Origin of the sequence: Sphingopyxis sp. (assembly GCF_035944815.1) — a bacterium.
Taxonomy (GTDB): Bacteria; Pseudomonadota; Alphaproteobacteria; order Sphingomonadales; family Sphingomonadaceae; genus Sphingopyxis.
The window spans coordinates 220,108-273,167 of sequence record NZ_DASZAU010000013.1 but is presented as its reverse complement, the minus strand read 5'-3'; the positions used below and the strand labels follow the sequence as shown (position 1 = coordinate 273,167).

The window sequence follows — 53,060 nt, the reverse complement described above, 5'->3', positions numbered from 1 at the left end:
CGTCGCCGCGATCGCATTGATCGGCGCCGGCGCCGGCGCCGGCATCTATTTCGGTGCCCTGTCGGCGCATGAGGCGAAGCCCGAGGATAAATATCCGAAGCTCGTCCTGCGCAGCGAAGATAGCGCCGAACCCGCCGCCGAAGGCGAGGACAAGGAAGCGCCGCCGAAGGTCGGCACCGTGTCGGTGCCGAACGACCGGTTCAAGGTCGACCCGCGCAAATATGAGATCACCTATTATCCAATCACCGACAATTTCACGACGAACCTCGCCGACGGATCGGGCTTCCTGCAGATAGGTATCAGCCTTTCCACCTTCTATGACGGCAAGGTTATCAATAATATCAAACGGCAGGCCGTGCCGATCCGCTCGGTCGTCCTTATGGTGCTCGCCGAACAGGATCCGGCGTTGCTCTCCACATCACAGGGGAAACAGCGGCTTCAACGCCAGTTGACGGCCGCCATCAACGATGTGCTGCGCGACAAGGAAGGTTTCGGGGGTATCGACAATGTCTATTTTACGAGCCTGGTGATTCAGTGACCGCCAGTGCCAAATCCGTCAAAGCCGTGAAGGCTCCGGCGGCGCCATCCGCATCGCCCGCCGATGCGAAGGCGTCGTTGCTGCTGCGCAAGGCCGAGGGCAGCTATGCCTTTCCCGCGCTCGAAGGCGTTGCGAACCAGTTTGCGCGCAGCCTGCGCGATCTCGTGCGCGCGCTCGGCACGCCGACGATCCAGGTCGAGCGCGCAAGCGCCGAACAGATGGGCTTCGCCGAATGGAACGCCTCGGCCGCGCCTGCGATCTTCTGGCGCTATCATGCACCGCCGCTGAAGGGCCCGGTGCTGATCGCCGCAGCGCGGCCGCTGATCCTCCAGCTCGTCGACATCTTCTACGGCGGCAAAGGACAACTCGCTGCCGAACGCGAAGATCTGACCGACGCCGAAGAGCGTTTCGCGGCGCGCCTTGGCCGTGACATGGGACTGCAACTCGCCGCCGCATGGCGCGACAAGCTGGCGATCGAACCCGAACTCGATTGTGTGACGACCGACCCCGCGAAGCTCGCAGCGGTCCGCGCCGACGACGAGATGTTCGTCCAGCATTTCACCCTGCGCGGCGCACCGTTCGAAGGCCGGACGATCGCCTGCGCCTATCCGCTCGCGGCGCTGCGCGGAATCGCCGGAGCCGAAATCCTCGAGACCCAGGCTGCGAACGATGCCGACCCGCTGTGGTCGAACGCCCTCAACAAGGCGCTGCGCGACGTGCGCCTGCCCGTCCGTTCGGTCCTCGCCCGCCCCGAAATCAGCCTCGTCAAACTGCTGGCCCTCGAGGTTGGCGACATCATTCCGCTGACCATGCCGCGCCACGTGCCGGTCACCGTAGCCGGTCGCAGCTTCGCGGTCGGCAGCATCGGCGAAGCCAATGGCAACGCCGCCATCATGATCGAACATATCGAAAAAGGACCGAACCATGACTGACATCGACGCCCCCGCGGCGCCCCGCGCCGACCGCCGCGACAACAGGAATATCGCCGCAGCGCCCAATTTCGACCTGCTCGCCGGCGTCTCGCTGCGCGTATCGGTCGAGGTCGGTTCGACCTCGATGACGCTCGCCGACCTGCTCGCGCTCGGCGAAGGCAGCGTGATCGAACTCGACCGGGCCGCGACCGACCTGCTCGACATCTATGCGAACGGAACCCTCATCGCGAAGGGCGAGATCGTCAGCGTCGACGGCCGATACGGCATCCAGGTCGCCGAAATCGTCGCGCCGGCGCGCGGCCTCGAAGGTTTCGAGCGGAGGGCCTGATGTTCGAATATATCCTGCGCCTGCTCATCCTGCTGCCGATCATCGGCGGCATGGCGTGGGGCAGCCTGTGGCTGTGGAAACGCGTCCAGATGGGCGTTCCGCTTGTCGGCGGGGCCGCCAAGACACGCGCCGTCGAGATGGTCGACGTGCTGCCGCTCGGTCCGGGATCGAAGCTCGCGGTAGTCGAATTTGCCGGGCAGCGGGTGCTGATCGCCGTTTCGCGCAACGGCATCACGCGGATCGCCGACGACAGCCAGGGCGACTTCCATGCGGACTGATCGCCGCTTCTGGCTGCGCGCCGCGGCGCTCGCTGGCGGCGCCGCGCTGCTCTGCGCCGCGCCGGCCGCCTACGCCCAGACGGCCGACGGCCTGAACCGCGCAGTAAGCGAAATCGGCGGCGACGGCCGTCCCTTGAGCCTGTCGCTCCAGATTCTCGTCCTGATGAGCCTGCTGACGGTGTTGCCGTCGCTGCTCCTCATGATGACGAGCTTCACACGGATCATCATCGTGCTGTCGATCCTGCGCCACGCGCTCGGGCTCCAGCAGACCCCGCCGAACCAGGTGCTCGTCGGCCTCAGCCTCTTCCTTTCGCTATTCGTGATGCAACCCGTCATCAGCGAAGTGAACCGCGTCGCCATCACCCCCTATGGGCAGGAACAGATCGACATCGGCGAGGCGGTATCGCGATCGGGCGACGCGCTGCACGGCTTCATGATGAAGCAGACGCGCAAGACCGACCTGATGATGTTCGCCAAGATCGCCAAGGCCCCGACCTATGCGAGCCCGAAGGACGTGCCCTTTTCGATCCTGCTTCCCGCCTTCGTCACCAGCGAACTCAAGACCGCGTTCCAGATCGGCTTCCTGATCTTCCTGCCCTTTCTCGTCATCGACTTGATCGTCGCTTCGGCGCTGATGTCGCTGGGCATGATGATGCTGTCACCGACAATCATATCGATGCCCTTCAAGCTGCTGCTCTTCGTCCTCGTCGATGGCTGGGCACTGACGATGGGATCGCTTGCCTCCTCCTTCGTGAGTTAGCGCGATGGAAGCCGACTATTTCATCGGGGTGGCACAGCAGTCGCTGTGGATTCTCGCGCTCGCGTCGGCGCCGCTGCTGATCCCGGTGCTCGTCATCGGCGTTCTGCTCGGCATGGTGCAGGCGGCAACGTCGATCAACGAGCAAACGCTGACTTTCGTGCCCAAGCTGATCGTCGCGGCGGTCTGCCTCGCGATCTTCGGCGGCAGCATCCTCGTCCTGCTCACCGATTTCACCCGCGAAATCTTCTCGCAAATCCCGGCGCTCGTCCGATAGGACGCCGATGAATCCGGCCGACATCCCGAATATCGAAGCGATGCTCCAGCTGTGGATGCTGGGCATGATCCGCCCCGGCGCCGCGTTCATCGCCGCGCCGGTGTTCGGCGCGTCGAACGTGCCGGTCCAGCTTCGGCTCGTCATCGCGCTTGCCGTTGGCGTGCCCGCGGTCGCCGCGTCGGGCATGACGCTGCCCCCCGAAGGCATTGTCTCGGTCCCCGGCTTCCTGATGGTGATCGGCGAAGTCGTGATCGGCCTTGCGATCGGCTTTGTCCTCCAGATGGGCCTTGCTGCCGCGCTCATCGCGGGCGAAGCGATCAGCAATGCAATGGGCCTCGGCTTCGCGTCGATGGTCGATCCGCTGAGCGGCCAGTCGAGCTCGGCGATCGGCCAGTTCCTGTCGATGCTGGCAACCGCGCTCTTCCTTGCTGCCGACGGCCATCTTGTCCTGATCGACATCATCGTCGGGAGCTATGACGCTCTGCCGCCCGGCGGCGCCTTCCCCTCGTTCGAGGCGATCGGCGGCCTGCTGCGGTTCGGCAGCCTGATGTTCGCCGCGGGCCTGACCATCGCGATGCCGGTCGGCTTCGTCCTGATCCTCGTCCAGGTCATCATGGGCGTGATCGGCCGCTCGGCTCCCGCGCTCAACCTGTTCGCCGTCGGCATCCCCGCAACCTTGCTCGCAGGGATCGTGCTGCTTGGCGTCGCAACGCCCGCGATGGCCGAAGCGATCGCGCGCATCCTGTCGGACGCGCTCGACGCGGCACGCGCAGTCGCGGGGATCTGATCGATGGCGGGAACGACCGAAAAGGACCAGAAAACCGAACAGCCGACGGCGAAGAAACTCGCCGATTCGGCGCGCGAAGGCGATGTGCTGATGTCGCGCGAACTGGCGACCGCCCTGATGATGCTCGCCGCGGCGGGCTGGATGATCGCAGCGGGTGGCTGGTTCGTCCAGTCGGCGAGCGACCTCGTCCGCCGCGGGCTGACGCTGACCGCCGCCGATGTCGCCGATTTTGCGCCGGGCGAAGCCGTGATGCGCAACGGCATCGAAATCCTGCTGCCGCTCGCCAGCCTGTTCGCGCTTGCACTGGGTGCGGCCATTGCCGGTCCCGCCTTGCTCGGGTCCTTCGGCTGGCGCGGCAAGGCGCTGCACTTCAAAGGCAACCGTTTGAACCCGATGAGCGGCCTCAAACGAATGTTCGGGCTGCAAGGCGCCACCGAACTCGGCAAGGCGCTGGCCAAGGTCCTGTTGCTCGGGATGATCGGTTACTGGCTGGTCGCGCGCAGCCTGCCCGCGATCATGGGCATGGCATCGACCGACCTGATGGCGGCGATCGGCCTTGCCGGAAAATCGATCGGCCACGCGATGCTGGTGCTTGCCGGCGGGCTGGTCGTCATCGCGCTGATCGACGTGCCGACGCAATGGTTCCAGCGCAACAAGCGGCTGATGATGAGCAAACAGGAAGTGAAGGAAGAAATGCGCGAATCCGACGGTGCGCCTGAACTCAAGCAGGCCCAGCGCCAGCGCGCGCACGACATATTGAGCGGTTCGGCACGCAAGGCGGTGTCCGATGCCACTGTCGTCCTCACCAACCCGACCCATTTCTCAGTCGCGCTGCGCTATCGCCCCGGGGTCGATGCCGCCCCTGTGGTGGTCGCGCGCGGCCGCGGCGATGTCGCCTTGTCGATCCGCGAACTGGCGCGCGGCGCGAGCGTCCCGATCCTCGAATATCCGCAGCTGGCCCGCGCCATCTATTTCACCGCGCGCGCGGGCCGGGTGATCCCCGAAGAATTGTTCGTCGCGGTCGCCACGGTACTTGCCTTCGTCTTCCAGCTCGAACGCGCGGCGGCGGACGGGATTGCCCAGCCCGCCGTCGATGTGCCGCCGTCGCATCACTTCGATCCCGAGGGGCGCCGTCAGGCTTAATCTTCCGCGCGCGCCGCCGTTAAGCAGTGCGAAGGATATTGCCATGGTCAGCTCAATCGCCAACAGCCTCGGCTTCGGGTCGGGTATCGACATCAAGCAGCTGGTCACCGACCTGTCGAATGCCTCGCGCGATCCCAAGGTCGCACGCATGGCCGAATTGACGCAGGCCAACCAGACGCGGATCAGCGCCCTCGCGCAGGCGCGCGCCGATCTCGACGGATTTGCCGATTCGCTTGGCCAGATGGTCGCCGACGGCACGCTTCGCAGTACGCCGACGGTATCCGACGACAGCATCCTCGGCGCTACCAGCCGCGCGGGCCTCTCGGCCGACAGCTTTGCCGCGACCGTCGTCGTGAATCAGCTCGCACGCGCACAGACCAGCTATTCGGGTGTCGTCGCCGACAAGGCGGCCGCAATCGGTGCCGGAACCATGACGCTGACCGTCGGCGGCGTTGCCAAGACGATCACCATCGGCGCGGCGAACAACAGTCTCGACGGCCTTGCCAACGCAATCAACGCGAGCGGCGCCGGCGTGACCGCGTCGATCATCGCCGATGAGGGCGGCCACCGGCTGATCCTGAAAGGCCCGACGGGCGACGCCGGGGCTTTCACCCTGACCGCCGATGCCGGTGCCGATCCGGGGCTCGCGGCCTTTGCCACAGACAGCGGGATGACGCAGGGGCAGAGCGCGGCCAATGCCGAATTCACGATCGACGGCATCGCGTTCAGCCGCGCGACGAATATCGTCGACGACGTCGTGCCCGGCATGTCGCTGACGCTGAAAAAAGCGGCCCCCGGCCAGCCCGTCGACATCGGCGCAAGCCGCCCGCTCGACATGATCAAACAGACTGTGGGCGATTTCGTCGCAGTCTATAACCAGCTCAAGAAAAGCCTTGTCGCGGCATCGAAAATGTCGGGTCCGACCACGTCGCTCCGCGAACTCGAACGCGAGCTTTCGGGCCTGCTTCACAAAGTCGTTTCAAGCCACGGAAGCATCAACAAGCTGTCCGATATCGGCGTGACATCGACCAAGGACGGACTGCTCGCCGTCGACAATGCCAAACTCGACAAGGTCCTGGCCGCCGATGCGGGTGCGGTCGAGGCGCTGTTCAACCCGCGTCGCGACGCTACCCACACCGAACAGAGTGACCCCGGCATCGCCTTCGCGCTCGACGCGATCCGCGACAAGGCGGTCGGCGCCAATGGCGCGATCGACCGCGTGTCGAGATCGCTGACCGAAAAAAAGGAAAATCTTGCCGAGCAGCTCGAGAAGATCGAGGAGCGCGAGGACGCGTACAAGAAGCGGCTAGAGAAACAATATGGCTCGCTCGAGGCCCGGCTCGCGTCGTTCAAGGCGACGCAGACCTATCTCGAACAGCAGATCAAGCTCTGGACGAACCAGGGTAACGACTAACAGCTAGAGCTTGGGGACCTCCGCCGTGACCGCCACCGCTTCGACCGTCCGGGCGACCGGACTCTATCGCCGCTTGCAGCATGAAAGCCGCGCCGCCGCCGCCGACCCTGTCGAGCTGGTAACGATGCTTTATGACGAACTGGAAACCGCCATCGGCGTTCTCGCCGCGATGGTCCGGCAGGGGCAGCGCATTTCGGCGACCGAGCCCGCGCACCGCGCGCGCGCAATCCTGATCGGGCTCGACGCCGGGCTCGATCGCGACAAGGGCGGCGACGTCGCAACGGCGCTGTCGCGCGTCTATCGCAGTATGCGCCGCAAACTCGACGATGCCGTCGCAGCGAACAGCGCCGAAGCTCTGACCGAACTGCTCGAAGGTGTGTTGACGATCAGCGGCGCCTGGCGCCAGCTTCGCTGACGCGCCGATGCCGGGCTTTATCCTGGCGCATTCCCGTTCTAGGGTCCCGAAATGGCGGGAAATTCCACGGTCCGTTTTGCAAGCGCCGGTGCGGCGCTGCTGATGCTTTCAGCTTGCGCGGGGAGCAATTTCCGGCCGGTCAGCGATACGCCGGTGCGCATCGGTCCAGCCTATTCGATCCGCGGCATGACCTATGTTCCTGCGGCTGCCCCCGCCTATGACGCGGTGGGGTATGCCAGCTGGTATGGAAGCGAATCGGGCAATCGCACCGCCAATGGCGAGCAATTTCGTCCCGGCTGGGTGACCGCCGCGCACACCACGCTGCCGCTTCCGACCTATGTCGAGGTGACGGCACTCGACACCGGCCGGCGCATCATCGTGCGCGTCAACGATCGCGGGCCGTTCGCGCAGGGCCGGATCATCGACCTGTCGCGCGGCGCCGCCGAGGAGCTCGGCATCAAGGCGCAGGGACATGCCCCGGTGCGCGTGCGCCGCATCGAACCGTCGGAAAAGGATCGCGAACGGCTTCGCAAGGGCAAGCCGGCCGGCGGTCTGAACCCCGTGCCCGCGCGCGAACTGGAGCGGCTGCGCGCGCAGCTCGGCGTCCGCCTGCGTTAGCTATGCGGGCTTGCGCTCTGCACCCGCGCGCTGCCGGTCGCGCCAGGGCGCGGCATAGTGGATGGCAACCGCTGCCGCCGATGCCTCGACAATCGCGGTCCACCAACGGCCGGGGCGCCGCGCTTCATTGTGCAGGATCATCATTTGTCTCCTTGCCGGGGCCGGTCGGGAAGAGAAGGAGAGATTGGCCCGGACGCGATATCGTTACGCCAGCGGGCGCGACGATTGGCGCTAAAATTGGCCGTGGAAGCGACCAATTTTAGCGCTATTATGCCAACGATGCGAAAAATGACCGATCTTGACGAGTTCGACCGCCGGTTGCTGGCGCTGGTCCGGCAGGACAATCTCGTTCCCGCGCGAATCCTTGCCGAAAAAATCGGCCTCTCGCTGTCCGCGGTGCTGCGACGACTTCGACGCCTGCGCGAGGAGAAGATCATCGTCGCCGACATCGCGATCGTCGATCCCGCACTGACCGGATCGGCGCTGACGATGCATGTACTCGTCCAGATGCAGCAAGCAGGACCGCAGACCATGGACGCTTTCGCGCGGCAGATCGCGCGCCACCCCGAAGTGACGGGTGCGTGGGATGTCACCGGCGACGACGATTTCCTGCTGAAGGTTCAGATCGGGTCGATGGAAGATTATGACGCCTTCACCCGCCGCGCGCTGGGTGAGGACAAGGGGGTTCATTCGTTCAAGACGATGATCACGATCCGCAACATCATAGAAAATGATATCGCGCGGCGACCGCTGCGCGACTGACGTAAATAGCAAGCACGAAAAAGGGCGGCACAGATAGCCGCCCTTCTGATCGTCCGAATCCCCGCCGTCGCGAGGATGACATATCGCCGGTCCGTTCAGCGTCGCCGAACGGATCGATAGGTCACTTGATCTTGGCTTCCTTGAACTCGACGTGCTTGCGCGCACGCGGGTCGTACTTCCGCACCGACATCTTTTCGGTCATCGTGCGCGGGTTCTTTTTCGTCACATAGAAAAAGCCCGTGTCGGCGGTGCTCACCAGCTTGATCTTGACGGTCGTCGGCTTGGCCATGGCCCTGTTCCTCGAAGTAACTGCACATCCGCCGGAGGTCCGACCGATGCGGCGGGACTATGGGCCCCGACGTTGGTGTGAAAAACATAGAGGGCCGCGCGCGTGGCGCCGCCCCCGATATCCGGGCGCCTTTGGCGGGATTCGGCCTTTCTGTCAAGCGAAAGGAACGGGCGGGCGGTGGGAAACCGCCCGCCGTAGCCGATCCCGATCGCCGGTCAGCCGTTCCGTATCTGGAAATGGACGGTCATCACCTTCCAGCTTTCCTCCGCCACGCCGCCGCGCGTCGCCGGTTTGAAGCGCCATTTGGCGAGCGCCCGCTTTTTGGTTTCCTCGAAGAAGCCCTGGCTGTCGGTGCTGATCAGCTCGACCGCCTTGACGCGCCCGTCGGTGCCGACCAGCACGCGGACCTTCGCGCGCCCCTCGATCTCGCGCCGCTGTTCGCTGGGCGGGTATTCGGGCTGGAACGTGCCCGCGAAACGCGGGTCGAGTTCGGCGATCACGAGCGGCGGCTTCGCCGGCGGAAGCGGCGGGTCGGCAACGACCGACGGGCCGCTTCCGGTCCCGGCAGGCGGGACATAGGGCGGGAGTGGCGGCGCTTCGGGCGGATCCTGCGCGATCGGCGGCAGGGGGCTTTCCGGCGCCGTGAACGAAGTCTGTTGCGGCTGCGACTGTGGCTTGGGATCGGGCTGCGGCTCGGGCGGCTTCGGCAGCGTCAGCGACGTCCACGGCGGGGTCTCGGTCGTGGGTGTTTTCACCACGATCATCGGCGAAAGCGCGACGGCGGCGACAAGCGCGACCGGCAGCCCGACCGCGAACAATGCCGCGACCGGATGGCGGCCGTCGTTCGCGCCATAGCTGTTGCGCGGCAAAGGCCCCGATGGCCCGTCGTGCGCGGTCGTTGCCTTGGGCGCGGTCATAATCGCTGAAATCAAGGGAATCAGGGTCATGGCATCTCTCCTTGCCTGCGACCCGGCCGTGCGGCGTTCTGACCGTCGAAATCGGCCAGGTCAGAGCAACGTGATATTATAACATAACTACCCTTGTCAAGCGCAACAGTAAGCAAATATCGGCGATGGCCGAAGGAAAGGGCTAGGCGGCGTTCAGCCGCGCCACCGCCTGATCTTTGGAGATCAGCGGCAGCAATTCGGCCATGTCGGGACCGTGGTCACGACCGGTCAGGGCACGACGCAGCGGCAGAAAAAGCGCGCGCCCTTTCGCGCCGGTCGCCTCCTTCGCCGCGCCGGTAAGGGCGTGCCACGGGTCTTTGGCCCAATCGACATCGGGTACGGCGCCAGCGGCGGCAGCGAGCACCGCGCGATCACCATCGGCGGCGGCGGGCGGCGCAAAGGGGCCATCGAACACCGCTACCCAGTCGGCGGCTTCGGCGACCGTCGCAAGATTCGGGCGAATCGCATCCCATCGGGCGGCGGTGATCGCGGCGGGCAAGCGATCGGCGACCGCGGCATGATCCGTATTATGCAATATCTTCTGGTTGAGCAACGCCAGCTCGGCTTCATCGAAGCGCGCCGGCGCGCGGCCGAAGCGCGCGAAATCGATTCCGTCGATCAACGGCGCGGCGTCGGTCACCGGTTCGACCGGATCGCTGGTGCCGAGCCGCGCCAGCAGCGCGACGAGCGCGGCCGGTTCGATCCCTTCTTCGCGCAGGCTCGCCATGCCGAGCGAGCCGAGGCGTTTCGAGAGCTTGCCTTCGGTCCCGACAAGCAGCGCTTCATGCGCAAATTCGGGCGGCGTCGCACCCAATGCCTCGAACATCTGGATTTGCGCGGCGGTGTTCGACACATGATCTTCGCCGCGCACGACATGGGTTATCCCCATCGCGATGTCGTCGATCACGCTCGGCAACAGGTACAGCCAGCTACCGTCGGCGCGGCGCACCACCGGGTCGGACATCGTCTTCGGCTCGAAATGCTGGGCCCCGCGGACCATGTCGGTCCACTCGATCGGCGCGTCATGGTCGAGCCGGAAACGCCAGTGCGGCGCGACGCCTTCGGGCGCCGGCGCGCCTTCGGGTTTGCGCTCATAAACCGGCGGCAGACTGCGCGAGAGCAATATTTTGCGGCGGATATCGAGCTCTTCGGGCGTCTCGTAGCAGGCGTAGACGCGCCCCGCCGCCTTCAGTTTTTCAAACTCGGCCTCGTACAGAGCAAAGCGCGCTGACTGCCGCTCTTCGCCGTCCACATCGAGCCCGAGCCAGCCGAGGTCGGCGCGAATGCCCTCGACATATTCTTCTTTCGACCGTTCGCGATCGGTATCGTCGATGCGCAGGAGGAAGCGCCCGCCATGCTTCCTCGCCCACAGCCAGTTGTGGAGCGCGGTGCGGACATTGCCGACGTGGAGCGTGCCGGTCGGCGAGGGGGCGAAACGGGTCGTGACGGTCATGGGCCGCGCCTATAGCCTCATCGGTCGCCAAATGGCGACGGGATTCGGTACAGCCTCAATAGCCGGCGCGCAGCGCGACCTGCCGCCGCTCACGATCGACCAGCCATCGAATGAGTTGCTCATTGAGATAAATACCGAGACCGAGCGCGAGATAGGCGGCGATGAACAGCCAGGAGAGCGCTTCGGGCAATCCCGTCCGCTCGAAGGTCGTAAGCGTCGCGAGATAGAGAAAATAGACGAGGCCGATCAGGATCAGCCGGCGGCTTTCGCGCATCGTCGTCAGATAGCGGACGATGTGCCAGAACAGGCCGCCGATCGGGTTCGCCGCCAGCTTGACCGACACGATCAGGTTGAGGGCTTCGCGGTCCATCGGATCGATCGCGAGTGCCTGCAGCGCGAGATCGAGGGCAGCTTCATGATCACCGGCATCGCGGCGGGCATAGCCGAGCAGCACGAAGCTCGGCTGATAGCCGGGATCGCGCGCGATCAGGTCGCCGGCAATCTCTTCTACCGTCGCGCGGTCGCGCCGGTCGCGCGCGAGCCAACCCCGCTCGACAAGCGCATCGAGCGAGGCAGGATCGATCACAAGCGCGGTATCGATCGCCCCGCCCGCCTCGTCCAGCCGGCCTTCGATACGGAGGATTTGCGCTTTCAGTGCCAACGCGCCGACCGACAGCGGGTCCACCCCCAAAAGATGTTCGATCCGATCGAGCGCCAGCGCGGTGCGCCCCTCGAAATAGGCGGTCAGCGCGAGCACGAGCATCGCGTCGGTCGCTTCCGGATCGAGCCGCAAAGCCTCGCGTGCTTCGGCTGTCGCTGCGGTCATCCGCCGCGCCCCGAACAACGCCTGCGCGAGACCCGCATGCGCATGAGGCAGCAGGGGATCCTCGCTCAATATGTCGCGCCATATTTCGATCGCCGCATCGTAATGCCCGAGATTCGACAGGTGGCGCGCCCGGGCGGTAGCGGCAGCGATCGAGATCATCGATTTGCCGCCAGCCGGCGCAAGTCCATCGTCCGCTGCTGATCGCTCAGCACCTTGAGCAGCGGAAAAACGAATGCCGCGAGTATGAAATCGGCGAGATAGTCGTTGGCCAGATCGCCGATGAGTCCCGCCCGCAAGGCCACGACGCGCGCGATCCCGCCCGCCAGCAGAATGAACAGCGCGACGCAGGTCAGGATCAGGTCGCGCCATTTGTGATTACCGTTGACGAGGAAACCGTTGACCGCCGGAAGCAGCGCAAACAGCAACGACGTCGAGAGCGTCAGATAAATGGTCAGCGGCAAGAGAAAGAAGGGTGGGATAACGATCTTCGCCCACATCGGCCGCTGCGGCTCATCGGGAATCTGGTAACGGTTGTCGAACCGGACGCGCGACGTCATTTGCCATATTTCTTCAGAAACTCGGCCACTTCGTCATATTGTCCGCCGCTGTTGCCATATTTGGTGAAATTGCGCGCGGTCGTCAGCCATTCTGCGGTCGTCGCCTTCACCTCGCGGAGCGCCTCGGCGAAATGGTCGCGGCCGATCGGCCGTTCGGCGCCGTCGGTCACCGATTCTTCGATGGCATAGTCGGCAGCCGTATCGACCAGATTCTGCAGGTCGGCGCCCGAATAGCCTGCGGTTTCGCCAACGATTCGGTCAAGATCGAGATCGAATGCGACCGGACGTCCGTCGAGCTGGAGCCGTAATATCTCACGCCGCGCATCGCGATCGGGCGGCGGCACGAACAGCAGCCGGTCGAAACGCCCCGATCGGCGAAAGGCAGCGTCGACCGCCCAGGGCATATTGGTTGCGGCGAGGATCAGCACGCCCTGGTTGTTCTGCGCAAAACCGTCGAGTTCGGCGAGGAAGGTCGAGATAACGCCGATCTCGTGCTGGGTCGACTGGTGCCCGCGCTTGCCCGCCAGCGCTTCGATCTCGTCGAAGAACAATACGGCGGGCGTGTCGCGCCGCGCATCCTCGAAAATCGCCGCGAGCTTGCGCTCGGGTTCGCCGACATATTTGTCGAGCACGTCGGTCACCGGGACGTTGATGAAACGCGCGCCGCATTCGCCCGCGGTCGCCCGCGCCAGCAGCGTCTTGCCGCAACCCGGCGGGCCATAGAGCAGAACGCCGCCACCCGCCTTTCGCCGGAAGCGCGCGAACAGCGCGGGCTTCTGAAAGGGCGCGATGATGCGCCGGTGGATCTGCTTCTTGACCGCGTCATGTCCGCCCACGTCGGCGAAGCCCATGCGGCCCGCCTCGACATAGGAGAGGCGCGCCTGATCGACCTCTGAGACATCGAGCGCGCTCCGCGCAGGTCCCCCGCCGGCGATACGGTTGAAAGCGAGGATGTTGCCGGGCGCGGCATCGGGCGTCTCGGCCCGCGCTTCGTCGATCTCTTCCGCAAGCGCCGGAATCTCCAGCGCCGGATTCGCCGCAACCGCCGCGCGGTAGCGCGCCTCGGCTTCCTCGAAGCGACCGAGAGCGACCAGCGCGCGCACCTCTTCGGCGAGCGCCACATCGACCCCGGCGGCAAAACGGAGCGCAGTCGCCGCGTCGGCGTCGGCGAGCGCGGCCGCCGCGAAGCGCTGGCGACCGACATGTTCGATTCCGGCCGGGTCAATCGCCGCCGCAAGCGCAAACAACGCGGCACGCGCGACCGCATCCTCGGCTAGGTCGAGCGCAGGAACCAGCAGGCGCGCGTCTCCCCCAGCCTTGAGCACCCCGAGCAGCGATTCGAACGGCGTCATTCACTATCCTTTCCGGCAGCCCGCACTGGCCACCATGCCCATGCGATAGCCAGCAAGGACGCGATCAGCAGCACGCTATATTCGACGCCATTGCGTCCCGCGCCCACGACGAACCAGCCCGCAGGCAGGTGGACGAGAATCATCCCGAGGGTGAGGATCGCCGCGTGCCCCAGCGCGGCAAGGCTGGTCCAGCGGCGCGCCAGCATCAGCGCCGGTCCGACGAGTTCATAGAGGGTCACTGCCATCGCCCAGCCATAGCCGAAGGGGAAACCGAGGCTGTCGAGCCAGGCGCCAAATGGTTCGACGAGGCCCATGCCCAGCCTGTAGGCGCCATGGATCAGGATCAACAGCGCGACGACGATCCGCAGCGCTTCCAACGCAATCGCCGCACGCGCGGGCGCGACCCTCTGTCCGATCAATGCCATACCGCCCCCATTTCCTGCGCCTATCCCGTGCGAAACCCGTGTGTGATCGGGTAGCGCCGGTCGCGCCCGAAATTGCGCGTCGACAACTTGACCCCCGGCGGTGCCTGTCGGCGCTTATATTCGGCGAGCATCAGCAGCCGCTCGATCCGGACGACCGAATCACGATCGAAGCCATAGCGCGCAACCACATCGTCGACGCTCGCTTCCTCCTCGACGAGCATGTGGAGCATGCGGTCGAGATCGACATAGGGCGGCAGGCTGTCCTCGTCCTTCTGGTCGGGACGCAGCTCGGCGCTCGGCGGCTTGGTGATGATCGTATCGGGCATCACCGGCGTCACCGGGTTGCGCGACAGGCGCGGTACATTTTCGTTGCGCCATTTCGCGACGGCGAAGACGGTCATCTTGTAGGCATCCTTCAGCGGATTATAGCCGCCCGCCATATCGCCATAGATGGTCGCATAGCCGACGCTCATCTCGCTTTTGTTGCCGGTCGTCAGCAGCATCGGCCCGAATTTGTTGCTGAGCGCCATCAAAGTCACGCCGCGAATGCGCGACTGGACATTCTCTTCGGTGATGTCGACGTCCCTGTCGGCGAAACTGCCCGCAAGCATCGTATCGAACGCCTCTACCGCCGGAATGATCGGGATCGTGTCGAGCTTGCACCCGATCATCGTCGCGCAGCCTGCGGCATCGTCGAGGCTCGACTGGCTGGTGAAGCGGCTCGGCAGCATCACGCACCAAACCTTGTCGGGTCCGAGTGCGTCGGCGGCGATCGCGGCACAGATCGCCGAATCGATCCCGCCCGACAGGCCGAGCACGACACCCGGAAAACGGTTACGCTCGACATAGTCGCGCAAGCTGAGGATCATCGCGCTGTAGATATCGGCAGGATGCGCTTCCCATTCGGCGATCGCCCCGGCATCGCACGTCCAGCCGGCCTCGCCCTTCATCCACCGCGTGACCCGCTCCTCCGCCTCCCAGTCGGTCAGCCGGTGCGCGGTCGACCCGTCGCCGTTGAGCACGAACGAGCAGCCGTCGAAGACCAGCTCGTCCTGCCCGCCGATGCGGTTGAGGAAGATGAGCGGCAGCCCGGTTTCGGCGACGCGGCTCGCAAAGACCTGGCTGAGCCGGCGGTCGTCCTTGTCGATCTCATAGGGACTGCCGTTGACCGAGATCAGCAGCTCGGCGCCCTGCGCCGTCAGATGCTGGCACACCTTCGGCAGCCAGCCGTCCTCGCAAATCGGCAGGCCGAGCTTCACCCCGCGCCATTCGACGACATCGGGAAGCGGGCCGGACACAAAAATGCGCTTCTCGTCGAATGTGCCGTAATTGGGCAGCTCATGCTTGCGACGCGTCGCGACGATCCGGCCGCCGTCGAGCAGCGCGACGATATTATAGAGGTCGATGCCCCCTTGTTCATTCTCGGCGCGCTCGACCGATCCCACGAGCATTGCCGGGCCGCCATCCGCGGTTTCGGCCGCCAGTCCCTCGAGCAGCTTCGCGGCTCGCTCGGCAAGCGCCGGCTTGAGCACCAGATCCTCGGGCGGATATCCGATCAGCTGGAATTCGGGAAAGAGGATAAGATCGGCATCCTTGTGCCGCGCCCGCACAGCGCGCATCGCGTCGGCGTTGGCGGCAAGGTCGCCGACGATCTGTGTCATTTGCGAAAGGATGATGGAGAGCTGCTCTGTCATGCAAGCGGTTTAGGCCCAACCGCCCGTCGCGTTCAACCGAAGAGAAAGGTCCAAAGCGTCCGTCCGGGTGCGATCGCGAAAAAACCCGCGGCGATCAGCCCGAAAAAGACCCCGCGCATCGTCTTCAGGTGACGGTCGATCTGCCGCGTCCTTGCGAACCAGATCGCGCGCGGCAGCTGGACGAGCGTCAGCACCGAGAAAATGTGGATCGGGCCGATGCCGCCGGTCAATGTGCGAATCCAGAAGCTGTCGATCGCGGTGACGAGCATGAGCAAAACCCAGACGCGCCCGCCGATACGATGCGCGGCATCGCCTTTCAAAGGGCGCCAGAGCAGCCAGGCACCGAGCGGGAGCGCAGGCAACACGGTTGCGAGATGTACCCATATCGCCCACGCCGGCGTGCGGTAGGTCGATGGCTCTCCCCAAAACAGCCGGACGAGTATCGCAACCCCCGTGACGCCTGCGATCAGGAGGACGGTGAGTGCGATACGGCGGACGAGAGCGGGCGCGGCGCCGGGAAATATGGTCATGGTTGTTCCTGTTTCTGGCGACATGGTGTCGGATGCCCCTTCCCCTGGCCGGCGCCGGTTCGCCGGCAAGCCCGACTTCGTGCAGGCGGTGGATTCCTTCGCAAAGCAGGCACGCCTGCCTATTGACGCTTCGTGAAATGGCACGCAGAAGCGCCGGCATGGCCAAACGTATCGCGATCGAATTGCTGGCGATGATGGCGCTCGGCCTCCTCATCGGGGTGCTGGGTCCTTTCGGTACCTTTGCCATGCCGACCGCGGAGCGCATGGCGATCTGGGTGCTGTGGCTGCTCGCGGGCTACGCCGTCTTTCGCCCCGCCGGGGTCGTCGCGCGTTGGTTGTGCGAAGCGACCGGCTTGCCCGAACCGGCCGGCACCGCGATGGCGCTGGGGACCGGAAGCTTTACCTTGACGTTCGTCATCGCGACGATGTCGATGGGCGTCGGCTTTCCCGGGGTGCTGCGCTGGGCCGGCTTCTGGTGGCTCTGCTTCTATATCCTGCTCATCTGCGGCGTCGTCACAGTCGCGATGCGGGTCCTGTTCCGGCGGGACGACGCGGGGCCGTCTGCGCCGCACGCCGAAACCATGCCCCCGCCAGCCGCGACATATAGCTCCGATCCGCCGGCGTTGCCATCGCTTCCCCTGCCGCAAGGATTCGGGGAAGTACGCGCGCTCAAGGGAGAAGATCATTATGTCCGCGTCGTCGGCGAGGCGCGCGAAGAACTGATCCTGATGCGCCTGCGCGACGCGATCGAGCGGCTCGGCGAGGCCGACGGATTGCGAGTCCATCGCAGCTGGTGGGTCGCAAAAGACGCCGTCGCATCGGTGCGCCGCGACGGCCGGACCGCCGTCATCACGCTGGCCGGAGGCCACGAGGTTCCGGTCGCGCGCGACATGATGCCGCAATTGCGCGCCGCGGGGTGGCTTTAGGGCCTTCCCCTCGCGGCCTGCGCTGGCTAAGGGGGCGCGCAATCCCAACCCGCGCGAAAGGGCCTTGCACCCCATGAAACTCATCTCCGGCAACAGCAACCTGCCGCTGGCCCGTGCGATCGCGGACTATCTTGAGCTGCCGCTGACCGACACCAGCGTGCGCCGCTTCGCCGACGAAGAGGTCTTCGTCGAAATCCATGAGAATGTCCGCGGTCAGGATGTGTTCGTCGTCCAGCCGACGAATTTTCCCGCGAACGACAATCTTATGGAATTGCTGATCATCAACGACGCGCTGCGCCGCGCCTCCGCGAAGCGCATCACCGCGGTCGTTCCCTATTTCGGCTATGCCCGTCAGGACCGGAAGCCCGGCCCGCGCACGCCGATCTCGGCCAAGCTCGTCGCGAACCTGATCACCACCTCGGGCGCCGACCGCGTGCTCGCGATCGACCTGCACGCCGGGCAGATCCAGGGCTTTTTCGACATCCCGACCGACAATCTCTATGCCGCGCCGGTGATGAGCGCCGACATTCAGGCGCGCTTCGGCGACAAGAACCTGATGGTCGTCTCACCCGACGTCGGCGGCGTTGTGCGCGCCCGCGCGCTCGCCAAGCGCCTCGACAACGCGCCGCTGGCGATCGTCGACAAGCGGCGCGAACGCGCCGGCGAATCCGAAGTGATGAACATCATCGGCGATGTGAAGGGCCGCTTCTGCATCCTGATCGATGATATCGTCGACTCCGCCGGCACACTCTGCAACGCCGCCGCCGCGCTCAAGGCTGCCGGCGCCGAGGGCGTCGTCGCTTATTGTACCCACGGCGTCCTGTCGGGTGGCGCCGTGGCGCGCGTCGATGCAAGCGAACTGACCGAACTCGTCATCACCGATTCGATCCAGCCGACCGACGCGGTCAACGACAGCGGCAAGGTCCGCGCGCTTACCGTTGCGCCGCTTCTTGGCGAAGCGATCAAGCGCATCGCCGACGAAACAAGCGTCTCGTCGCTTTTCGACTGAGGCGCATCAATCCATTGCCTTGCGGCCGCTTTCCGCCCAGTCTCTGCCCCGGACACGACTAGCGGGGCTCGGTGCGGGTGAATGAGGACAGACATTGCCTGAACCGGGACATCCGCGCCGGCGGCGGCTCCTGCGGCGCTTGCTGACCTCGCTCATCTTCCTCGCCGGCTGCTTTGCACTGCTCGCCCTCGCGCTCTGGGCAGCCTTCCCGCTCCCGTCGCTCGACGGACGACGCGCGAGCACAGCTTTGGCCGGGCAGGATACGCGGATCGCCGCGGCGATCGCGCCGGTCGCGGCGCGGCATCCGGGGACAAGCGGGATTTATCTGCTCCCCGACGCGCTCGACGCCTTTGCCGCGCGAGTCGAGATGATCCGCACCGCCGAACGCTCGGTCGACCTGCAATATTATATCTGGAACAACGACTTGTCGGGCCGCATCCTGCTGTCCGAACTGGTCCGGGCGGCCGACCGCGGCGTGCGCGTGCGGCTGCTCATCGACGACAATACTACTGCGGGCCTCGACCCGATGCTGGCGGGCGCCAATGCGCATCCCGGCATCGAGGTGCGGCTGTTCAATCCGCTGACCTTGCGGCGCGTCCGGGCGGCTAATTATCTCTTCGCCTTTCCGCGACTCAACCGGCGGATGCACAACAAGTCGCTGACGATCGACGGCGCGGTGACGATCGTCGGCGGTCGCAACGTCGGCGACGAATATTTCGGCGCCGAACAGGACGGCCTGTTCATCGACATGGACGCGCTGGCGATCGGCGCGGTCTTGCCCGACGTGTCGGCGCAGTTCGACCGTTACTGGAACAGCCGCTCGGCCTATCCCGCCGAACTGCTGATCGCCGCCGATCGCGCGAAGCCGATGGCGATATTGCGCGATCCGCCCGAATCGAACAGCACACGCGGGCAGCAATATCGCGAAGCGATCGCCGCGACCGCCTTCATCCGCGATGCCATGGCCCAGACGCTGAACTGGCAATGGACCGAAGTCAGGCTGTTCAGCGACGATCCCGCGAAAGCCTTGGGAGCCGAACCGCCCGAATCGCTACTCATCAACCGGCTGAAACCGGTGATCGCGGGTGCCGAGGGCAGCTTCGATCTTGTTTCGGGCTATTTCGTGCCCGCAGGATCGGGCACCGAGTTGCTGACCGGCCTTGCCCGGCGCGGCGTCGACACGCTGGTCGTGACCAACAGCTTTGCGGTCACCGATGTCCCGCTCGTCCATGCAGGCTATGTCAAGAAGCGCCAACCCCTGCTCGAAGCAGGGGTACAATTGTTCGAAGTCCGGCCGGGCGCGGGCGGGCGCAGCGAGGACCCTTCGCATAGCGCGACACGTTTCAGCGGTGGCGGCGAAAGCCTGCATGCCAAGACCTTTGTCGTCGACCGCCGGCTGCTGTTCGTCGGGTCGTTCAACTTCGATCCGCGTTCAGCCGAGCTCAATTGCGAAATGGGTTTCCTGATCGACAGCCCCTATCTGTCAGGGCTGGTCGCCGACGGCCTGCGCGAACGGTTGCCCGAGCACAGCTATGCCGTCGCCCTGTCGCCGGAGGGCGAGTTGCAATGGGGCGATACGGGAGGCGGGCGGCGGGGCGTCCTGACCACCGAACCCGGCACCACGGCGGGGAACCGAACCGCCGTCTGGCTGCTTTCGCATTTGCCGATCGACTGGCTGCTCTAAGGTCAGGACCTTGGGGGCAGCCCCTAGCCTCGTGCCCAAATGCGTGGCATTGGCCCGTCATCACACCTGCCGGAGACCCCATGCGCGCTGAAGACATCGCCCTCGCCAACCGCCTTGCCGATGCCGCCGGCGAAGCGATCCGTCCGCTCTTTCGCGCCGCTTACACGCATGAAGCGAAGGCCGACGCCTCACCCGTCACCGAGGCCGACCGCGCCGCCGAGGCCGCGATGCGCCGCCTGCTCGATGCCGAGGCGCCGCGCGACGGGATCATCGGAGAGGAATATGGCGCCGAGCGCGCCGACGCATCGCGCCAGTGGGTGCTCGACCCGATCGACGGCACGGTCAGTTTCATGGCCGGCCGGCCGATCTTCGGCACCCTGATCGCGCTGCTGCAGGACGGCTGGCCGGTGCTCGGTATTATCGACCAGCCGATCGCGGGCGAGCGCTGGGTCGGCGCCCTAGGGCAGCCGACGCTGTTCAACGGCCAACCGGCCCGCACGCGCAGCTGCCGCAACCTGTCCGATGCCGTGCTCGCGACGACCGGACCGCAATATTTCAGCGACCATGACGGCGAACATTTCATGGCGCTGGCGGCAAAGACGTCGCACAAGCGCATGGTCTTCGGCGGCGACTGCTATAATTACGGCCTGCTTGCGAGCGGGCACATCGACCTCGTCGTCGAAGCGGGGCTGAAACTCCACGATTTCGCCGCACTCGCGCCGATCGTCGAGGGCGCAGGCGGGACGATGTGCGACTGGAACGGCGATCCCCTGAGCACCGAGAGCGAAGGCCATGTCATCGCGCTCGGCGATCCCGCGCGGCTCGAGGATGTGATCGAGGAGCTCGCCTGCCACCACTGAACGGAGAGGAACGGACATGGCTTTTGAAGGAAGCTGCCATTGTGGCGCTGTGACCTACAGCGTCGAGGGCGAGATCCCGGACACGGCGATGAGCTGCAATTGCTCGCACTGCCGGCGCAAGGGCTTCCTGCTCGCTTTCGTCCCGCTCGACCAGTTCCGGCTGACCAGCGGCGATGACAAGCTCGAATCCTACCGATTCAACAAGCATAATATCGACCATCAATTCTGCGTCGAATGCGGCTGCCAGGGCTTTTCGGTCGGCACCGGTCCCGATGGATCGAAAATGGCGGCGGTGAACCTGCGCTGCGTGCCCGAAGCCGACCTCGACGCGCTCACGATCCACAAGGTCGACGGCGCGAGCTTTTGATCCCCGAATCGCTTGCATTTCGGCGCGAATCCTCCTAAGCGCGCCGCTTCCGATTGTACCGGCTGGCTGAAAGGGCTGCCAGGCCGATACGCAAACGGACTTCAAAAGGAGACCAAAATGCCCAAGATGAAGACCAAGAGCGGTGTGAAGAAACGCTTCAAATTCACCGCTTCGGGCAAGGTGAAGCACGGCGTTGCCGGCAAGCGCCACCGCCTGATTTCGCATAACTCGAAATATATCCGCACCAACCGCGGCACCAGCGTGCTCAGCGATTCGGACGCGGCCCATGTGCGCCTCTGGGCGCCCTATGGCCTGAAGTAAGGAGCGCTAGACCATGTCACGCATCAAACGCGGCACGACGACGCACGCCAAGCACAAGCGGATTTTGGCGCAGGCGAAAGGCTATTATGGCCGTCGCAAGAATACGATCCGTGTCGCCAAGCAGGCCGTCGAAAAGGCCGGCCAGTACGCTTACCGCGACCGCAAGGTTAAGAAGCGGAGCTTCCGCGCCCTGTGGATCCAGCGCATCAACGCTGCGGTTCGCGCCGAAGGCCTGACCTATTCGCAGTTCATGCACGGCGTGAAGCTGGCCGGGATCGAACTCGACCGGAAGGTCATGGCCGACCTCGCGATGAACGAAGGTGGCGTGTTCACCGCGATCATCGCACAGGCGAAGGCAGCGCTGCCCAAGGCAGCCTGAGCCTGAAGGCTTATCGCTAAAGCAAAAGGGCGGTCCCGATGGGGCCGCCCTTTTTCGTTGGAAGCGCGCGTGTCCGAAACGAAGGGGCGGCCCGAAGCTCTCGCCTCGCGCCGCCCCGACAATGGCTCCGGAGAAACCATCGCCCCCCCGCCCGAACCGAAAAGCCGTGGGTCGCAGAAGCCACCGGCCGGAACGAAGCTTGGAAAATCAGTCGTCTCTTTCAGGTCCCTACCAAATCCCCATCCTTTGGCATCGACACCGCCCTCGCAAGCTCCGCTCCCCCGAGCGGGCAACGCAACTATGGCGCAGTCAGCGAGTATAAAATTGTAAGAACCCGACACAAAATCGCGCAAAAAGCTGTTTTTCATATGCTTCGCGCGCTAGAGCGAGATCGCATGCCGCAACGCGACGCACCTTCCGAACCCCCGTCCAGCGCAAGCGTCTCCACGCGTTTCTTCCCGGTATCGACTGCGCTGCTGCCCTATGTCAGCACGATCTACCTGACCGAGGTCACAGTTCCCCGCGGCGGCCGGGTCGAGGATTATCTGCACCCCGAATGGGCGAATCTGCGTTTTGTCGAAGGTGATCTGCCGCGCGCGGCGATCGGCGGGGGAACGGCGCTCGATGCCCCGCGCTTCATCGCGACCGGACCGACAAGCAAGGCCTGTTACTTCTCCGCCGGCAACATGCGGACATGGGGTATCGGCATCCTGCCGATGGGATGGGCCAAATTCATTCCCCTCGCGGCCGAAGATCTTGCCGACCGCTTTACCGACGGAAACGCGCATCCCGCTTTCACACGCTTTTCGTCCCTCGCCCAGTCGCTGCGGCAGATGAACGACGTCGAGGCGGCGGCTTTGTCGATCGACGACTATTTCTCGAGGCTTCTGGCAGATGCCCCGCCCGACGACCCCGCCATCCTTGCCGCGCATGTCGCGCTGGTCGACGACGACCTGTCGAGCGTCGCCGGCCTCGCGGAAAAACTGTCGATGTCCGAACGGTCGATCGAACGGCTGAGCCATCGCGCGTTCGGTTTTCCGCCCAAATTATTGTTGCGGCGCCAGCGCTTCCTCCGATCGCTGGGCCGCTTCATGCTCGACCCGTCGATGGCGTGGATCGATACGATGGATCATCATTATTATGATCAGGCCCAGTTCACCCGCGACTTCCAGCGCTTCATGGGGATGAGCCCGCGCGACTATGCAGCGCGGCCCAAGCCGATATTGGGCTCGGCCGCTTTCGCCCGCGCCGCGGCCGCCGGGGCGGCGGTTCAGGGCCTGCACAGGCCGGCGGGATAGCGCCGTTTCCCGCCAAGTGGCTTGACCCACGCCGCGTGTTCGGTGCAAGCGGCAGGCGACGGACGGGCGGCCAGCCGCCATATCCTTACAGACACGAAAAACACGCCGGCAGCGCGAATGCCGCCGGAACAGGACAATGACGATGAGCGATATCGAAGCCATCCGGACCCGGATGCTGGGCGAAATTGAAGCGGCCACCGACGCCGGCGCGATCGAGGCGCTGCGTATCGAAGCGCTCGGCAAGGCGGGCAGCATCACCGCGCTGCTCAAGACGCTGGGCGGCATGAACCCGGAGGAGCGGCAGGCACGCGGGCCCGAAATCCACGCCCTGCGCGAAACGGTCACCGCGGCGCTCGCCGAGCGCAAGGCCACGCTCGATGCAGCCGCGCTCGACGTGAAGCTGGCGGCCGAAGCGATCGACATGTCGCTGCCAGCCGACGCAGGCCCGCGCGGGAGCGTCCATCCGGTCAGCCAGGTGATGGACGAACTCGCCGAAATCTTCGCCGACATGGGCTTTGCCGTCGCGACGGGTCCCGAGATCGAGGACGACTGGCGCAACTTCACCGCGCTCAACATTCCCGAGACGCATCCGGCGCGCGCGATGCACGACACCTTCTATTTCCCCGACGCCAATGCCGAGGGCCAGAAGATGCTGCTCCGGACGCACACGTCTCCGGTGCAGATTCGCACGATGATGTCGCAGGAGCCCCCGATCAGGATCATAGCGCCCGGTCGCGTCTATCGCAGCGACAGCGATGCGACGCACACGCCGATGTTCCATCAGGTCGAAGGTCTCGTCATCGATCGCGGCATCCATATGGGCCACCTCAAATGGACGCTCGAAACTTTCCTGAAGGCCTATTTCGAGCGCGACGACATCGTGCTGCGCCTGCGCCCGAGCTACTTCCCCTTCACCGAACCATCGGCGGAGGTCGATGTCGGCTATCGCCATGAAAAGGGCCGCCGCGTCGTCGGCGGCAACGGCGACGACGAAGGCCATGCGTGGATGGAGCTGCTCGGCAGCGGCATGGTCAACCGCCGCGTGATCGCCAATTGCGGGCTCGACCCCGACGAATGGCAGGGCTTTGCCTTCGGCGTCGGCGTCGACCGGCTCGCCATGCTCAAATATGGCATGGACGACCTGCGCGCCTTCTTCGACGGCGACCTGCGCTGGCTGTCGCATTACGGGTTCGGCGCGCTGTCGGTACCCACGCTGAGCGGGGGGATTTCGGCATGAAGATCACCCTCGACTGGCTCCGCGAGCATCTGGGCGGCGACTATGGCGTCACCGATGTGGTCGCGACATTGAACCGCATCGGCCACGAGGTCGAAGGCGTCGAGAATCCGGCCGAGAAACTCACCGGTTTCCGCGTCGCCAAGGTGCTGACCGCCGAAAAGCATCCGCAGGCCGACAAATTGCAGGTACTGACCGTCGACACGGGCGACGGCGCCGCGCCGCTGACCGTCGTCTGCGGTGCGCCCAATGCGCGCGCGGGCCTGGTGGGCGTGCTCGGCCTGCCCGGCGCGGTCGTTCCCGCAAACGGCATGGAGCTGAAGGTCGCCGCCGTCCGCGGGGTCGAATCGAACGGTATGATGTGCTCGACGCGCGAGCTCGAACTCGGCGACGACCATGACGGGATCATCGAGCTTTCCGCCGACGCGCCCATCGGCACCCCCTTTGCCGAATACAGCGGCGCGAACGATCCGGTGGTCGACATTTCGATCACCCCCAACCGGCAGGATTGCATGGGCGTGCGCGGCATCGCGCGCGACCTCGCCGCCGCAGGGCTCGGCACGCTGAAGCCGCTCGACGTCCCGACGATCATCGGCGAGGGCGCACCCGCGACCGAAATCCGCACCGACGATGTCGAAGCCTGCCCCGCCTTCTTCGGCCGCACGATCGGCGGCGTCACCAACGGTACCGCGCCCGAATGGATGCGCCGCCGACTGGAAGCGGTCGGCCAGCGCTCGATCTCGGCGCTTGTCGACATCAGCAATTATGTGATGTTCGACCTTGGCCGCCCCAGCCATATCTATGACCGCGCCAAGCTGAATGGTGCGCTCGTCGCGCGCCGCGCAAAGGACGGCGAGACGGCGGTCGCATTGAACGGCAAGGAATATCGCCTCACCGACACGATGACGGTGATCGCCGACGACAATGAGGTCCACGACATCGCGGGCATCATGGGCGGCGAACATTCGGGATGCAGCGAGACGACGACCGACGTCCTGATCGAGATCGCTTATTTCACCCCCGAACGCATCGCGCTCACCGGGCAGGCGCTCGGCCTGTCGAGCGACGCGCGCAGCCGGTTCGAGCGCGGGGTCGACCCGGCGTTCCTCGACGACGCGACGGCGATCGTCACCGCGCATATCCTGAATATCTGCGGCGGCAATCCGTCAACGGTGACGCGCGCGGGCACGCCGCCCGCCGAAGTGAAGACGATCGATTACGACCCCGCGCTGTCGGCAACGCTCGGCGGGATCGAAATCGCCCCCGAACGGCAGCAGGAGATCCTTGCCTCGCTCGGTTTCGCCATCATCGAACAGGGCAGCCGCTGGCAGGTGTCGGTGCCGAGCTGGCGCCGCGACATGGATGCCGCCCCCGATGTCGTCGAGGAAGTCACGCGCATCACCGGGTTCGACGCGATCGCGTCGGTCGCGCTGCCGCGAACCGACGGCGTCGCCAAACCGACCGCGACCGCCGAACAGCTGACCGAGCGCCGCCTGCGCCGCGCCGCCGCTGCCGCCGGGTTCGACGAAGCCGTGACCTGGTCGTTCATCGGCGAGGCCGAGGCCGCACCTTTCGGCGGCGGCGCGTGGAGCCTCGCCAATCCGATCAGCGAAGAGCTGAAGGTCATGCGCCCGTCGCTGCTGCCCGGCCTGCTCGCCGCGGCGCAGCGCAACCAGAATCGCGGCGCCGACAGCATCCGCCTGTTCGAGATCGGCCGCCGCTATCTGGCCGACGCCGAACATCCGACGCTGGCGATCCTGATGGCGGGCGACAAGCGCGCGCGCGGCTGGCAGGCGGGCAAGGCCGCGCCGTTCGACGCGTTCGACGCCAAGGCCGCAGCGCTGGCGCTGCTCGACGCGGCGGGTGCGCCGGCCGACCGCCTGCAGGTGATGGAAGCCGTCACGACCGGCAATATCTGGCATCCCGGCCAGTCGGCGACATTGCGGCTCGGCCCCAAGGCGGTGCTCGCCGAGTTCGGCGCGCTCCACCCCGCGCTCACCCGCACCTTCGACGTCGATGGCCCGGTGATGGCGGTGCAGATCTTCCTCGATGCGATCCCGGGTAAGCGCGCGAGCGGGCCCGCGCGCGCGGCCTTCACGCCGCCCGCGCTGCAATCGGTGCGCCGCGACTTCGCTTTCCTCGCGCCGACGAGCCTGACCGCCGCCGACCTCGTGCGCGCGATCCGCGGCGCCGACAAGGCAAGCATCGTCGATGCACGCCTCTTCGACCGCTTCGCCGGGCAGGGGGTGCCCGAAGGACAGGTGAGCCTCGCGGTCGAGGTCGAGCTGCAGCCGCTCGAAAAGAGCTTCACCGACGCCGAACTGAAGGCGATCGCCGACAAGGTGGTGGCCGCGGCGGCGAAGGCGGGGGCGACGCTGCGCGGATAAGCCGGCGAAATTCGGCCCTCGCCGGAAAGCCCGGTTGGGGGTGGTTAGTTGCCACTCCCAATATTCGTCATCCCGGACTTGATCCGGGATCCATCGCGGCGCTGAAGGCGTGGACCCCGGATCAAGTCCGGGGTGACGATGATGGATGGGGCAGCTTCCGGTCGCATTCGGACCTTTCTCGCTTCCCGTTCGTGTCGAGCGAAGTCGAGACACCCATCGACTAAGCGCCTGGCCCGAAGGGCATCTCGACTTCGGCCAACAGCCCAAGTCTATCCTGAGCGCCTGCCAAGGCAGTCGAAGGGCTCGATGCGAACGGGGTTGGAGGATTCGACATCCGGAACAGGCCCATGCGGGCTGGAGCATGAAGCGGATTTCATGCATTTTGTTCGGGCAACAGATTCCGGGAGAAATTTGCCATGGACACCCGTCACCTCGTCGACCGCGAGATTGCGCCGATCATCGACCTGTTCCCCCGCGTCGACCTCAATGCGGCGCCGATCGGGCAGATTCGCGCCAGGGCGGCGGAAACCTATTCCTTCCTGCCGCCACCGGCGATCGTGCCCGAAGAGGTGACGATCCCATCGGTTCATGGCGGACCGGACATCATGGCCTTCCTCTATCGTCCGGCGACACGCGATCCCCGCCGCGGAGCGATCCTGCATATTCATGGCGGCGGCATGGTGATGGGTTCGGCACGGCAGATACAGGCCGGACCCGCCGCGCTGGCGATGGCGGCGGGCGTGCCCGTCGTATCGGTCGAATATCGCCTCGCCCCCGAACATCCCTTTCCCGCGCCGCAGGAGGATTGCCATTCGGCGCTAAGCTGGCTCGCGGCGCAGGCCGACGCGCTCGGCTTCGCCCCGGAGCGGATCGTCGTCGCGGGCGAAAGTGCGGGCGGCGGGCTGGCGGCCGCGCTCGCCATCATGGCACGCGACCTTGGCGGGCCGGCGATCGCGGGGCAGCTCCTGACCTATCCGATGCTCGATCATCGGACAGGCAGCGACGCCTGTCCATACGACAACCCCGCGACCGGCGAATTCATTTGGACGCGCGCGAGCAACCGTTTCGGCTGGCGCGCGCTGCGGGGCGACTACAAGGCCGACGACGCGCGGCGCGGCTGGTTTTCGCCGAGCCTCGCCGAGGATCTGTCGAACCTGCCCCCCGCCTATATCGCGACTGGCAGCCTCGACCTCTTCTTCGACGAGAATCTCGACTATGCGCGGCGGCTCGTCGCAGCCGGCGTGCCGGTCGACCTGCACAGCTATGCGGGGGCGATCCACGCGTTCAACGCCATCCCCGATGCCGCGCTGTCGCAGCGGTTCAACGGCGGCATCCTCGCCGCCGCGGCCATGATGACGGGGCCGGGGGACGGATGAACGATAGACGGAGTGTCGGCGTTCGACCGGAAGCGGACGGTCGCCGACGTTCCATTTCCGTCACCCCGGGCTTGACCCGGGGCCTGCCTTGTCTTTGATCCGACGGCGAAAGAAGGAAGGCGGGTCCCGGGTCAAGCCCGGGATGACGATGAAGCAAACGTCCGCTCCACACCCCCAACCGGTCAAGCCGCCACCGCGTCCTCGCTCTGGCTCGTTGCGGCTTCGAGAAGACGTTTCTCAAGGCTCTTCACGCGCGCCGTACTGTCGATCTTGTCGCCGATCAGATCGGTGACATAGAAGGTGTCGACCGCGCGCTCGCCATAGGTGGCGACATGCGCGCTGTGCACCGTCACCTTGGACTGGAAAAGCGCATAGGCGAGCTGGTTGAGGAGCGCGGGGCGATCCTGCGCGTTGATCTCGATCACCGTGAAGCGGTTCGACGCCTTGTTGTCGACGAAGACATTGGGGGCGACACGAAAGGCCTCGGCGCGGGTGCGCGGCAGCGCGCGCGCTTCGAGTTTCGGCAGCAATTTGTGGCGGTTGGCGAGCGCGTCCTCGATCGCACGGGTCAGGCGGCCGATCTGCCCGGCTTCGGCAAAGGGACGGCCGAGCGGATCCTGGACGAGGAAATTGTCGAGCGCGAGGCCGTCGCGCGTCGTGTGGATGCGCGCGTCGATGATATTGCCGCCGGCAAGGTGGATTCCGCCCGCCATGCGGTAGAACAGCCCCGGATGGTCGGCGGCGAGGACCATCACGAGCGTCGCGCCGCGGTCCTCGTCGGGGACCGCCGCGATGTGGAGCGGCGCGTCGCCCGCCTCGCGGATATGGCGAAGGTTGGCGACGATCACCTCGACCGGCTCGGCGATCCAGTAGCTTTCGGGGAGCGGCTTGATCAGCCTGGCGAAGGCCTTGGCATCGAGACCGAGGATGTCGGCGGCGGCTTCCTTCTTGGCCGCGATCCGCGCTTCGCGGCCCTTTTGTTTGTGGCCGAGCCGAAGGACTTCCTCGGCCGCGTCGAACAATTCGGTCAAGAGCTGGCGTTTCCAGCTGTTCCACACGCCGGGTCCGACCGCGCGGATGTCGACGACGGTGAGCACGAGGAGCAGGCGCAGGCGTTCGGGTGACTGGACGAGCTGCGCAAAGTCGAGGATCGTCTTGAAATCGGCGAGGTCGCGCTTGAAAGCGGTCGCCGACATGAGGAGATGATAGCGCACGAGCCACGAGACAGTCTCGGTCTCCGCCTCGCTCAGCCCCAGCCGCGGGCAGACGCGAAGGGCAAGTTCGGCGCCGAGGATGCTATGGTCGCCGCCGCGCCCCTTGGCGATGTCGTGCAGCAGCACCGCGACATAGATGACGCGCCGCGAATGGATCTGGTCCATGATCGCGGTCGACAGCGGATGATCGTCCTTCAGCCGGTTCTGTTCGATATCGGCGAGCAGCCCGATCGCGCGGATCGTATGCTCGTCGACCGTATAATGATGATACATGTCGAACTGCATCTGCGCGACGACGCGGCCGAAGTCGGGCACGAAGCGGCCGAACACCCCCGCCTCGTTCATCCAGCGCAGCACCGTTTCGGGATCGCGCGGGCTGGTGAGCACGTCGAGGAACAATTCGTTCGCGCGCGCGATCCGGCGCACCCCCTGCGTTTCGATCAGCTTGGCGTCGTGGCGCGCCTGCCGCATCGCCTGCGGATGGATTTCGAGCCCATGTTTGTCGGCGAGCGCAAAAATCTCGACCAGCCGCACCGGATCCTGCTGGAAGAAATCGTCCGACGGCAGCGCAAGCCGGCCGCGGTCGAGCACGAAGCCGTGGAGCTTGCCCGGACGGCGGCGGATCGTCGGCAGGAAGCGCCGCCCGCGCGCCGCCATCTGGTCGTCGAGGTGCGCGAGGAAGGTGCCCGTGACGTCGCCGACGCTTTTGGCGTGGAGGAAATAGAGCTGCATGAAGCGCTCGACCGCGCTCTTGCCCGGCCGGTCGGCGAAGTGCATCCGCCGCGCGATCTCGGGCTGGAAATCGAAGGTCAGCCGATCCTCGGCACGTCCGGCGAGGATGTGGAGGTGGCAGCGGACGGCGAGGAGGAAATTCTCGGCGCGTTCGAACTGCCGGAGTTCGCGCGCCGACATCAGCCCGGCATCGACGAGCTCGGGGACGGTGCGCACGCGGTGGATGAACTTGCCGATCCAGAACAGCGTGTGGAGGTCGCGCAGACCGCCCTTCCCTTCCTTCACATTGGGTTCGACGACATAGCGCGAATCGCCCATCCTCTTGTGCCGCTCGTCGCGTTCGGCGAGCTTTTCGGCGACGAACGCGCGCGCATTGCCCGCGACGACCTCGGCGTCGAAACGCGCCGACGCCTGGTCGTAGAGGTCGCGGTCGCCCCAGATGAAGCGCCCTTCAAGGAGCGCGGTGCGGATCGTGAGATCCTCCTTCGCCGCACGCACCATCTCGTCGAGCGAGCGCGACGAATGGCCGACCTTCAGCCCGAGGTCCCAGAGCGTGTAGAGCTGTGCCTCGATCACCTGTTCGGTCCAGCTCGTCTGCTTGAACGGCGTCAGGAAGCCGATGTCGATGTCGCTGAACGGCGCCATCTCGCCGCGGCCATAGCCGCCGACCGCGATCAGCGTGATGCGCTCGCCCGCCGAACGATTGCCCGACGGGTAGAGGTGATCGACGGTGAAATCATGACTGAGACGGACGATCTGGTCGATCAGGAATGCCGTCGCGCTGGCGGCGAGCCGGCCCGACGAGGGATGGTCGAGCAAGCGCTGCTCGATCTCGGCGCGCCCCTGGTCGAGCGCATCGCGGAGCAGCGCGACCATCGCGCGGCGGCGCTTGCCGGTATCGCTCGTTTCGCCCGCAATCTCGTCGAGCCGCCCCGACAGCATCCGGCGATCGATGATCGCGCGGCGATTGTCGAGACTATCGAACAGGTCGCTCATGCCTCGTCCGCCATCAGCCGCTTGAGCGAATAAAGCGCGTCGAGCGCCTCACGCGGGGCGAGCGCGTCGGGGTCGATCCCCGCGAGCGCTTCGCGCAGCGCATCCTTGACCGCCGCGGGCGCCTCGGCAAGCGTCGCGGCGAACAGCGGCAGGTCGTCGAGTCCCGCGGCGAGCCCGCCGGTCGCCTCGCGCCCCGCCTCGAGCTTCGCAAGCACCGCCTCGGCGCGTTTTACGACGCCTGTCGGAACCCCCGCAAGACGCGCGACGGCAAGGCCGTAGCTGCGGTCGGCGGGCCCATCGGCCAGTTCGTGGAGCAGCACGAGGTCGCCCTGCCATTCGCGCGCGCGGACATGATGGAGCGAGAGCGCGTTCAGCGTTTCGGCGAGGCGCGTCAGCTCGTGGTAATGGGTAGCGAAGAGGCAGCGGCACCGGTTGACCTCGTGCACCGCCTCGACCACCGACCAGGCGAGCGCGAGCCCGTCGTAGGTCGAGGTACCGCGCCCGACCTCGTCCAAAATGACGAAGCTTTGCGGGGTCGCCTGCGCGAGAATCGCCGCGGTTTCGACCATTTCGACCATGAAGGTCGAGCGCCCGCGCGCGAGATTATCGCTCGCGCCGACGCGGCTGAACAGCCGGTCGACGAGCCCGAGCCTTGCCGCCGCGGCGGGGACGAAACCGCCCGCCTGCGCGAGCACGACGATCAGCGCATTCTGCCGGAGGAAGGTCGATTTACCGCCCATGTTCGGGCCGGTGACGAGCCAGAGCCGGTCGCTTTCCGACAGCGAGACATCGTTCGGCACGAAACGCTCGCCCGATCTGGCGAGCGCCGCCTCGACCACCGGATGGCGGCCGCCGGTGACGTCAAGGCACGGGGTGTCGGCAAGATCGGGGCGACACCAATTATGGCTCATCGCATGATCGGCGAGCGCGGCCGCAACATCGATTCGCGCGAGCACGTCGCACGAGGCGGCAATCGCTTCGCGCCGCGCGATCGCGGCGTCGGTCAGCGCTTCGAGATGCGCCGCCTCGGCCGCGACCGCGTGGACGCCTGCCTGCGTCACGCGGCTCGCGGCTTCGTGCAGGTCGGAGGAATTGAAGCGCACGACGCCGGCGAGCGTCTGGCGGTGGGTGAAGCCCGACTCGGGCGCCATCAGCGCGTCGGCATGCTTCGCGGGCACTTCGACATGATAGCCGAGCACGCCGTTGTGGCGGATCTTCAATGAGGCGATGCCGGTGCGGTCGCGATAGTCGGCTTCGAGCGCGGCGATCGCCTTGCGCCCGTCGCGCGCGGTTTCGCGCAGCGCGTCGAGCGCATGGTCATAGCCTTCGGCGACATAGCCGCCCTGCGCTGCATCGACCGGCGGCGTTTCGATGAGCGCGCGGCTGAGTTCGTCGACGAGCGTGCCATGGCCGTCGAGCCCGGGCAGCAGGCGCGCGAGCAGCGGCGGCAGGTCGGCTCGCCGCGCAAGCCGTTCGCGCAAGATTCGCGCGCCGCCGAGCGCGTCGCGAAGCTGCGCGAGGTCGCGCGGCCCGCCGCGTCCTGCGACGAGGCGGCCGAGCGCCCGGCCCGCGTCGGGCAAGGCACGCAGCGATGCGCGCAATTCGCCGCGCCACAGCGCGTCGCGCGCGAGGCCGTCGACGAGGTCGAGCCGGTCGAGGATCGCCCCCTTGTCGGTCAGCGGGCTCGCAAGGTCGTCGGCGAGCAGGCGCGCGCCCGCCGCGGTGACGGTGCGGTCGATCGTGCCGAGCAGGCTACCCTCGCGCACGCCGGCCATCGTGCGCACGAGTTCGAGGCTTTCGCGCGTCGCGGCGTCGATCGCCATCCGGCCCGACGCGAGATGGCGTAGCGGCGGCTGGAGGAAGGTCGGTCCGCCGGTGCCGACATGGTCGAGATAGGCGACGAGCGCGCCCATCGCGGCGACCTCGCCGCGCGAGAACTGGCCGAAACCGTCGAGCGTCTGGACGCCGAAGAAGCTTTCGAGGCGTTTCTGTGCCGCCGTGCTCGAAAAATCGGATGCGGGCCGGCGCACGATCTGGCGCGCCGACGACACAGGCAGGTCTTCGGCGCTTTCGCTGAGCAAAAGTTCCGATGGCGCGAGCCGCGCGAGTTCGGCGTCGACCGCCTGCGCGGGAACCGCGACGACCTCGAAGCGCCCGGTCGAGATATCGGCCGCGGCAATCGCCACCTCGCCGCCGCTACCCACTTGTGCGAGCGCGGCGAGCCGGTTCGCGCTGCATCCTTCGAGCAGGCTTTCCTCGGTCAGCGTGCCCGCGGTGACGAACCGCACGATGTCGCGTGCGACGAGCGCCTTCGACCCGCCGCGCGCCTTGGCTTCGGCGGGGGTTTCGACCTGTTCGGCGATCGCGACGCGATGCCCGGCACGAATCAGCCGCGCGAGGTAGGATTCGGCAGCATGCACCGGCACGCCGCACATCGCTACCGGCTGTCCGTCATGCTCGCCGCGCGACGTCAGAGCGATATCGAGCGTCGAGGCGGCCGCCTTTGCATCGTCGAAGAAGAGTTCGAAAAAATCGCCCATGCGGTAGAAGAGCAGGCAATCGCCCGCCTTCTCCTTGAGCGACCAATATTGCGCCATCATCGGCGTGGCGGCGGGCGCGGCATTATTCGAATTGGCTGCGGAGCGAGCGGTGACAGGCATGCGACATGCTTTGGTATGGATATGAGTCCGTGGCAAGCATGCCGCGCGATTCGCGGGTTCCATTTCGCCAAGGCGACGCTAGGGAAAGGGCTCGGGCGCGCATCTTGTGGATCAATCGAGAGGATTAATGATGGACAGTGGCAGCAAGGTGCAATTTTCGGACCGCGAGGCCCTGCTTTACCACGCCTATGGACGGCCCGGGAAAATCGAGATCGTCGCGTCGAAACCGATGGCGACGCAGCGCGACCTGAGCCTTGCCTATTCGCCCGGCGTGGCGGTTCCGGTCAATGCGATCGCCGAAGATCCCGCCAAGGCCTATGACTATACGATCAAGGGCAATCTGGTCGCGGTGATTTCCAACGGGACCGCGATCCTCGGGCTCGGCAACCTCGGCGCGCTCGCCTCGAAGCCGGTGATGGAAGGCAAGGCGGTGCTGTTCAAGCGCTTCGCCGACGTCGATTCGATCGACCTCGAGGTCGATACCGAGGACCCGCAGCGCTTCATCGAGGCGGTCGAACTGCTCGCGCCGAGCTTTGGCGGGATCAATCTCGAAGATATCGCCGCGCCCAATTGCTTCATCATCGAGGCCGCGCTGAAAGAGCGCATGAACATTCCGGTGTTCCATGACGACCAGCATGGCACCGCGATCATCACCGCCGCCGGGCTGATCAACGCCTGTTATTTGACGGGCCGCGACCTTGCGACGGTGAAGGTCGTCGTCAACGGCGCCGGCGCCGCGGCGATCGCGTGCACCGCGCTGATCAAGGCGATGGGCGTCCGGCACGAAAATGTCATCATGTGCGACCGCAAGGGCACCATCTATCAGGGCCGCACTGACGGCATGGACCAGTGGAAGTCGGCGCATGCGGTGCCGACCGAAGCGCGCGACCTGACCCAAGCGCTCGTCGGCGCCGATGTGTTCCTCGGCCTGTCGGCCGCGGGCGCGCTGAAGCCCGAAATGGTGAAGGACATGGCGCCTGCGCCGATCATCTTTGCGATGGCGAACCCCGATCCCGAAATCTCGCCCCCCGATGCGCGCGCGGCGCGTCCCGACGCGATCATCGCGACGGGCCGGTCGGACTATCCAAACCAGGTCAACAATGTGCTGTGCTTCCCCTTCATCTTCCGCGGCGCGCTCGACGTCCATGCGACCGCGATCAACGAGGAAATGAAGATCGCTGCAGCCTATGCGATCGCCGACCTTGCGCGCCAGCAGGTGCCCGAAGAGGTCGCCGCGGCCTATGGCGGGCGCGCGTCGAGCTTTGGCCCCGAATATATCATCCCCTCCCCCTTCGACCCGCGCCTGATGGAAATCGTGCCGGCGGCGGTCGCCGAGGCGGCGATGAAGACCGGCGTCGCGCAGCGGCCGATCGAAAATCTCGAGGAATATCGCACCCAGCTTCGCGCGCGCCTCAACCCGACGACGTCGGTTCTCACGCTCGCCTATGAAGCCGCGCGCAACAATCCGAAGCGCGTCGTCTTTGCCGAGGGCGAAGAGGAAGTCGTGCTGCGCGCCGCGATCCAGTTCCGCGACGGCGGATACGGCATCCCGGTGCTCGTCGGGCGCGAGGGGCTGCACGACAAGCTGCGCGCGATGGGCGTCGCCGATGCCGAAAGCTTCGAAGTCCACAACAGCGTCAATTCGCCGCATGTGCCGGCGATGGTCGACATGCTGTACGAGCGGCTGCAGCGCCGCGGTTACCTGCGCCGCGACGTCGAGCGCATGGTCAACCGCGACCGCAACATCTTCGGATCGCTGCTGCTCAAAATGGGCCTCGGCGATGCGATGATCACGGGCACGACGCGCACTTACTCGCAGTCGATGCGCGAGGTCCGGCGGGTGATCGACCATGCCGAGGGCAAGACGCCGTTCGGCATCCATATCCTGGTCGACCAGCACCACACCATCTTCATGGCCGACACCACGGTCAACGAACGGCCGACGGCGCACCAGCTTGCCGATATCGCCGAACGCACCGCGCAGGTCGCGCGGCGGATGGGTCACGAACCGCGGGTTGCCTTCCTGTCCTATTCGACCTTCGGCAACCCCGAGGGCAGCTGGCTCGAAAGCATCCGCGAAGCCGTATCGATCCTCGACCAGCGGAAGCCCGCTTTCGAATATGAAGGCGAAATGGCGCCCGACGTCGCGCTGAACGAGAAGGTGATGAAAAATTATCCCTTCTGCCGCCTGTCGGGTCCGGCCAATGTCCTGATCATGCCGGGGCTGCAGTCGGCGAACCTGTCGGCGAAGCTGCTGCGCGAACTCGGCGGCGGTGCCGTGATCGGCCCGATGCTCGTCGGCATGGAAAAGCCGGTGCAGGTCGCGACGATGGCGTCGACCGCATCGGACCTCGTCACGCTCGCGGTGCTCGCGGCGGGCGGGATCGCGCAATAAAAAAGGGGCGGCGCCAACGCGCCGCCCCTTTTTTATCCGAAGCGGGCCGAGAGCCTTACTGGCTGGGACCTGCAGCGCCCGGCGCGCCGACCGCGCCGATATTGCCAAAGATATCTTCGAAGAAGCTGCGGTGACGGCCGAGCGTCGGCGTCTTGTCGCCTTCGGGGCTGATCTTGCTGACCAGTTCGAGCCCCGTGCGATCGACGGCGGCGACATTGCCCGCGGGGTCGAAGCGAACGCGCAGCACCTGCTGCCCCACCGGACGCGGCTTGGCGAAGGCCAGCTGCCGCGTTTCGCGCGAGACATAATAATATTCATTGTCGCTGAACTGGCCGACGAAGGTCGGGCGGCCCAGCGTCTTTTCGACCGATTCCCGGTTGTCGACGCCCGGGGTGATCGCTTCGGTCAGCATCGGGTCGACGACATAGCCCTGCCGGCCCTTGAGCTGCGCACAGCCGCTGGTGGCGAGCGCGAGCGCCAGCCCGGCGACAATCAGGCGCATCGGCCGGGCGGGAAGCATCGGGTAATGGGTCGGCATCAACATATCTCCGTTGCGCCATTTTTTCCGGCGCTGGCAATCGCGCCTCTTAACCGCAAGCGGTCGACGCATACAAGCGGCTTATGCCGCGGCAAAGCTTGCGCCAAGCTGACTCACGGCCCTTTTCGGACGACGTGATTCGGCCTAAGCGAATCACCATGTTTTCTTCGCTCCAAAAACTCTTCAAATCCGACCCCGATCCGCGCGAGGCGCGCCGCCCGCTGTGGGATGCCGTCGTCGCCGCCGCGCGCGCGCCGCACTGGTATGCCGAGGGCCATGTTCCAGACACGCTCGACGGTCGGTTCGACATGATCAGCCTGGTGATGGCGCTCGTGCTGCACCGGATCGATGCGGAGCCCGACCAGGGACTGGCGGGCGTCCAGCTCACCGAATTGTTCGTGAACGACATGGACGGCCAGATGCGCCAGATCGGCTTTGGTGACATGGTCGTCGGCAAGCAGGTGGGCCGGATGATGAGCGCGCTGGGCGGGCGGCTCGGCGCCTATCGCGCCGCCGACGGCTCGGACGAACTGCGCGCGGCGCTGGTCCGCAACCTGTGGCGCGGCAACGCCCCCGCCGATGCGGGGCTGGCGCATGTGATGGCCGAGGTCGCGGCGCTGCGCGCGGCGCTCGCAGCGATGCCGGTATCCGACCTCATCGTCGCCGACCGGCTTCCCGGAGCGGCGGCTTGAGCGTGGCGCCCGAATTTTCGCTTGTCGTGACGCTCGCCGACGCAGCGCACGGCCGCGCCATTGCTGTCGAGGCCGACGCCGATGCGCGGGCGCGGATAGCCGCGCGGCTGGGGCTTGCGGCGCTCGACCATTTCGTCCTGACCGCCGAAGTGCGCGCGGTCGCCGGCGGGATCGCGGCGAAGGGCGAGGTGCAGGCCGACCTTGTCCAGAAATGTGCGGCGACCGACCTGCCCGTCCCCGCGGCGATCAGCGAGCCCTTCGACCTGCGCTTTCTACGCCACGTCGATGCCCCCGCGAGCGAGGATGAGGAAATCGAGATCGGCAGCGACGACCTCGACCTGCTGCCGCTCGAGGGCGACCGGATCGACCTCGGCGAAGCGGCGGTGCAGACGCTCTCGCTCGCGCTCGACCCCTTTCCGCGCCACCCCGACGCAGACCGCATCCTTGCCGAAAAGGGCGTGCTCAGCGAAGAGGCGGCGGGGCCGTTCGCTGCGCTCGCAAAGCTGCGCGGGAAACCCGACGCCTAACGGCGGTCAGGCGCGGCTTCGGGTTCGTCGGCGACCAGATCGGCGACCGCGGCATCGAGCCCGGGCTCGTCCTTCTCGTCCTTTTCGGGCGGCGTTTCGACGGCGGGCGGTTTCGCTGCCTCGGCCGCCGCCGCCTTTTCATCGCGCGTCGGCGGCAACGCGCCGCCAAGCGCATTGGCGAGGCCGATGAGCTGCTCGCCGATCACCGTGTCGACGGCGGGGGCGATCTCGGCGACCTTGAAGCGCATATAGCCGCCGACGACATAGTCGAAGCGCAGCGCGCTGCCCGTCGGCGTTTCCTTGATCTGGATCGTCAACGTTCCGTTCAGTGCTTCGCCCTGCAGCGGGCCGAAGGCGCCCGAGAGGCGCAGCAACTGATTGGGTTTCGAAAAGAGGATGCGCGCATGCTGGACGCTGCCGACGCCCGAGCCGGCGTCGGGCAATTTTTCGCAGAAGCAGCCGCCGGCCTGCGAATCGAGCCAGAAATTAGCGGCGTCGCCCGACCAACTATGGTCCTTCGACCACCAATTCTGCGGCATGCGGAGCATTTTCCACACGTCGGCGGGAGTCGCGGCGACCTGCGCCGTGTGCGCGACGGTAAAGCCCGCCTCGCCCTGATCGACGACCTTGGCGTGCACGGCGGGTGCCAGCGCCAGCCCGGCTGCCATTGCGGCAGCCCCGAAATATCCGGAAAATCCCATGAGCCCAGCCCCCCTTTGCGCCACAATAACCGGCGCCGGGAAGACTGGCTAGCCTCAGCCCGCGAGGATGGTTTCGATCGCGTCGTTGACCTGGTCGATCGGCGCCATGCCGTCGACGTGCGTCACGATGCCGCGCGCTTCATAGATCGGCAGGATCGGTGCGGTCTTGGCGCGATATTCGGCCATGCGGGTGCGCACCGTTTCCTCATTGTCGTCGGGACGGCGCTTGAATTCGTCCGACCCGCAAACGTCGCAGACATTCTCCACCTTGGGGAGCTTGTAACGGTCGTGATAGCCAGCGCCGCACTTGGCGCAGCTGAAGCGGCCGGTGATGCGGTCGACGAGCGCGTCTTCCTCGACCTGCAGTTCGATGACATGGTCGAGCTTGCGGCTACGTGTCGACAGGATCGTGTCGAGCGCGTCGGCCTGCGCCGCGGTGCGCGGATAGCCGTCGAAGATCACCGAAACATCCGCGCCGAGTTCGTCGAGCCGTTCGCCGATCAGCCCCGAGACGATTTCGTCCGAGACGAGTTCGCCGGCGTCCATCACCGCCTTCGCCTGCAGGCCGATCGGCGTGCCCGCCTTGACCGCGGCGCGAAGCATGTCGCCCGTCGAGAGCTGGACCATGCCATGCTCGTCCTCGAGGCGCGACGCCTGCGTACCCTTACCCGCCCCCGGCGGGCCCAGCAAAATGATGTTCAGCGTCATGGAAGCCCCTGTTGCCTCTGCCGTGTCGCAGTTGCCGTAGCTTGGCGTTTAGCGCCGCGCAACGCCGCCTTTCAATTTGGCCTTCTTGATGAGGTCGCCATATTGATGCGCGAGCATGTGGCTCTGGATCTGGCTGATCGTGTCGATCGTCACGTTCACGATAATCAGCAGGCTGGTGCCGCCGAGCTGGAACGGGAGGCCCGATCCCGCGATGAAATATTCGGGAACGAGGCAGATGACCGCGAGGTACGCCGCGCCGATCACTGTGATGCGCGTCAGCACATGGTCGAGATAGGCGGCAGTATTCTTGCCCGGGCGGATACCGGGGATGAAGCCGTTCTGGCGCTTCAGATTGTCGGCGGTTTCCTCGGGATTGAAGACAACCGCGACGTAGAAGAAGCAGAAGAAGATGATCCCCGCGGCATAGAGCGCCATGTAGAGCGGCTGGCCGTGCGCGAGATACTGGTTGAGCGTGATCAGGAAATCGCCGGTCGCGGTATCGCCCTGGACATTCTGGCCCATCATCTGGGTGATCGTCAGCGGCATCAGCAGCAGCGACGAGGCGAAGATCGGCGGGATCACGCCCGCGGTGTTGACCTTGAGCGGCAGATGGCTGCGGTCGGCCTGCATCACGCCGCGCTGCGTCGCACGCTTCGGATATTGGACGAGGACGCGGCGCTGCGCGCGTTCCATGAAGCTGATGAAGGCGATGATGACGATCGCGCCGCCGAGCACCGCGATGATCGTACCGCCGCCCATCGAACCTTCGCGGACCTGCGTGAACATCTGCGCAAAGCTGCGCGGCAGCTGGGCGAGAATGCCCGCCATGATGATGAGCGACACGCCGTTGCCGATACCGCGGCTGGTGATCTGTTCGCCGAGCCACATCAGGAACAGCGTACCGCCGACGATCGAGATGACCGCACCGATGCGGAACATCATGCCGGGGTCGACGACCGCAGCGATGCCGGCAGTCGCGCCGAGCGATTCGAGCCCGACGGCGATGAAATAGCCCTGGATCGCGGTCAGCGCGACGGTGCCGTAACGCGTGTACTGGTTGAGCTTCTTGCGTCCGCTTTCGCCCTCTTTCTTGAGCGCGGCGAGGCTCGGCGACAGCGCCGCGGCGAGCTGCACGACGATCGACGCCGTGATATAGGGCATGACGCCGAGCGCGATGATGCTCATGCGCTCGAGGCTGCCGCCCGAAAAGGTGTTGAAGATGTCGAGGACGCCGCCCGACGCGGCCTGCGAATAAAGGCGCGACAGCGCAACCGGGTCGACGCCGGGAAGCGGCACGAACGACAGGAAGCGGAAGACGATCAGCGCGCCGATCGTGAACCAGATGCGGTTCTTGAGTTCGGTCGCCTGGCCGAACTTCGAGAAGTTCAGGTTGGAAGCAAGCTGGTCGGCACGAGAGGCCATGGGTAGTTTCCTCGGATAGTCCGGACCGCGCCCCCCGCGACCCGGCGCCTATGTGCGTTCGGCGGTCACGAAGCGCAAGGGGAAAGGCCTATTTTGCAACGCAGCTCGTCGATACCGGCTGCGTCATCCGTTCGCATCGAACGGGAAAGTACAGATCGTCAAACGACGAAGGGGCGGACCGTATTCCGGGCCGCCCCTGCGCCTTGATTATTCCGCCTTGGCTTTGGCGCGGCGCTGGGCCTTCTTGCCATCGCCTTCGGGCTTGGCTTCGGGCAGCTCGACCTTGCCACCGGCCTTTTCGACCGCTTCGATCGCGCCCTTCGACGCGCCAGCGACCGAGAAGTTCAGCTTCGCGGTGAGTTCGCCCTTGGCGAGGAGACGGACGCCGTCCTTGCCGCCACGGGCCACGCCGGCAGCCTTGAGCGCAGCGTGATCAACCACCGCCTTCGCGTCGAGCTTCTTTTCGTCGACGAGCTTCTGGATCATGCCCAGATTCACGATCGCGAAGTCCTTGCCGAAGATGTTGTTGAAGCCGCGCTTCGGGATCCGCATGTGGAGCGGCATCTGGCCGCCCTCGAAGCCGTTGATCGCGACGCCGCTGCGTGCCTTCTGGCCCTTCTGGCCGCGGCCGGCGGTCTTGCCCTTACCCGAGCCGATGCCGCGTCCGACGCGCATGCGGCCCTTGCGGGCGCCGTTGTTGTCACGAAGTTCGTTGAGCTTGATAGTCATGGTTGCACTCGCTTTCGCTGTGTTCGCGCTGGGACCGAGAGATTTCAGTCCGGTTCGATTTCACTCGACGGCTGAAAGCCGGGATAGGGCCCGGCTTTCTCCATCACGATGGCCTGGGCGACATAGCCGCGGCCATCGACACTGGTAATCGAGGGGCTACCGTGAAGCTGCCATCCCCGGTTGAGCAGCCCTTCGACGCGTGCACAGAAGGCGGCGTCGTCGGGACCGGTCAACAGGCGATAAAGCTTCACGCGCCTTTAGCCCTCGACGACTTCCACCATGTGCGGAAGCTTGCGGATCATGCCGCGCACTTCCGGGGTGTCGACCAGTTCGACCTCGCGGTTCATCTTGCCCAGGCCGAGGCCGGTCAGGATGGCGCGCTGGCCCTTGGGACGACGGATCGGCGAGCCGATCTGGCGGATCTTGATCTTCTTGTCGGCCATGGTCTTACTCCGTCACCGCCGCGGCTTCCGCCTCGGCTGCGCGGTCGGACGAACCGCCACGCTTGATCAGGTCCGAAACCTTCTTGCCGCGACGCTGCGCGACCGACTTCGGGCTGGTCTGTTCACCGAGCGCCTCGAAGGTCGCGCGGATCATGTTGTATGGGTTCGAGGTGCCGACCGACTTGGTCACCACGTCTGCAACGCCCAGCGATTCGAACACGGCGCGCATCGGGCCACCGGCGATGATGCCGGTACCGGCGGGCGCCGAACGCAGCGTCACATTGCCCGCGCCGAACACACCGCGACCGTCATGGTGCAGTGTACGGCCGTCGCGCAGCGGAACGCGGATCATCGCCTTCTTGGCGGCAGCGGTCGCCTTCGAAATGGCTTCAGGCACTTCGCGCGCCTTGCCGTGACCGAAACCGGCGCGGCCCTTGCCGTCGCCGACGACGACGAGCGCAGCGAAACCGAAGCGCTTGCCGCCCTTCACGGTCTTCGAGACGCGGTTGATGTGAACGAGCTTTTCGATCAGCTCTTCACCACCTTCTTCGTCGCGCGGGCGACGGTCGTCGCGGCGGCCACGGCCACCTTCACGACCACCACGGCCACCGTCGCGGCCGCCGCGGCCACGGCGGGGAGCGCCGGTGTTTTCGGTCGCTTCGACAGCGCCTTCGACGTTCTGTACTTCGTCAGCCATAATCAGAACTCCAATCCGCCTTCGCGAGCCGCGTCGGCCAGCGCCTTGATGCGCCCGTGGAACAGGAAGCCGCCACGGTCGAACACGACCTGCGTCACGCCAGCCTTCTTGGCGGCGGCGGCAAGGCGCTTGCCGACATCGGCAGCAGCAGCCGTGGTCGCGCCGGTCTTGCCGCGGACATCCTTGTCGAGCGTCGAAGCCGAAGCGAGCGTCTGCCCGGCAGCGTCATCGATGAGCTGTGCATAGATGTGACGGCCCGAACGGTGCACCGACAGGCGGGCACGGCCAGCGGCGCGCTGGCGGAGGGCGGTACGAACGCGCTGACGGCGTTTCTGGAAAGGGGTAAGATGTGCCATGGCTTACTTCTTCTTGCCTTCTTTGCGGAAGATGTACTCGCCGCGATATTTGATGCCCTTGCCCTTATAGGGTTCGGGCTTACGCCAACGGCGGATTTCCGCCGCGACCTGGCCGACCTTCTGCTTGTCGATACCGGTGATCTCGATCGTCGTGTTGTCCGGCGTCTTGATCTCGATGCCTTCGGGCACCGCGAAATCGACATCGTGGCTGTAGCCGAGCTGCAGCTTCAGCGTCTTGCCCTGCGAGTTGGCGCGATAGCCGACACCGGTGATCTCGAGAACCTTGGTGAAGCCTTCGGTCACGCCGGTGATCAGGTTCTGGACCAGCGTGCGTTGCATGCCCCAGAACGCCCGCGCTTCGCGGGTGCTGTTCGCGGGCTGCACCGAGATGCTGCCTTCGCCGACTTCATAGGTGATGAGGTCGGACAGCGGCATCGCGAGCGTGCCCTTCGGCCCCTTCACCGACAGCTGGCCGCCGTCGATCGCGGCGGTGACACCGCCGGGGATCGCTACTGCCTTTTTACCAATGCGAGACATCAGAACACCTCCGCCAGCACTTCGCCGCCGACATTATGCTCGCGGGCTTCGGCGTCCGAGAGGACGCCGCGCGGGGTCGACACGATGGTGATGCCAAGGCCGTTGCGCACGATCGGCAGCTCTTTCGAGCCCGAATAGATGCGGCGGCCCGGCTTCGAGACGCGGGCCACGTGGCGGATCGCCGGCTGGCCTTCGAAATATTTCAGCTCGATGCGGATGCCCTTGTGCTGGCCCTTGGCACCCAGCGCTTCTTCGCTGTAGCCGCGGATATAGCCTTCACGCTGGAGAACATCGAGAACGCGGACGCGCAGGGTCGAGGCGGGAGTCAGGACGCTGTCCTTCTTCGCCTGCTGGCCGTTGCGGATGCGGGTGAGCATATCACCCAGGGGATCGGTCATTGCCATCTTGTCAGTCCCTTACCAGCTCGACTTTACAACACCGGGGATCAGGCCCTTGTTGGCCAGATCGCGGAGCTGAATACGGCACAGCCGGAATTTGCGATAATAAGCACGCGGGCGGCCCGTCAGCTCGCACCGGTTGCGGATGCGGGTCGGGTTACCGTTGCGCGGAATTTCCGCCATCTTGAGGCGCGCGATCAGACGCTCGCCATCATCGAGCGACGTATCCGCCGCAATCGCCTTCAGCTTCGCGTAACGGCCGGCATATTTCTTCACCAGCTGCTTGCGACGCTCGTTCTTGTTTACCGAACTCAGTTTCGCCATGACTTAAGTTCTCTTTCCTTCTTGAAAGAGCCTGCCTGGTCCCAAGGGGATCAGGCGGCTTCCTTTTCCTGCGCCTCGATCGGGAAGGGGAAGCCGAACAGCTTGAGCAGTTCGCGGGCTTCTTCGTCCGTACGGGCGGTGGTGGTGACGATCACGTCCATGCCGCGCACCTGGTCGATGCGGTCATAGTTGATCTCGGGGAAGATGATCTGCTCTTTCAGGCCCATGGCATAGTTGCCACGGCCGTCGAAGCTGGTCGCCGACACGCCGCGAAAGTCACGGATGCGCGGCATGGCGATCGTGATCAGGCGATCGAGGAATTCGTACATGCGTTCGCGGCGCAGGGTGACCTTGCAACCGATCGGCATGCCTTCGCGCAGCTTGAACTGTGCGATCGACTTCTTCGCCTTGGTCACAACGGGCTTCTGACCGGCGATGAGTTCCATCTCGGCAGCGGCCGCTTCGACCTTCTTCTTGTCCTGCGTGGCTTCGCCGACGCCCATGTTGAGCGTGATCTTTTCGATCTTCGGCACTTCCATCGCATTCTTGTAACCGAATTTTTCGGTCATCGCCTTGACGATCACATCGTCATAGCGCTTGCGCATGCGCGGGGTGTAGTTGTCAGCCATTGATCGTCTCCCCGGACTTCACGGCCACGCGGACCTTCTTGCCGTCCTTGGTTTCAAAACGAACGCGCGTCGGCTTGCCGGTCTTGGGATCGGCGAGCGCAACCTTGCTTGCGAACAGCGGCGCTTCCTTGCGCTCGAGACCGCCCTGCGGGTTGGTCTGGCTCGGCTTGCGGTGGCGCGTGATGATGTTGACGCCCGCGACGACGACCTTGCCGTCCTTCGGCAGGCTCTGCGTCACTTCGCCGGTCTTGCCCTTGTCCTTGCCGGACAGGATGACGACCGTGTCGCCCTTCTTGATCTTGTTCGCCATGGTTAGAGGACCTCCGGCGCCAGGCTGATGATCTTCATATAGCCGCGGCCGCGCAGTTCGCGGACGACGGGGCCGAAGATACGGGTGCCGATGGGCTCTTCATTCTTGTTGACGAGTACGGCAGCGTTGCTGTCGAAACGGATGACCGAGCCATCGGCGCGGCGCACGTCCTTCGCGGTGCGGACGATGACGGCGCGATGCACGTCGCCCTTCTTCACCTTGCCGCGCGGCTGGGCTTCCTTGATCGACACGACGATCACGTCGCCCACGCCGGCGGTGCGACGCTTCGAGCCGCCGAGCACCTTGATGCACTGGACGCGCTTGGCACCGCTGTTGTCAGCGACTTCCAATTGTGACTGCATCTGGATCATCGATGCATTTCCTTCTTTTTTGGCCTACCGGGCAATCCCGGCGGTTCCGTGAAAATCAGCTCAGGCGTCAGCAGCCGGAGCGGCAGCGCTCTTGGGCTTGCTGTGGGTGTCGACCTTGTCGAGCACCTTCCACGTCTTCAGCTTCGAAATCGGCTTCGTTTCCTCGATGCGGACGGTTTCGCCAGCCTTGATGGCGTTGTCTTCATCGTGGGCGTGATATTTTTTCGAGCGGCGGATGATCTTGCCGTACAGAGGGTGCTTCACCTTCCGTTCGACCTTCACCACGACGGTTTTGTCGCCCTTGTCGGACACCACCGTACCGGTCAGAATGCGCTTCGGCATCGATAGTCTCCTTACTTCGCAGCCGAGCGCGAACGCTCGGTCTGCTGCGTCTTGATGCGGGCGATCGTGCGCCGCACTTCCTTGACGCGCGACGCTTTTTCAAGCTGGCCGGTGGCCGCCTGGAAGCGGAGGTTGAACGCCTCGCGCTTCAGTTCGCCAAGCTGTTCGGCGAGCTGGTCGTCGGTCTTGGCCTTGAAATCTTCGGTCTTGGCCATGTCCTTAACCCTCCAGGTGCGAGGTGTCGCCGAGGCGGGCGATAACCTTCGTCTTGATCGGCAGCTTCATCGCCGCGCGTTCGAATGCCAGCGCGGCCACGGGGCCCGGAACGCCGTCGAGTTCGAACAGGATGCGGCCCGGCTTCACGCGCGCGGCCCAGAATTCCGGCGAACCCTTGCCCTTACCCATACGGACTTCGGCAGGCTTCGACGACACGGGGACGTCGGGAAAAATGCGGATCCACAAACGGCCCTGACGCTTGATCGCGCGGCTGATCGCGCGGCGAGCCGCTTCGATCTGGCGTGCGGTGATCCGCTCGGGTTCCATCGCCTTCAGCCCGTAGGAGCCGAAGTTCAGCGCGGTACCGCCCTTGGCGTTGCCATGGATGCGGCCCTTGAAGGCCTTGCGGAACTTGGTTTTTTTCGGTTGCAGCATGTCAGCAGTCCTTAGCGGCGATCTTCACGGGCCGGACGGACACCGGTCGTCTGCGCGTCGAGCATCAGACGGTCGGTAGCCATCGGGTCGTGACCAAGGATCTCGCCCTTGAAAATCCAGACCTTGATGCCGCAAACGCCGTACGCGGTGTGCGCTTCGGCTTCGGCATAGTCGACATTGGCGCGCAGCGTGTGCAGCGGCACCCGGCCTTCGCGGTACCATTCGGTGCGCGCGATTTCCGCGCCGCCCAGACGGCCGGCGCAGTTGATGCGGATGCCCTCGGCGCCGAGACGCATCGCCGACTGAACGGCGCGCTTCATGGCCCGGCGGAACGCGACGCGGCGTTCGAGCTGGTCGGCAATGCCCTGGCCGACGAGCTTGGCGTCGACTTCGGGCTTGCGGATTTCGACGATGTTCAGCGACACGTCGCTGCCCGTCATCGCACCGAGCTGCTTGCGCAGCTTTTCGATGTCCGCGCCCTTCTTGCCGATGATGACGCCCGGACGGGCGGCATAGATCGACACGCGGCACAGCTTCGCCGGACGCTCGATCACGACCTTCGAGATCGCGGCCTGCGGCAGGTGCTTGAACACGAACTTGCGGATCTTGAGATCCTCGACAAGCATGCGTCCATAGTCCTGGCCTTCGGCGAACCAGCGGCTGTCCCAGGTGCGGTTGACCTGCAGGCGCAGGCCGATCGGATTGCTCTTCTGGCCCATCTTACGCCTCTTCTTCCTGTTCGCGCACGACAATGCGGATGCGGCTGAACGGCTTGACGATCCGGGTCGACTTGCCGCGGCCGCGAGCGTGCCAGCGCTTCATCGAGATCGACTTGCCGACGCTGGCTTCCTTGATGACGAGCGCATCAACGTCGAGGTTGTGGTTGTTTTCCGCGTTGGCGACGGCGCTGGCGAGAACCTTGCGCACGTCGACAGCCATCGCCTTCTTCGAGAAGGTGAGGATGTTCATCGCGTCTTCGACCTTGCGGCCGCGGATCAGCGCGGCGACGAGGTTCAGCTTCTGCGCCGAGCCGCGAATCTGCGTGCCGACGGAAAGCGCCTCGTTATCCGCAACGCGGCGGGGGGACTTTTCCTTGCCCATTAGCGTTTGCCCTTCTTGTCAGCCGCGTGGCCGGGGAAGAAGCGCGTCGGCGCAAATTCACCCAGCTTCATGCCGACCATGTCTTCATTGACCGACACCGGCACGAACTTGCGGCCGTTGTAGACGTTGAAGGTCAGCCCCACGAACTGCGGCAGGATGGTGGACCGGCGCGACCAGGTCTTGATCGGGGCAGAGCTGCCACCGTCCTGGGCCGTTTCGGCTTTCTTGAGGAGATGAAGGTCCACGAACGGACCCTTCCAGACCGAGCGAGCCATGGCTTACCTCTTCTTCTTCGCGTGACGCGACCGGATGATCATCTTGTCGGTCGACTTGTTGTGACGGGTACGGGCACCCTTGGTCGGCTTGCCCCACGGGGTAACCGGATGACGGCCACCCGAGGTGCGGCCTTCACCACCGCCGTGCGGGTGGTCGACCGGGTTCTTGGCGACGCCGCGGGTCAGCGGACGCTTGCCGAGCCAGCGGTTGCGGCCGGCCTTGCCCAGGTTGGTGTTCTGGTTGTCGGGGTTCGACACCGCACCGACCGTGCCCATGCATTCGCCACGGATGTAACGCTGTTCGCCCGAACCGAGACGCACGATGACGAGACCGCGGTCACGACCGACGACCTGTGCATAGGTGCCAGCCGAACGGGCGATCTGGCCACCCTTGCCCGGCTTCATCTCGATATTATGGACGATCGTGCCGACCGGCATCTGCGACAATTCCATCGCATTGCCCGGCTTCACGTCGGTCTTCTTGCCCGCGACGACCGTGTCGCCGACGCCCAGGCGCTGCGGCGCGAGGATGTAGGCGAGTTCGCCGTCTTCATACTTCACGAGCGCGATGAACGCCGTGCGGTTGGGGTCATATTCCAGACGCTCGACGATAGCCGGCATGTCCCACTTGCGACGCTTGAAGTCGATGAAGCGGTACTTCTGCTTGTGGCCGCCGGCGATACCGCGCGAGGTCACATGACCCTTGTTGTTGCGGCCGCCGGTCTTGCGCTTGCCTTCGGTCAGCACCTTGACGGGCTTGCCCTTCCACAGCGACGATTTGTCGACGAGGATCAGGCCGCGCTGTGCAGGGCTGGTCGGATTATAGGATTTAAGTGCCATTTTCTCTGCCTCTTCCTACAATCAGACGCCCGTGGTGACGTCGATCGACTGGCCTTCGGCCAGGCGAACGATCGCCTTCTTCACGTCGCTGCGGGTGTAGGGCTTGCCCTTCCAGCGCTTGGTCTTGCCCTTGGTGACGAGCGTGTTGACGCTGAGCACCTTGACATCGAACAGCGCCTCGACGGCGGCCTTGATCGCGGGCTTGGTCGCGTCGTCCGCAACCTTGAACACGACGGCGTTGTTTTCGCTGAGCAGCGTCGACTTTTCAGTGATCACCGGAGCGAGGATGACGTCGTAGTGACGCGCATCGATGGTCTTTGCCTTAGCCATTGCAGCGGGCCTCCAGCTTTTCGACCGCCGCGCGGGTCAGGACCAGCGTGTCGGCACGGATGATGTCATAGACGTTGGCACCGATGGCGGGCAGAGCGTCAACACCGATGAGGTTGGCCGAAGCCATTGCGAAGCTTTCGTGCACCGCGTCACCGTCGATGAAGAGCGCGCGGTTGCCGAGTTCGAGCTTGCCGAGCTTGCCGGCGAGCGCCTTGGTCTTCGCGTCCTTGAGCTCGAGCGTGTCGAGAACGACGAGCTTGCCGCCCTTCGCCTTGTCGCTCAATGCCATCTTCAGGCCGAGGGTGCGGATCTTCTTGTTCAGCGAATGGCCGAAGGTGCGGGCACGGGGACCATGCGCCTTGCCACCACCGATGAAGATCGGCGCCTTGCGATCGCCGTGACGGGCGGTACCGCCGCCCTTCTGGCGACCGAACTTCTTGCCGGTGCGCGACACATCGCTGCGTTCGCGGGCGGCGCGAGCCGGGCCACGGCGCTTTTCGAGCTGCCATGCAACGACGCGATGCAGGATGTCGGCGCGGGCGTCGACGCCGAACACATCGTCGTTGAGATCGATGTCGGTGCCGGCTTTGCCGTCGAGGGTCTGAACCTTGACCTTCATGATCAGGACTCCTGTGCGCCGTCGGTGGCCGCGGTGTCGACGACGGTTTCTTCAACCGGCGTTTCGACCGGTGCGTCGACCGGGGCTTCGTTGCTGTTGGCCGCGCTCTTGATGCCCGCCGGATAGGGGGCTTCGGGGTGGCGCGGCAGCTTCACCGCATCACGAACGAGCAGCCAGCCGCCCTTCGAGCCAGGGACCGAGCCCTTGACGAAGAGAAGGCCGCGTTCGACGTCGGTGCGGACGATTTCGAGATTTTGCTGGGTGCGGTTGCGCGCGCCCATGTGGCCGGCCATCTTCTTGTTCTTGAAGACGCGGCCCGGATCCTGGCGGTTACCGGTCGAACCATGCGCACGGTGGCTGATCGAGACACCGTGGGTCGCGCGCATACCGCCGAAACCCCAGCGCTTCATCGCACCGGCAAAGCCCTTACCCTGGGTCACGCCCTGGATGTCGACGATCTGGCCGGCGACGAAATGGTCGGCCGACAGTTCGGCGCCGACGTCGAGCGTCGCGTCGTCGGCGACGCGGAATTCGACGAGCTTCGCCTTGGGCTCGACTTCGGCCTTGCCATAAGCGCCGCGCTGCGGCTTGGCGACGTTCTTCGCCTTGGCCGAACCGGCACCGAGTTGAACGGCCACATAACCGTCACGTTCTTTATCGCGCACGGAGACGACCTGGCAGCCTTCGAGGCTCAGGACGGTGACGGGCACGTGGCGGCCGTCGTCCTGAAACAGGCGGGTCATCCCCATTTTCTTCGCGATCACGCCAGTACGCATGATCATACTCCTCAACAGAGGCCGGGCGGACCATTCCGCACGGCGTGTGGGAAGCCATCAGACAAACGCCCGACGGCTACCCTCCCAGCCCAAATTTTGATGCATCGCCCCGTCCGGGCTGAGGTGCCGCCATCCCGAAGGACCAGCGGCGAGACGGGGGACGCGGCCCGGACCATGATGCTTCGGAACGAAGCGGTCCGGCGGTATCCACCCTATCGTGATGCAGGCGGCGAACCGTCCTGCCGATAGAGGCCCCGCTCTCGCGGGGCATGCTGGCTTAGGCCAGCTTGATCTCGACGTTCACGCCGGCAGCCAGATCGAGCTTCATCAGCGCGTCGACCGTCTGCGGGGTGGGCTGCACGATGTCGAGCAGCCGCTTGTGGGTACGCACCTCGAACTGCTCGCGCGACTTTTTGTCGACATGCGGACCGCGGTTCACGGTGAATTTTTCAATGCGCGTCGGAAGCGGGATCGGGCCGCGAATAAGCGCTCCGGTACGACGTGCCGTGTCGGCAATGTCGGTGGTGGCCTGATCGAGCACGCGGTGATCAAAGGCCTTCAGGCGAATGCGAATATTCTGCGTTTCCATGACTGTTCCAGTCGAATCCCGTCTAACGATGCGAAAGAGCCGAAATGGCCTGTACCGGCCCCCATCAGGAAGCCGGTTCGGCCATCAAAAACCTTTAAGCTACGAGCCGCGCGAATCAGTCCGAATCGCGCGGCTCGCGGCCCTATATTACTTTGTGATGGTCGCGACAACCCCTGCGCCGACCGTGCGGCCGCCTTCGCGAATCGCGAAGCGGAGACCCGGGTCCATGGCGATCGGGGCGATCAGCTTGACCGACAGCTGGACGTTGTCGCCCGGCATGACCATTTCGGTACCCTCGGGGAGGATGACCTCGCCGGTGACGTCCGTGGTGCGGAAGTAGAACTGCGGACGATAGTTCGCGAAGAACGGCGTGTGACGGCCGCCCTCGTCCTTCGACAGGACGTACACTTCCGAGGTGAACTCGGTGTGCGGCGTGATCGAGCCGGGCTTCGCCAGAACCTGGCCACGCTCGACTTCTTCACGGCCGACGCCGCGGATCAGCGCACCGATGTTGTCGCCGGCCTGGCCCTGGTCGAGCAGCTTGCGGAACATTTCGACGCCGGTGACGACGGTCTTCTTGGTGTCCTTGATGCCGACGATTTCGACTTCTTCACCCACCTTGACGATGCCGGTTTCGACGCGGCCGGTCACAACCGTACCACGACCCGAGATCGAGAACACGTCTTCGATCGGCATCAGGAAGGGCTTGTCCAGCGGACGTTCCGGCTGCGGGATCCATTCGTCGACGGCAGCCATCAGCTTCAGGATCGCGTCCTTGCCGATGTTGTCGTCGCGGCTTTCGAGAGCGGCGAGAGCCGAACCCGGGATGATCGGAATATTGTCGCCGTCGAAGTCGCGCTTCGAGAGTTCTTCGCGGATTTCGAGTTCGACGAGTTCGAGCAGCTCGGGATCGTCCAGCTGGTCGACCTTGTTGAGGAAGACGACCATGGTCGGCACGCCGACCTGCTTCGCGAGCAGGATGTGCTCCTTCGTCTGCGGCATCGGGCCGTCAGCAGCCGACACGACGAGGATCGCGCCGTCCATCTGGGCGGCACCGGTGATCATGTTCTTGACGTAGTCAGCGTGACCCGGGCAGTCGACGTGGGCATAGTGGCGGCCGTCGGTTTCATATTCGACGTGTGCGGTCGAAATGGTGATGCCACGCTCGCGCTCTTCGGGAGCCTTGTCGATGTTCGCGAAGTCGACGGCGGCGTTGCCCGCGACGTTTTCGGCGAGGATCTTGGTGATCGCTGCGGTCAGCGAGGTCTTGCCATGGTCGACGTGACCGATGGTGCCGATGTTGCAGTGCGGCTTCGTCCGCTCAAATTTAGCCTTGGCCATGATGGTATAACCTTCTTGTTCAATGTTTGCGTTGATCAGTCCTGGACGAGCCTGCTGAATCAGGCGCCGCCCTTAGAGGGTCTTGCCGCGCGGTGCAAGCCCGCGCGGCGTCGACCCGTCAGGCCATCTTGGCCTTCACTTCTTCGGCGACGTTGGTCGGCACTTCTTCATAATGCGAGAATTGCATCGAGTAGCTTGCGCGACCCTGGCTGAAGCTGCGCAGCTGGTTCACATAACCGAACATGTTCGCCAGCGGAACGATCGCCTCGACGACCTGGGCGATGCCCCGGCTGTCGGTGCCCTGGATCTGCCCGCGACGGCTGTTAAGGTCGCCGATCACGTCACCCATGAATTCCTCAGGGGTAACGACTTCGACCTTCATCACCGGTTCGAGCAGCTTGATGCCGGCCTTCGCCGCCACTTCGCGCATTGCCGCACGGCCCGCGATTTCGAATGCCAGCGCCGACGAGTCGACGTCGTGGTACGCGCCGTCCGTAAGCTTGATTTCGAAGTCGATGATCGGGAAGCCGATCATGTGACCGTTTTCGGCCGACTCGCGCATGCCCTTTTCGACCGACGGGATATATTCGCGCGGAATGTTACCGCCCTTGATCTCGTCGATGAAGGTGATGCCCGCGCCGCGTTCGCCGGGGG

At 65.3% G+C, this 53,060-nt stretch carries 66 protein-coding genes (2 of these 66 only partly in view); 26 read left to right on the top strand and 40 right to left on the bottom strand.

From position 1 onward, the window contains the following. The 11 genes in view from VGU00_RS18770 to VGU00_RS18720 are tightly spaced (at most 51 nt apart) and all read left to right on the top strand, a layout consistent with a single transcriptional unit that may run on beyond the window. On the top strand, positions 1-538 hold the 3' portion of the coding sequence (locus VGU00_RS18770) for a flagellar basal body-associated FliL family protein (protein ID WP_327471257.1). The gene continues 68 nt to the left of window position 1, outside the view; 538 of the gene's 606 nt are visible here — the last part of the coding sequence; its start codon lies off the left edge, out of view; its stop codon occupies positions 536-538. Continuing rightward, positions 535-1,470, top strand: a complete 936-nt coding sequence (locus tag VGU00_RS18765) for a flagellar motor switch protein FliM (RefSeq protein ID WP_327471255.1) — start codon at positions 535-537, stop codon at positions 1,468-1,470. Before VGU00_RS18770 ends, VGU00_RS18765 begins: the two co-directional genes overlap by 4 nt. Further along, positions 1,463-1,798 (top strand): flagellar motor switch protein FliN, encoded by a 336-nt coding sequence (gene fliN / locus VGU00_RS18760; RefSeq protein WP_327471253.1) that lies wholly within the window; start codon positions 1,463-1,465, stop codon positions 1,796-1,798. Before VGU00_RS18765 ends, fliN begins: the two co-directional genes overlap by 8 nt. Continuing rightward, positions 1,798-2,076 (top strand): flagellar biosynthetic protein FliO, encoded by a 279-nt coding sequence (locus VGU00_RS18755; protein WP_327471251.1) that lies wholly within the window; start codon positions 1,798-1,800, stop codon positions 2,074-2,076. The genes fliN and VGU00_RS18755 overlap by 1 nt, the downstream gene beginning before the upstream one ends. After that, positions 2,066-2,836: a flagellar type III secretion system pore protein FliP gene (gene fliP, locus VGU00_RS18750; RefSeq protein ID WP_327471249.1), complete on the top strand. Its 771-nt coding sequence runs from the start codon at positions 2,066-2,068 to the stop codon at positions 2,834-2,836. The genes VGU00_RS18755 and fliP overlap by 11 nt, the downstream gene beginning before the upstream one ends. Positions 2,837-2,840: 4 nt before the next feature. Next, the gene (locus VGU00_RS18745; protein WP_327471247.1) at positions 2,841-3,110 is read left to right on the top strand and encodes a flagellar biosynthetic protein FliQ; all 270 of its coding nucleotides are present in this window, start codon (positions 2,841-2,843) and stop codon (positions 3,108-3,110) included. A gap of 7 nt (positions 3,111-3,117) precedes the next feature. After that, positions 3,118-3,897, top strand: a complete 780-nt coding sequence (gene fliR / locus VGU00_RS18740; RefSeq protein WP_327471245.1) for a flagellar biosynthetic protein FliR — start codon at positions 3,118-3,120, stop codon at positions 3,895-3,897. 3 nt (positions 3,898-3,900) lie between these two features. Then, positions 3,901-5,040, top strand: a complete 1,140-nt coding sequence (locus VGU00_RS18735) for a flagellar type III secretion system protein FlhB (RefSeq protein ID WP_327471243.1) — start codon at positions 3,901-3,903, stop codon at positions 5,038-5,040. Positions 5,041-5,083: 43 nt separating this feature from the next. Next, positions 5,084-6,454 carry a flagellar filament capping protein FliD gene (gene fliD / locus VGU00_RS18730; protein ID WP_327471241.1) on the top strand — a complete coding sequence of 457 codons (1,371 nt, stop codon included), beginning with the start codon at positions 5,084-5,086 and terminating at the stop codon, positions 6,452-6,454. Positions 6,455-6,479: 25 nt separating this feature from the next. Beyond that, on the top strand, positions 6,480-6,869 hold the full coding sequence (gene fliS / locus VGU00_RS18725) for a flagellar protein FliS (RefSeq protein WP_327471240.1): 390 nt from the start codon (positions 6,480-6,482) through the stop codon (positions 6,867-6,869). Positions 6,870-6,920: 51 nt separating this feature from the next. Beyond that, entirely contained in the window at positions 6,921-7,487 is a 567-nt protein-coding gene (locus VGU00_RS18720; protein WP_327471238.1) for a septal ring lytic transglycosylase RlpA family protein, read from the top strand. Here the strand turns inward: VGU00_RS18720 and VGU00_RS18715 are convergent, their stop codons facing one another. Continuing rightward, positions 7,488-7,631, bottom strand: coding sequence for a hypothetical protein (locus VGU00_RS18715; RefSeq protein ID WP_327471236.1), 144 nt, complete (start codon positions 7,629-7,631; stop codon positions 7,488-7,490). A gap of 144 nt (positions 7,632-7,775) precedes the next feature. Here VGU00_RS18715 and VGU00_RS18710 point away from each other — a divergent pair, with 144 nt between their 5' ends. Continuing rightward, positions 7,776-8,249 carry an Lrp/AsnC family transcriptional regulator gene (locus VGU00_RS18710; RefSeq protein WP_327471234.1) on the top strand — a complete coding sequence of 158 codons (474 nt, stop codon included), beginning with the start codon at positions 7,776-7,778 and terminating at the stop codon, positions 8,247-8,249. A 121-nt stretch (positions 8,250-8,370) separates the two neighbouring features. Here the strand turns inward: VGU00_RS18710 and rpmG are convergent, their stop codons facing one another. From rpmG to VGU00_RS18665, 9 genes are all read right to left on the bottom strand, one after another. Beyond that, positions 8,371-8,538, bottom strand: coding sequence for a 50S ribosomal protein L33 (gene rpmG / locus VGU00_RS18705; protein WP_003042331.1), 168 nt, complete (start codon positions 8,536-8,538; stop codon positions 8,371-8,373). Positions 8,539-8,753: 215 nt separating this feature from the next. Further along, positions 8,754-9,485, bottom strand: a complete 732-nt coding sequence (locus VGU00_RS18700) for an energy transducer TonB (RefSeq protein WP_327471232.1) — start codon at positions 9,483-9,485, stop codon at positions 8,754-8,756. A 142-nt stretch (positions 9,486-9,627) separates the two neighbouring features. Further along, entirely contained in the window at positions 9,628-10,938 is a 1,311-nt protein-coding gene (gene gltX / locus VGU00_RS18695) for a glutamate--tRNA ligase (protein WP_327471230.1), read from the bottom strand. Between the two features lie 55 nt (positions 10,939-10,993). Then, entirely contained in the window at positions 10,994-11,923 is a 930-nt protein-coding gene (locus tag VGU00_RS18690) for a tetratricopeptide repeat protein (protein ID WP_327471228.1), read from the bottom strand. After that, positions 11,920-12,261, bottom strand: a complete 342-nt coding sequence (locus tag VGU00_RS18685; RefSeq protein ID WP_327471226.1) for a hypothetical protein — start codon at positions 12,259-12,261, stop codon at positions 11,920-11,922. Before VGU00_RS18685 ends, VGU00_RS18690 begins: the two co-directional genes overlap by 4 nt. Before the next feature lie 56 nt (positions 12,262-12,317). After that, entirely contained in the window at positions 12,318-13,673 is a 1,356-nt protein-coding gene (locus VGU00_RS18680) for an ATP-binding protein (protein ID WP_327471224.1), read from the bottom strand. After that, on the bottom strand, positions 13,670-14,098 hold the full coding sequence (locus tag VGU00_RS18675; protein WP_327471222.1) for a DoxX family protein: 429 nt from the start codon (positions 14,096-14,098) through the stop codon (positions 13,670-13,672). Before VGU00_RS18675 ends, VGU00_RS18680 begins: the two co-directional genes overlap by 4 nt. Before the next feature lie 20 nt (positions 14,099-14,118). Continuing rightward, on the bottom strand, positions 14,119-15,792 hold the full coding sequence (locus VGU00_RS18670) for an NAD+ synthase (RefSeq protein ID WP_327471220.1): 1,674 nt from the start codon (positions 15,790-15,792) through the stop codon (positions 14,119-14,121). 32 nt (positions 15,793-15,824) lie between these two features. Beyond that, the gene (locus VGU00_RS18665) at positions 15,825-16,322 is read right to left on the bottom strand and encodes a DUF2306 domain-containing protein (protein WP_327471218.1); all 498 of its coding nucleotides are present in this window, start codon (positions 16,320-16,322) and stop codon (positions 15,825-15,827) included. A gap of 158 nt (positions 16,323-16,480) precedes the next feature. Between VGU00_RS18665 and VGU00_RS18660 the strand changes: the two genes are divergently transcribed. The 11 genes from VGU00_RS18660 to VGU00_RS18610 all read left to right on the top strand — a co-directional run bounded on the left by VGU00_RS18660 (position 16,481) and on the right by VGU00_RS18610 (position 28,163). After that, positions 16,481-17,248, top strand: a complete 768-nt coding sequence (locus tag VGU00_RS18660) for a LytTR family DNA-binding domain-containing protein (protein ID WP_327471216.1) — start codon at positions 16,481-16,483, stop codon at positions 17,246-17,248. A gap of 73 nt (positions 17,249-17,321) precedes the next feature. Further along, the gene (locus VGU00_RS18655) at positions 17,322-18,257 is read left to right on the top strand and encodes a ribose-phosphate pyrophosphokinase (protein WP_327471214.1); all 936 of its coding nucleotides are present in this window, start codon (positions 17,322-17,324) and stop codon (positions 18,255-18,257) included. Between the two features lie 139 nt (positions 18,258-18,396). Further along, on the top strand, positions 18,397-19,941 hold the full coding sequence (locus tag VGU00_RS18650) for a phospholipase D family protein (protein WP_327471212.1): 1,545 nt from the start codon (positions 18,397-18,399) through the stop codon (positions 19,939-19,941). Positions 19,942-20,021: 80 nt separating this feature from the next. Then, a complete protein-coding gene (hisN, locus tag VGU00_RS18645; RefSeq protein ID WP_327471210.1) occupies positions 20,022-20,801 on the top strand; it encodes a histidinol-phosphatase in 780 nt (259 codons plus the stop codon). Positions 20,802-20,817: 16 nt separating this feature from the next. Next, positions 20,818-21,168: a GFA family protein gene (locus tag VGU00_RS18640; RefSeq protein WP_327471208.1), complete on the top strand. Its 351-nt coding sequence runs from the start codon at positions 20,818-20,820 to the stop codon at positions 21,166-21,168. A 117-nt stretch (positions 21,169-21,285) separates the two neighbouring features. Next, complete coding sequence (gene rpmI, locus VGU00_RS18635) at positions 21,286-21,489, top strand: 50S ribosomal protein L35 (protein WP_037555449.1); 204 nt, start codon at positions 21,286-21,288, stop codon at positions 21,487-21,489. Positions 21,490-21,502: 13 nt separating this feature from the next. Continuing rightward, a complete protein-coding gene (gene rplT, locus VGU00_RS18630; RefSeq protein ID WP_327471206.1) occupies positions 21,503-21,868 on the top strand; it encodes a 50S ribosomal protein L20 in 366 nt (121 codons plus the stop codon). Positions 21,869-22,263: 395 nt separating this feature from the next. Beyond that, on the top strand, positions 22,264-23,166 hold the full coding sequence (locus tag VGU00_RS18625) for a helix-turn-helix domain-containing protein (protein WP_327471204.1): 903 nt from the start codon (positions 22,264-22,266) through the stop codon (positions 23,164-23,166). Between the two features lie 172 nt (positions 23,167-23,338). Next, entirely contained in the window at positions 23,339-24,403 is a 1,065-nt protein-coding gene (gene pheS, locus VGU00_RS18620) for a phenylalanine--tRNA ligase subunit alpha (protein ID WP_414713590.1), read from the top strand. Continuing rightward, a complete protein-coding gene (gene pheT, locus VGU00_RS18615) occupies positions 24,400-26,787 on the top strand; it encodes a phenylalanine--tRNA ligase subunit beta (protein ID WP_327471200.1) in 2,388 nt (795 codons plus the stop codon). Before pheS ends, pheT begins: the two co-directional genes overlap by 4 nt. Positions 26,788-27,203: 416 nt before the next feature. Then, entirely contained in the window at positions 27,204-28,163 is a 960-nt protein-coding gene (locus tag VGU00_RS18610) for an alpha/beta hydrolase (RefSeq protein ID WP_327471199.1), read from the top strand. Between the two features lie 182 nt (positions 28,164-28,345). Here VGU00_RS18610 and VGU00_RS18605 read toward each other — a convergent pair whose 3' ends face one another. Continuing rightward, on the bottom strand, positions 28,346-31,105 hold the full coding sequence (locus tag VGU00_RS18605) for a [protein-PII] uridylyltransferase (RefSeq protein ID WP_327471197.1): 2,760 nt from the start codon (positions 31,103-31,105) through the stop codon (positions 28,346-28,348). After that, a complete protein-coding gene (mutS, locus tag VGU00_RS18600; RefSeq protein WP_327471195.1) occupies positions 31,102-33,765 on the bottom strand; it encodes a DNA mismatch repair protein MutS in 2,664 nt (887 codons plus the stop codon). Before mutS ends, VGU00_RS18605 begins: the two co-directional genes overlap by 4 nt. A gap of 130 nt (positions 33,766-33,895) precedes the next feature. Here mutS and VGU00_RS18595 point away from each other — a divergent pair, with 130 nt between their 5' ends. Next, complete coding sequence (locus VGU00_RS18595; RefSeq protein WP_327471766.1) at positions 33,896-36,160, top strand: NADP-dependent malic enzyme; 2,265 nt, start codon at positions 33,896-33,898, stop codon at positions 36,158-36,160. 55 nt (positions 36,161-36,215) lie between these two features. Here the strand turns inward: VGU00_RS18595 and VGU00_RS18590 are convergent, their stop codons facing one another. Then, positions 36,216-36,704, bottom strand: a complete 489-nt coding sequence (locus VGU00_RS18590) for an outer membrane protein assembly factor BamE (protein ID WP_327471193.1) — start codon at positions 36,702-36,704, stop codon at positions 36,216-36,218. A gap of 152 nt (positions 36,705-36,856) precedes the next feature. Between VGU00_RS18590 and VGU00_RS18585 the strand changes: the two genes are divergently transcribed. Together VGU00_RS18585 and VGU00_RS18580 are read left to right on the top strand one after the other, a co-directional pair. Then, positions 36,857-37,390, top strand: coding sequence for a ubiquinol-cytochrome C chaperone family protein (locus tag VGU00_RS18585; RefSeq protein WP_327471191.1), 534 nt, complete (start codon positions 36,857-36,859; stop codon positions 37,388-37,390). A 2-nt stretch (positions 37,391-37,392) separates the two neighbouring features. Then, positions 37,393-37,917, top strand: coding sequence for a DUF177 domain-containing protein (locus VGU00_RS18580; RefSeq protein WP_327471764.1), 525 nt, complete (start codon positions 37,393-37,395; stop codon positions 37,915-37,917). On the opposite strand, the gene VGU00_RS18575 is transcribed toward VGU00_RS18580, so the two are convergent. The 27 genes from VGU00_RS18575 to fusA all read right to left on the bottom strand — a co-directional run. Next, a complete protein-coding gene (locus VGU00_RS18575; protein WP_327471189.1) occupies positions 37,914-38,585 on the bottom strand; it encodes a hypothetical protein in 672 nt (223 codons plus the stop codon). The two genes, VGU00_RS18580 and VGU00_RS18575, sit on opposite strands and share 4 nt — an antisense overlap. Before the next feature lie 87 nt (positions 38,586-38,672). Next, positions 38,673-39,326: an adenylate kinase gene (locus tag VGU00_RS18570; RefSeq protein WP_327471187.1), complete on the bottom strand. Its 654-nt coding sequence runs from the start codon at positions 39,324-39,326 to the stop codon at positions 38,673-38,675. Between the two features lie 48 nt (positions 39,327-39,374). Beyond that, the gene (gene secY, locus VGU00_RS18565; protein ID WP_327471185.1) at positions 39,375-40,748 is read right to left on the bottom strand and encodes a preprotein translocase subunit SecY; all 1,374 of its coding nucleotides are present in this window, start codon (positions 40,746-40,748) and stop codon (positions 39,375-39,377) included. Positions 40,749-40,955: 207 nt separating this feature from the next. Continuing rightward, on the bottom strand, positions 40,956-41,477 hold the full coding sequence (gene rplO, locus VGU00_RS18560) for a 50S ribosomal protein L15 (protein ID WP_327471183.1): 522 nt from the start codon (positions 41,475-41,477) through the stop codon (positions 40,956-40,958). 44 nt (positions 41,478-41,521) lie between these two features. After that, complete coding sequence (locus tag VGU00_RS18555) at positions 41,522-41,728, bottom strand: DUF1737 domain-containing protein (RefSeq protein ID WP_167920379.1); 207 nt, start codon at positions 41,726-41,728, stop codon at positions 41,522-41,524. A gap of 6 nt (positions 41,729-41,734) precedes the next feature. After that, positions 41,735-41,920: a 50S ribosomal protein L30 gene (rpmD, locus tag VGU00_RS18550; RefSeq protein WP_058806655.1), complete on the bottom strand. Its 186-nt coding sequence runs from the start codon at positions 41,918-41,920 to the stop codon at positions 41,735-41,737. A gap of 4 nt (positions 41,921-41,924) precedes the next feature. Next, positions 41,925-42,617, bottom strand: a complete 693-nt coding sequence (gene rpsE / locus VGU00_RS18545) for a 30S ribosomal protein S5 (protein ID WP_327471178.1) — start codon at positions 42,615-42,617, stop codon at positions 41,925-41,927. A gap of 2 nt (positions 42,618-42,619) precedes the next feature. Beyond that, complete coding sequence (rplR, locus tag VGU00_RS18540; RefSeq protein ID WP_037556384.1) at positions 42,620-42,973, bottom strand: 50S ribosomal protein L18; 354 nt, start codon at positions 42,971-42,973, stop codon at positions 42,620-42,622. 3 nt (positions 42,974-42,976) lie between these two features. Next, positions 42,977-43,510, bottom strand: a complete 534-nt coding sequence (rplF, locus tag VGU00_RS18535; RefSeq protein ID WP_242772876.1) for a 50S ribosomal protein L6 — start codon at positions 43,508-43,510, stop codon at positions 42,977-42,979. Continuing rightward, on the bottom strand, positions 43,510-43,914 hold the full coding sequence (rpsH, locus tag VGU00_RS18530; RefSeq protein ID WP_037556380.1) for a 30S ribosomal protein S8: 405 nt from the start codon (positions 43,912-43,914) through the stop codon (positions 43,510-43,512). Before rpsH ends, rplF begins: the two co-directional genes overlap by 1 nt. Positions 43,915-43,926: 12 nt before the next feature. Beyond that, a complete protein-coding gene (rpsN, locus tag VGU00_RS18525; RefSeq protein WP_037556379.1) occupies positions 43,927-44,232 on the bottom strand; it encodes a 30S ribosomal protein S14 in 306 nt (101 codons plus the stop codon). A 50-nt stretch (positions 44,233-44,282) separates the two neighbouring features. Beyond that, a complete protein-coding gene (gene rplE / locus VGU00_RS18520) occupies positions 44,283-44,861 on the bottom strand; it encodes a 50S ribosomal protein L5 (protein ID WP_037556378.1) in 579 nt (192 codons plus the stop codon). Next, positions 44,854-45,171 (bottom strand): 50S ribosomal protein L24, encoded by a 318-nt coding sequence (gene rplX / locus VGU00_RS18515; RefSeq protein WP_058805189.1) that lies wholly within the window; start codon positions 45,169-45,171, stop codon positions 44,854-44,856. The genes rplE and rplX overlap by 8 nt, the downstream gene beginning before the upstream one ends. Positions 45,172-45,173: 2 nt before the next feature. After that, a complete protein-coding gene (rplN, locus tag VGU00_RS18510) occupies positions 45,174-45,542 on the bottom strand; it encodes a 50S ribosomal protein L14 (protein ID WP_011543078.1) in 369 nt (122 codons plus the stop codon). A gap of 60 nt (positions 45,543-45,602) precedes the next feature. Beyond that, positions 45,603-45,884 (bottom strand): 30S ribosomal protein S17, encoded by a 282-nt coding sequence (rpsQ, locus tag VGU00_RS18505; protein WP_327471173.1) that lies wholly within the window; start codon positions 45,882-45,884, stop codon positions 45,603-45,605. Positions 45,885-45,895: 11 nt separating this feature from the next. Next, positions 45,896-46,099 carry a 50S ribosomal protein L29 gene (gene rpmC, locus VGU00_RS18500; protein WP_184646415.1) on the bottom strand — a complete coding sequence of 68 codons (204 nt, stop codon included), beginning with the start codon at positions 46,097-46,099 and terminating at the stop codon, positions 45,896-45,898. A 4-nt stretch (positions 46,100-46,103) separates the two neighbouring features. Then, positions 46,104-46,535, bottom strand: coding sequence for a 50S ribosomal protein L16 (gene rplP, locus VGU00_RS18495; protein WP_077145771.1), 432 nt, complete (start codon positions 46,533-46,535; stop codon positions 46,104-46,106). 11 nt (positions 46,536-46,546) lie between these two features. Next, a complete protein-coding gene (gene rpsC / locus VGU00_RS18490; protein ID WP_054589691.1) occupies positions 46,547-47,254 on the bottom strand; it encodes a 30S ribosomal protein S3 in 708 nt (235 codons plus the stop codon). A gap of 1 nt (position 47,255) precedes the next feature. After that, entirely contained in the window at positions 47,256-47,636 is a 381-nt protein-coding gene (rplV, locus tag VGU00_RS18485) for a 50S ribosomal protein L22 (protein WP_037515650.1), read from the bottom strand. Beyond that, a complete protein-coding gene (gene rpsS, locus VGU00_RS18480) occupies positions 47,636-47,911 on the bottom strand; it encodes a 30S ribosomal protein S19 (protein ID WP_037556370.1) in 276 nt (91 codons plus the stop codon). The genes rplV and rpsS overlap by 1 nt, the downstream gene beginning before the upstream one ends. Positions 47,912-47,914: 3 nt before the next feature. Further along, positions 47,915-48,751 carry a 50S ribosomal protein L2 gene (gene rplB, locus VGU00_RS18475; RefSeq protein ID WP_327471167.1) on the bottom strand — a complete coding sequence of 279 codons (837 nt, stop codon included), beginning with the start codon at positions 48,749-48,751 and terminating at the stop codon, positions 47,915-47,917. A gap of 21 nt (positions 48,752-48,772) precedes the next feature. Further along, a complete protein-coding gene (locus tag VGU00_RS18470) occupies positions 48,773-49,081 on the bottom strand; it encodes a 50S ribosomal protein L23 (RefSeq protein ID WP_294032479.1) in 309 nt (102 codons plus the stop codon). After that, positions 49,074-49,700 (bottom strand): 50S ribosomal protein L4, encoded by a 627-nt coding sequence (rplD, locus tag VGU00_RS18465; protein ID WP_062186277.1) that lies wholly within the window; start codon positions 49,698-49,700, stop codon positions 49,074-49,076. Before rplD ends, VGU00_RS18470 begins: the two co-directional genes overlap by 8 nt. 2 nt (positions 49,701-49,702) lie before the next feature. After that, positions 49,703-50,476 (bottom strand): 50S ribosomal protein L3, encoded by a 774-nt coding sequence (gene rplC, locus VGU00_RS18460; protein WP_327471162.1) that lies wholly within the window; start codon positions 50,474-50,476, stop codon positions 49,703-49,705. 277 nt (positions 50,477-50,753) lie between these two features. Further along, a complete protein-coding gene (gene rpsJ, locus VGU00_RS18455) occupies positions 50,754-51,065 on the bottom strand; it encodes a 30S ribosomal protein S10 (RefSeq protein WP_003042199.1) in 312 nt (103 codons plus the stop codon). Between the two features lie 147 nt (positions 51,066-51,212). Next, on the bottom strand, positions 51,213-52,406 hold the full coding sequence (gene tuf, locus VGU00_RS18450) for an elongation factor Tu (RefSeq protein WP_327471160.1): 1,194 nt from the start codon (positions 52,404-52,406) through the stop codon (positions 51,213-51,215). 118 nt (positions 52,407-52,524) lie between these two features. Further along, positions 52,525-53,060, bottom strand: the end of a protein-coding gene (fusA, locus tag VGU00_RS18445; RefSeq protein ID WP_327471158.1) for an elongation factor G. Its footprint extends 1,558 nt past the window's final position; only the last 536 of its 2,094 coding nucleotides appear in the window; its start codon lies beyond the right edge, outside the window; its stop codon occupies positions 52,525-52,527.

What these genes read in the sequence shown, in the direction of transcription:
- VGU00_RS18720 (WP_327471238.1), top strand. Translation starts at nt 6,921, where the DNA reads ATGGCGGGAAATTCCACGGTCCGTTTTGCAAGCGCCGGTGCGGCGCTG.
- rpsN (WP_037556379.1), bottom strand. Translation starts at nt 44,232, where the DNA reads ATGGCGAAACTGAGTTCGGTAAACAAGAACGAGCGTCGCAAGCAGCTG.
- mutS (WP_327471195.1), bottom strand. Translation starts at nt 33,765, where the DNA reads ATGCCTGTCACCGCTCGCTCCGCAGCCAATTCGAATAATGCCGCGCCC.
- VGU00_RS18660 (WP_327471216.1), top strand. Translation starts at nt 16,481, where the DNA reads ATGGCCAAACGTATCGCGATCGAATTGCTGGCGATGATGGCGCTCGGC.
- fliN (WP_327471253.1), top strand. Translation starts at nt 1,463, where the DNA reads ATGACTGACATCGACGCCCCCGCGGCGCCCCGCGCCGACCGCCGCGAC.
- secY (WP_327471185.1), bottom strand. Translation starts at nt 40,748, where the DNA reads ATGGCCTCTCGTGCCGACCAGCTTGCTTCCAACCTGAACTTCTCGAAG.
- VGU00_RS18745 (WP_327471247.1), top strand. Translation starts at nt 2,841, where the DNA reads ATGGAAGCCGACTATTTCATCGGGGTGGCACAGCAGTCGCTGTGGATT.
- VGU00_RS18670 (WP_327471220.1), bottom strand. Translation starts at nt 15,792, where the DNA reads ATGACAGAGCAGCTCTCCATCATCCTTTCGCAAATGACACAGATCGTC.
- VGU00_RS18625 (WP_327471204.1), top strand. Translation starts at nt 22,264, where the DNA reads ATGCCGCAACGCGACGCACCTTCCGAACCCCCGTCCAGCGCAAGCGTC.
- VGU00_RS18715 (WP_327471236.1), bottom strand. Translation starts at nt 7,631, where the DNA reads ATGATGATCCTGCACAATGAAGCGCGGCGCCCCGGCCGTTGGTGGACC.
- rpsE (WP_327471178.1), bottom strand. Translation starts at nt 42,617, where the DNA reads ATGGCTGACGAAGTACAGAACGTCGAAGGCGCTGTCGAAGCGACCGAA.
- pheS (WP_414713590.1), top strand. Translation starts at nt 23,339, where the DNA reads ATGCTGGGCGAAATTGAAGCGGCCACCGACGCCGGCGCGATCGAGGCG.
- fliR (WP_327471245.1), top strand. Translation starts at nt 3,118, where the DNA reads ATGAATCCGGCCGACATCCCGAATATCGAAGCGATGCTCCAGCTGTGG.
- VGU00_RS18640 (WP_327471208.1), top strand. Translation starts at nt 20,818, where the DNA reads ATGGCTTTTGAAGGAAGCTGCCATTGTGGCGCTGTGACCTACAGCGTC.
- rplE (WP_037556378.1), bottom strand. Translation starts at nt 44,861, where the DNA reads ATGGCTGACAACTACACCCCGCGCATGCGCAAGCGCTATGACGATGTG.
- rplC (WP_327471162.1), bottom strand. Translation starts at nt 50,476, where the DNA reads ATGCGTACTGGCGTGATCGCGAAGAAAATGGGGATGACCCGCCTGTTT.
- VGU00_RS18570 (WP_327471187.1), bottom strand. Translation starts at nt 39,326, where the DNA reads ATGACGCTGAACATCATTTTGCTGGGCCCGCCGGGGGCGGGTAAGGGT.
- VGU00_RS18655 (WP_327471214.1), top strand. Translation starts at nt 17,322, where the DNA reads ATGAAACTCATCTCCGGCAACAGCAACCTGCCGCTGGCCCGTGCGATC.
- VGU00_RS18690 (WP_327471228.1), bottom strand. Translation starts at nt 11,923, where the DNA reads ATGATCTCGATCGCTGCCGCTACCGCCCGGGCGCGCCACCTGTCGAAT.
- rpmC (WP_184646415.1), bottom strand. Translation starts at nt 46,099, where the DNA reads ATGGCCAAGACCGAAGATTTCAAGGCCAAGACCGACGACCAGCTCGCC.
- VGU00_RS18665 (WP_327471218.1), bottom strand. Translation starts at nt 16,322, where the DNA reads ATGACCATATTTCCCGGCGCCGCGCCCGCTCTCGTCCGCCGTATCGCA.
- rplR (WP_037556384.1), bottom strand. Translation starts at nt 42,973, where the DNA reads ATGGCACATCTTACCCCTTTCCAGAAACGCCGTCAGCGCGTTCGTACC.
- VGU00_RS18735 (WP_327471243.1), top strand. Translation starts at nt 3,901, where the DNA reads ATGGCGGGAACGACCGAAAAGGACCAGAAAACCGAACAGCCGACGGCG.
- rpmI (WP_037555449.1), top strand. Translation starts at nt 21,286, where the DNA reads ATGCCCAAGATGAAGACCAAGAGCGGTGTGAAGAAACGCTTCAAATTC.
- rpmG (WP_003042331.1), bottom strand. Translation starts at nt 8,538, where the DNA reads ATGGCCAAGCCGACGACCGTCAAGATCAAGCTGGTGAGCACCGCCGAC.
- VGU00_RS18575 (WP_327471189.1), bottom strand. Translation starts at nt 38,585, where the DNA reads ATGGCAGCCGGGCTGGCGCTGGCACCCGCCGTGCACGCCAAGGTCGTC.
- rplV (WP_037515650.1), bottom strand. Translation starts at nt 47,636, where the DNA reads ATGGGCAAGGAAAAGTCCCCCCGCCGCGTTGCGGATAACGAGGCGCTT.
- VGU00_RS18610 (WP_327471199.1), top strand. Translation starts at nt 27,204, where the DNA reads ATGGACACCCGTCACCTCGTCGACCGCGAGATTGCGCCGATCATCGAC.
- rpsQ (WP_327471173.1), bottom strand. Translation starts at nt 45,884, where the DNA reads ATGCCGAAGCGCATTCTGACCGGTACGGTGGTGTCCGACAAGGGCGAC.
- tuf (WP_327471160.1), bottom strand. Translation starts at nt 52,406, where the DNA reads ATGGCCAAGGCTAAATTTGAGCGGACGAAGCCGCACTGCAACATCGGC.
- hisN (WP_327471210.1), top strand. Translation starts at nt 20,022, where the DNA reads ATGCGCGCTGAAGACATCGCCCTCGCCAACCGCCTTGCCGATGCCGCC.
- rplF (WP_242772876.1), bottom strand. Translation starts at nt 43,510, where the DNA reads ATGTCTCGCATTGGTAAAAAGGCAGTAGCGATCCCCGGCGGTGTCACC.
- VGU00_RS18680 (WP_327471224.1), bottom strand. Translation starts at nt 13,673, where the DNA reads ATGACGCCGTTCGAATCGCTGCTCGGGGTGCTCAAGGCTGGGGGAGAC.
- rplO (WP_327471183.1), bottom strand. Translation starts at nt 41,477, where the DNA reads ATGACTATCAAGCTCAACGAACTTCGTGACAACAACGGCGCCCGCAAG.
- rplN (WP_011543078.1), bottom strand. Translation starts at nt 45,542, where the DNA reads ATGATCCAGATGCAGTCACAATTGGAAGTCGCTGACAACAGCGGTGCC.
- VGU00_RS18605 (WP_327471197.1), bottom strand. Translation starts at nt 31,105, where the DNA reads ATGAGCGACCTGTTCGATAGTCTCGACAATCGCCGCGCGATCATCGAT.
- rplX (WP_058805189.1), bottom strand. Translation starts at nt 45,171, where the DNA reads ATGGCGAACAAGATCAAGAAGGGCGACACGGTCGTCATCCTGTCCGGC.
- rpmD (WP_058806655.1), bottom strand. Translation starts at nt 41,920, where the DNA reads ATGGCCGACAAGAAGATCAAGATCCGCCAGATCGGCTCGCCGATCCGT.
- rplD (WP_062186277.1), bottom strand. Translation starts at nt 49,700, where the DNA reads ATGAAGGTCAAGGTTCAGACCCTCGACGGCAAAGCCGGCACCGACATC.
- rpsC (WP_054589691.1), bottom strand. Translation starts at nt 47,254, where the DNA reads ATGGGCCAGAAGAGCAATCCGATCGGCCTGCGCCTGCAGGTCAACCGC.
- rpsJ (WP_003042199.1), bottom strand. Translation starts at nt 51,065, where the DNA reads ATGGAAACGCAGAATATTCGCATTCGCCTGAAGGCCTTTGATCACCGC.
- VGU00_RS18685 (WP_327471226.1), bottom strand. Translation starts at nt 12,261, where the DNA reads ATGTGGGCGAAGATCGTTATCCCACCCTTCTTTCTCTTGCCGCTGACC.
- pheT (WP_327471200.1), top strand. Translation starts at nt 24,400, where the DNA reads ATGAAGATCACCCTCGACTGGCTCCGCGAGCATCTGGGCGGCGACTAT.
- VGU00_RS18585 (WP_327471191.1), top strand. Translation starts at nt 36,857, where the DNA reads ATGTTTTCTTCGCTCCAAAAACTCTTCAAATCCGACCCCGATCCGCGC.
- VGU00_RS18710 (WP_327471234.1), top strand. Translation starts at nt 7,776, where the DNA reads ATGACCGATCTTGACGAGTTCGACCGCCGGTTGCTGGCGCTGGTCCGG.
- VGU00_RS18470 (WP_294032479.1), bottom strand. Translation starts at nt 49,081, where the DNA reads ATGGCTAAGGCAAAGACCATCGATGCGCGTCACTACGACGTCATCCTC.
- rplT (WP_327471206.1), top strand. Translation starts at nt 21,503, where the DNA reads ATGTCACGCATCAAACGCGGCACGACGACGCACGCCAAGCACAAGCGG.
- VGU00_RS18700 (WP_327471232.1), bottom strand. Translation starts at nt 9,485, where the DNA reads ATGACCCTGATTCCCTTGATTTCAGCGATTATGACCGCGCCCAAGGCA.
- VGU00_RS18755 (WP_327471251.1), top strand. Translation starts at nt 1,798, where the DNA reads ATGTTCGAATATATCCTGCGCCTGCTCATCCTGCTGCCGATCATCGGC.
- rplP (WP_077145771.1), bottom strand. Translation starts at nt 46,535, where the DNA reads ATGCTGCAACCGAAAAAAACCAAGTTCCGCAAGGCCTTCAAGGGCCGC.
- VGU00_RS18675 (WP_327471222.1), bottom strand. Translation starts at nt 14,098, where the DNA reads ATGGCATTGATCGGACAGAGGGTCGCGCCCGCGCGTGCGGCGATTGCG.
- rpsH (WP_037556380.1), bottom strand. Translation starts at nt 43,914, where the DNA reads ATGGCAATGACCGATCCCCTGGGTGATATGCTCACCCGCATCCGCAAC.
- fliD (WP_327471241.1), top strand. Translation starts at nt 5,084, where the DNA reads ATGGTCAGCTCAATCGCCAACAGCCTCGGCTTCGGGTCGGGTATCGAC.
- VGU00_RS18590 (WP_327471193.1), bottom strand. Translation starts at nt 36,704, where the DNA reads ATGTTGATGCCGACCCATTACCCGATGCTTCCCGCCCGGCCGATGCGC.
- VGU00_RS18595 (WP_327471766.1), top strand. Translation starts at nt 33,896, where the DNA reads ATGGACAGTGGCAGCAAGGTGCAATTTTCGGACCGCGAGGCCCTGCTT.
- rpsS (WP_037556370.1), bottom strand. Translation starts at nt 47,911, where the DNA reads ATGGCTCGCTCGGTCTGGAAGGGTCCGTTCGTGGACCTTCATCTCCTC.
- gltX (WP_327471230.1), bottom strand. Translation starts at nt 10,938, where the DNA reads ATGACCGTCACGACCCGTTTCGCCCCCTCGCCGACCGGCACGCTCCAC.
- rplB (WP_327471167.1), bottom strand. Translation starts at nt 48,751, where the DNA reads ATGGCACTTAAATCCTATAATCCGACCAGCCCTGCACAGCGCGGCCTG.
- fliP (WP_327471249.1), top strand. Translation starts at nt 2,066, where the DNA reads ATGCGGACTGATCGCCGCTTCTGGCTGCGCGCCGCGGCGCTCGCTGGC.